Origin of the sequence: uncultured Tessaracoccus sp. (assembly GCF_947255005.1) — a bacterium.
Classification (GTDB): domain Bacteria; phylum Actinomycetota; class Actinomycetes; order Propionibacteriales; family Propionibacteriaceae; genus Arachnia.
This window is the reverse complement of record NZ_CAMYFI010000008.1, coordinates 1-57,671: the sequence shown is the minus strand read 5'-3', so window position 1 is coordinate 57,671 and position 57,671 is coordinate 1. Positions and strand designations below refer to the sequence as shown.

Below are 57,671 nucleotides of genomic sequence, written 5' to 3'. Positions count from 1 at the left end.
ACCGTCGTCACATTGGCCTTGTGTTCCTTGCCGCCCCGCAACACCTTGAGGCTGACGACAGTGCCTACATTGGCTGAGCCAACAGCTTCCGAGACATCGGCCGTCGTTTCGACCGGCTTCCCGTTCACTTCGACAATCAAGTCACCGGGCCGCAGCTCCTCTCCGGATGGCCCGTTGACGACCACGCTGGAGACCATGGGGCGCTCGGTGACGGGAATGCCTGCAGCTCGCAGGGCCGCGACGATGGCGTTGTCGCGGGAGGTGTCCATGGATGCGACGGCTTCCTGGGTGATTTCATCTTCGGATTTACCGGGCGGGTAGATCAGGTCCCGCGGCATCGCGTCAGATCCTTCGCTGAAGTACACCAGCATGGCCTCAGGAAGACTCACTGTGGTGTCCACTTTCGACGTCGACACCAGTGTGAGCAGCAACTGGCCAGTGGCCTCATGCGCCTCCACGCCTTCGACGCTGATGACCGGCCCTTGCTCAGTCTCACCGAGCACATTGATAGGCTGACCAGGCCGCCACGTGACGTACGGGGTGGGGGTTAGCACGAGGATCGCTGCGAACACGACGAACAACACCGACGATGAAATCGCCACGGCATTGCGGTTCACGGCCTCTCCCTTCGCGCATTCAACACGACACAGTACCAACGTTCAGCAAAGAGGATGACGCCCACTTGCGCGGTACGGTTCAATGGATGACCTAGGAGGTGGTCGCCCGTGACGCAACCAGGTGGCTTCAATTTCGAGGAAATCCGCAAGATGATGGAGCAGATGGGCATCCTCGGCGCCGACGGAGACGTCGATTTCGAGGCCATCATGCAGCGTATGCAGCAGATGCAGTCGAGCGGCGGCGCCATGATGTTCGGCATCCCTGCCGCAGATCAGAATCCTGACGCTGCGTGGCTCACCACCATCACCGCCGCCAAGCACGCGCTCCAAGAGGCCGGGCCAGATCCAGACCTTCAGCCGCGAGAGCAAGACGTCGTCGTCGACGCGGAACGCCTCGCACAGTCATGGCTGGACGAATTCACCACATTCGAATCCCCCGGACTGCCCGCTCGGCTCAGCACTCGTGCGCAGTGGCTCGACGACACCAGCGCAGGGTGGCGGTCGATCGTCGAACCGATCATCGAGGGCCTCGCAGACGCGCTGCAACGCAGCTCGTCAGAAGGAGCTGCGCAGATGGAGGGTCTCGACCTGAGCTCCATGATGGGTCCGCTGCTGCGCCAGTCGGCGTCAGCTATGTATCGCGAACGCCTGAGACGAGTGCTCGCCAAGGTGGCACGAGACACTCTCACCGGCACGGAGATCGGCTTCAACTTGGCGGCGAAGAACGACGTCGTGGTAATTCCGGCGAATGTCTCCGAGTTCACGCAGGATCTCGACGCGGACGAGTCGGACATGATGCTTCTCCTGCTGCTGCGCGAGGCGGCTAGGCAGCGACTCTTCGCCAACGTCGGCTGGCTTTCCCCTCAGCTCCAGGCACTCATGACGCACTATGCGCGCGAAATCACCATCGACCTCGACGCGATCTCCGATCGGTTCTCACCGGAGCACCTCGAGCAAATGTCGCTCGAAGATCTCACCAAGATCGGCGAAGAAGTGCAGGTGTCGTTTTTCCGCCCGGCGAGCACCGAGACCCAGCTCCAGATCCTCGAACGGCTCGGCACCCTCCTCGCGCTCGTCGAAGGGTGGGTGGATCATGTGGCGCAGCACACCCTCGACAAGTGGATGCCGCACGCTCCCGAACTGGTCGAGGTGCTCCGACGGCGACGCGCCGCTGAATCGCCCGTTCGTTCCGTGCTGCGCGAACTGATCGGACTGGAGCTCACCCCGCGCCTCGTACGCGACGCGAACAACCTCTGGGGCGCGCTCGAACATGATCGGGGCGTCGAAGGCCGCGATGCCATCTGGTCGCATCCCGACCTGATCCCCACTGCGAAGGACCTCACAGACCCGATGGCGTTCGTAGCGAAGGGAAAGGAACCCCCCGCTTCCGACGACCTCGACGACGAACTGCGCAAGCTCCTCGAATCGTGAGGCAAGCACACGTTGCATCCACCCGCGCGAGTCTAGTTGACGTTTCTGCTGAAATAGGGCCAAACTTAGTTGTTGTGAGTCCTGTGGGGCTCGCCCGCAGGGGAAGGCGGGTAGAGCTCGCAGGGCTCACCTTATGTGAAGCACCGTGTCCGTCCATGATTGGGCACCGCGGTCGTTGCCGGCGCCGTCGGTGACATCCAACAACCTAGGAGGAAACATGGCTGAAGAGACTTGGGAAGGCGAGTTCTACTGCGTGAAGTGCAAGGCTAAGCGCAACGCCAAGGGCAACGTCGTTGTGAACGACAAGGGCACCAAGATGGCCAAGGGCAAGTGCCCCGAATGCAGCACCAACCTGAACCGCATTCTCGGTCGCGCCTGATCGCAACCAAAACGCTGTGGGTCGACACCTCCGGGTGTCGACCCACGTTGCTTTTCCGGATGGTTTCCCACAGGGTGTCGCACTTACCGCTAAGTTGACCCCCTGACGTGTGACACTGCATGCATGATCCTGCTCGTTTCAGACCACACCAACGACCCGTTGTTTACATCGACGACGATACGCTGCCACCGCGTCTCCCCCGCTGCGGCGCTAGCTGACCTTGGGTTCGCCATCGGCGCTGAACTGGTCGTGCTCGAATTCGCTCCGGGGACCTACCCACTGCTGGAGGCACACGCCTTTCAGCTAGGCCCGACGCTCTACGTCTGGGCTTCCGCTACCACCGGAACGGTAGGACCGCTGCTATTACCCAGGGCTACTCCGTGCTCTTCATGCATCGCGCTGCCCAACCATGATGAAACGCCCGCCGCTGCACACCTTCGGGCATGGGCCATGGCTGGCGCCGTAGTCGAGATTCACGCGCTGCAGCACCGTCGTGGCGGCGCGTTGGCTGGGCGTGCGCTGACGTGGGACGAACGCAGTGGAAGCATTGCGACGACGCCCACCCGCCATCGCCCAAGCTGCCGCACGCCTGGTTGCGCTGCATCGATCGCGTTCGGCGGAGGCCGCGCAGCACTCACACGTGCTGGGTGATGACTTCGAGCACCGCGGTGCCATATTTCGCGAGCTTCGAGCGCCCGATGCCAGGCAACGCAAGGAGCGACTGTTCGTCGGTAGGTTTGGCTTCCGCGATGGCCATGAGCGTGGCGTCGGTGAACACAACGAACGCCGGCGTGCTGAGTTCATCAGCGGTGCGCTTGCGCCAGGCCTTGAGCTCAGCGAACAGCCGCTCGTCAACGGGGAGTTCGCACTCCTCATGGTGCCGCAGCTTCCGCTCCGCCGCAGTAGCGAGCAGGCGTCCACACACAACGCACGTGCGCGAGCGGATAGATGTACTCTCTCGCGCCTTGCCGGGCACCGTTGCGCCTTCAGCATGCTGGCGCGTGCGGATGCCGTCGAGAAAGCGCGAGGGCGGCTGTTTTCCCCCGGCGCCGATGTAGTTCCAACTCACCCGCAAATGCTGCCGGGCGCGAGTGCACGCGACGTACAGCAGCCGACGCTCTTCGCTCAGCTCGGGCTCTTCGGTAGCGAGTGGGAATGGCACGAGCCCTTCTCGGACCCCAATGATCGCCACATCGTCCCATTCGAGCCCCTTCGCCGCATGCATGGTGGATAGGGTGACTGCCTGCGCGATGGGGCTCTGTTCCCAGGAGACTCGCTCTCGCAGCCACGCGCCGGCCTCGCCGGCCGTCCAGGCATCGTGTTGTTTCTGCTCCTCGTCGAACAGTTGCTTGAGCGCGGTGAGCGACTCCCAGCGTTCACGTTGTCGCCCCTGCCCCGCCGGGGCTTCTGCTACCCAACCCACCTGCGCTAGCCCGGCCTCCAGCAGCGCGGAGGCGTCACCGTCGGGATCCAACTCGGCTTGCCGCAACAGTATTCCGACGATCTGCCGCACCTCGCCACGTTCGTAGAAACGCTCGGTGCCACGAACGGTGTACGGGATGCCGCGCTGATCGAGTGCCGCCTCGAGCACAGGCGACTGGGCGTTGATCCGGTATAGCACCGCGATTTCATTCCAGGGCGTGCCGCGGTCGTGTCTGTCGAGAATCCAGTTCGCGGTGCCTTCAGCCTCGTTCGTGACGGTTCCTGCGGCCTGCACCACCGGCTCGTCGCCGGAGACGCGCGTGGCCCGCAACCGTTCACCGCGTGGAGGTTTCAGCACATGTGTCGCGACGCGGAGGATCTCGGGCGTGGAGCGGTAGTTGCGCACCAGATTCACCGTGACGGCACCGTCGTAGTCGTCGGCGAATTCCCGGAGGAACCGAGGATTAGCCCCGGCGAAGGCGTGAATGGACTGGTTCGGGTCGCCTACGACGCACACGTCAGAGCGCCCGTCCACCCACAAACCGATCAGCCGATGCTGAATTGCGGAGATATCCTGGTACTCGTCGACGACGAAGTGGCGATACTGCGCACGGATCTGCTCAGCAATGGCCGGATGCCCGCTGAGTAACGCTGCATTGCAGAGCAGAATGTCGTGGAAGTCGACCACGTCTTGAGCTTGCTTGCCCTTCTCATACCCGTCCATCACGGCAGCGACCTGCGTAGGCGTCGCACCTGCGACGCTTCTGCCCACCGCAAGTTCGGGGTAGGCGTCGGGAGAGACATTGCTCGATTTCGCCCATGAGAGCTCGGTTTCGAGGTCACGGATCAGTGCCGTGTCGACATCGCCGAGCACATGGGTGGCTGCGCGGGCGATGATGCCGAACGCGTTCTCGGCGACCTCAGGAAACGGCGTGCCGTACGCCTGCGGCCAGAAGTAGCGACACTGGCGCAGTGCGGCTGCATGAATGGTGCGCGCCTGCGCGTGCCGAACGCCGAGCTGCGCCAGTCGCACCCGCATCTCGCCAGCCGCCCGAGTAGTGAAGGTGACGGCGAGCACGGCGCGCTGGTCGTAGCGGCCAGAGCGCACGGCATGCGCGACGCGGTGGGTGATGGCGCGCGTTTTCCCGGTGCCAGCTCCTGCGAGCACGACAACGGGCGCGTCCAGCTCCAGCGCCACCTGCCGCTGTTCTGGATCGAGCGCATCGAGTATTGCATCCGCCATATATGGCCTCCCAACCGGCCAAACTACCAAAGGCCACCGACAATGCTTCGCGTCATGAGAAATGTCAGAGGCACCCATTAGGCTGCTGCACACATCGGAAGGAGCAGGTGATGCAGGTACGTCTGGGCACGAGTTGGCGGGCGATGGTGCCCGAACTGGTCGCTGCCATTCGCGACGAACTGCGCTCGCCATTCGCTCGTGGCATGGTGGTGGTCGATTCGCCTGGTTCTGCCAGGCTGCTCAGCCAAGAGATCGCCACGATCGAGGGCATCTCGGCGGGCATCGACTTCTTCACCATCGGGCAGCTCACGTCCGTCCTCGCCGCCGACGCGGCCGTCAGTGCGCAGTGGGATGCCTGGCGCGGCAGCAGGCTCGTCACGGCCATTGCTGAGCAAGTTGATGCCGTCGCGCACCTCTATCCCCCGCTACAGGCGTTCTTGGCAATCCCGGGGCGAAAAGTGTCTGCCTGTGGACGGTTCGCCCAGCTGTTCCGCCGCTACGCTGAGCACGCGCCGTCGATGGTGGAGCACTGGCTCGCAGGTGACGACGGCTCGCTACCCGAACACTTGGCCTGGCAGCCTGCCTTGTTACGCAGCGCCTGCGAGCTGCTGCAGTTCAATCCGGTTCAGGCGTCACAGCAGCTTACGCAGGCTGCCGCCCAGCTCGAGCGGCCCACCTGGGTGTTCTGCGTCGATGAGATAGCGCCCTCCCATCACCCGTTACTCCAGGCGCTCTCCCCTCGCGTCGTGTGGAGTGTCGGGGGCGCGCCGGATTGGCTTTGTGAGGTTGCCCACGATGAGCCGGTCCGCGTTGGCAAGCCCCTGCGTGCGGTTCCCGAGGTGCAGATTCACGGCTCGCATTCCCAGCTGAGGCAGGCGGAAGTGTTGCGTGATGAGTTGCTGCGCTGCTTCGAGACGCGCCCGCATCTCGAGCCGCGGGACGTGCGTATCGTGTGCCCGAATCCTGATGCCTGGGCGCCCGTGCTCAATGCCGTGTTCCGTTCCTCGAGCCACCACCCAGGCGGCGCGTTGCGCGTCGCGGAAGTCCGCACCTCGCAGGGCGGCAACCACGCGATTGACGCCATCCTCGCCACCTTCGATCTCGTCGCCGGGCGCACCACGGTCAACGAGGTGGTGGAATTTCTCCTGCTACCGGCCATCTCCTCACGCTGGGGGTTCGCCAACCGGCGCACGGATCTGCTCGACTTGGTCGACGCAGCCGAGGTGCATTGGGGTCTGGGTGGCAATCATCGAGCAGAGTTCGGTCTGCCTCGTGATGCCGTCAATACCTGGCAAAGCGGTATCGACGCGCTCCTCACGGGTATTGCAATGGGTGGGGTGGCAGGGCCTCGTGGAGTACTCGGCGTGGAGGACACGACGTCGAACGACCTCGACCTCATCGGAGCACTCACTGAGGTGATCGGCAGGATCTGGGCGCTGCGCGAAACGACGAAGACACGTCTCACCGTGTCCGAATGGGCGCAGGCCGCCCTTCAAGCACTGGAGCAACTCGTTGGTCTCAGCTTCGAGGATGGCTGGATGGAACAGCAGGCGGCCACGGTGTTCGAGCGCATTGCCCAGGCGCACGAGTCGTCGACGGTGCACCTCGGCCACAGCGAGTTCCGCCGCCTGATCGAAGCCGAACTACCTGCTCGGTGGCATCGGCCCCCGCTGGGCAATGGCGAGCTGCACGTCGTCGCACCACACGAAGCCTGTCACATCGATGCCGGCCTGGTGGCCATGATCGGCCTCGACGACGTCACCACCGGTGCCTTGCCCGACGAGCTCCCCGACACGCTGCCAGACAGGGGCCGCGTCATGCAACGTCAACTGCTCGCGCACGCGTCCGCAGCTGAGCAGTTGCTCATCATCACGGCAACGCACTCCGAACGTACCGGAAACGCGCTCGCGAGTCCGGTGAGCATACGGTTATTACTGCGCCAGCTCGGGGTGCCGTTCCCCGGCATTGTGCAGCACGCCCCTCAGCCGTTCAACGCCAGCCAGTTCCGCACCGCGTCCTCGGCGTCCTTCGATGGCGCAGCCTTCGAGGGAGCGCGAGCCGCCCTCGAGCCCAGCGAACATCGAGCGATCGTCGAGCGCCGAAAGGCTGCGCTCCACCTTCCGATCCAGGCTCCCGTCGAGCAACTTGCTCTCACAAAACTCAAGGCGTTCCTCCTCGACCCGGCCAGAGAATTTCTCGCCCAGCAGGCGACCATCTATGCCGACGATGACATCACGCTCGACGACCGTGTGCCGCTGCAACTCGGCGGCCTCGCGAGCTGGAAAATCAGGGAAGCCTTCATCCAAGGGCGAATGCGCCACATCGAGCCACAGGAACTACTGCGCCGTGCCGAGCAGTCGCAGCTGGTGCCTCAAGGCGCCTACGGGCGCGCGATGGCGGCGAACATCGGCAGGCAAGCCGACGCCATCGTCGCGCAATCGACACGCCTGATGGCTGAAGCTCCACAGTTCGTTGATATCGATGTCGAAGTGGCTGGAACCCGTCTCACCGGCATCGCGCAGGTGCATGGCGGCCACATCGTCGTCCCGGCTGCAGGCTCAGGCACCCGAGCGCTCCTCCAACCCTGGTTGCATATTCTGGCCCTCGCTTGCCAGGGCGTGCGCGTGAGTGCGGTGGTGCTGCGCCCCGGCAGAGACCGCACGAAATACAACGAGTTGCGTCAGCTGCCCCCTGAACGCGCGGCGCAACTACTCGAGCTGTACGTGCGCGCCCATACGGTGGGGCGGTCGCGGCTGTTGCCCGTGCCCTTCGAGCCCGCGTTCTCGCTCGTGATGGAACAGCGCACGCATCGCTTCAACCGTCGTGACTGGACGCATCCCGCACCGTTCGCATTCAAGAAATGGGCGCACCCCGACGAACGCTGGACGCTGTTCTACACCGAACCCGCGAGGCAGCTCTTCGACGATCCGCCAACCAGCGACGATCCCCCCGGCCCGTCGAACAGCATCTTCGAACGTTGGGCGGCAGCCTTGTACCAGCCGCTGGCTGAGCAAGGAGGCTCATGGTGACGAACGTGTTTGCGATTGACGGCCCGCTCCCCCGCTCCACCTTGCTGCTCGAAGCGAGCGCGGGCACCGGCAAAACCTTCACCATCGCCGGCCTCGCCGTGCGCTACATCGCAGAAGCAGGCATGCGCATCGATCAGATCCTCATGATCACCTTCAGCAACAATGCCGCCGCCGAGCTTCGCGCCAGAGTATTCGACGCGGTGGATTCCTGCGCCGCTTCCTTGCGCAAGCACCTCGCGGGCGAGCAGATCACCGACGAGGCCGACTACGCGGCCATCGTGAGCTATCTTGCCGAGCTCGGAGACGTCGAGGAACGCATTGCCAGGCTCGAATCTGCCCTCGACAACTTTGACCAGGCAGCGGTGTTCACCATTCACAAGTTTTGCCAGCGGGCGTTACAGCAGATGGGCGTACTGGGCGACGCAGACCACGCCGAAGAGCTCTCCGCGGCCGAACAGCTCATGGAGGAATGTGGCGCCGACTGCTTCCTCGCCCGGTATCACGACACGGAGCAGCCACCCTTCGCACCCGATCGCGCCTTGCGGTTGGCGAAGGAGGCGTGCAAGACCTCCATCGAGCTCGCCCCTGCCGATGCAGAAGAAGCCATCTTCGGCAACGAGGTGCGCGCCATGTTCGCTGAGCGCAAGCAGGCACTCGGCATCCTCACTTTCGACGATCTCGTCGCGCGGTTGCGTGCGGTACTGCGGCACGGGGTGAATGGCTCCGCGGCCGTGCGCTGGCTGCAAAACGCCTACCGTGCGGTGCTCGTCGACGAATTTCAAGACACCGACCCCGACCAGTGGGACGTCATCCAGGCTGCCTTCCTCGACGACGATAGGCCCACAATCTTGATCGGCGACCCGAAACAGTCCATCTATGGGTTCCGCAAAGCGGATCTACGCACCTATCTTCGTACCGCAGAGATTGCTGACCGCCAGACACTGGGCACCAATTTCCGCTCTGACAAGGGCATCGTCGACGGCGTCGTGCGCCTCATGGAGGGTCTCGATCTAGGCCATGGCGTGGTCCGGGTGCATGACGTTGAGGCCAGCCATCCGAACCGTCTTGATCTCGATGTGCCTGAGCGCATTTGGGTTCGCCAGGCCCGAGGCGAGCGCGTGCAAGAGCGTGTGCTCGACGATCTCGTTGCCCAAGTCGATGCCTTGTTGGGGCAGCAGGTTGACGACCGCCTGGTTGGGCTTTCCGATATTGCCGTGCTCGTGCGTGCACGCTCAGTGGCAGCGCAGGTCACGCAGCGATTCAACGAACTCGGCTACGCCGCAGTGCTGTACGGCGCATCGAATGTGTGGGAACAGCCTGCCGCAGACGATTGGAAACGTCTGCTTCGAGGGCTTGCGCCCGACGGTGGGTCAGCGGAGCGCGTGGTTGCACTCACAGATCTGATCGGTATGCGCGTGAACGAGCTCGCGACGCCAGAAGGCACCACGCAGCTCGCCGACATGATGCTCAGTGCCAGGCAGGCCCTCGTCGATGATGGGCCGAGTGCGGCGCTCGACGTCATTCGTGAGCGCACCGCGCTCGAGGCACGGCTCGTCGGGCAGCCAGGCGGCGAACGCTACCTCACCGACCTCCTCCACATCGGAGAGCTGCTCGACGAGTCAGGTCACCGCGGCACGGTGGCACTGCTGCGCACCATCGATGAGCAATCGAAACTCGACGGTCAAGCCGAACTGCGCGTGACCACCAATGCACCCTCCATCCGGGTGATGACGCTGCACTCTGCGAAGGGGCTCGAGTTCCCTATCGTCTTGCTGCCCGACATGTCCCCGCTTCGGCACTACCCCAAGCGCCCCTTCCACGTCGAACTCGACGAAGCCTCAGTGTTGTGGATGCGCCAGGAGCCGCAGGGAACGCGCATCAGCGACTTGGCCGCCCGCCAAGCCCGGCAAGAAGAACTGCGGCTGTTGTACGTCGGGCTCACCAGGGCGAAGCACCTCGCCATCGCATGGCATACCGATGAGCGCAACAGCAGCCGAGGCCCCCTCTCGGCGGTCATGTTTCATGACCGCTCGCAACCGCAGCTGGCAGACGCGTACCCCTGGTCCACACCCTCGCCTATACCGTTGGTGCGCGTCGATACCGTCCCCGAGGCGCCCGTCGCGCCACGCAATACCCGCAAACGGGGTACCCCTGCGTTGCATCTGGCTGAGGCCCATCGCTCGATCGATCAGCAGTGGCGACGCACCTCGTACACCGGTCTCACGCAGGGCATGCACGATGCCCCCTCGGGCGCCGATGAGCCAGACACCGGCGACGAGCTCGTCGCCGATCCCGCGCTCAGCACCCCGGCTCCCATGGGCACGCTGCCGGCAGGAGCCGAGTTCGGAACCCTGGTTCACGAGGCACTCGAAGTGCTCGACTGGTCAGGTGAAGGGCGACGAGCCCGCATCGAGGCAGTGGTCGACATGCACGCCATCGCGTTTGCCGAGTCAGAGCGCGCCATCCTGGCCGACGGTCTCGAAGCCGTCGTCACCACACCGCTGTTGCCGCTCACGCCGCAGTCGCTCAGCGATATCCCCACCCAGTTACGGCTCGCCGAACTCGACTTCGACCTTCCCATGGGAGGCGACAGTGCAGCCACCGTCGGGCAGCTTGCGCAACTCATGCAGGCACACATCCCAGCGAACGACCCGCTCGTCGAGTACCCGAACCTCCTCGCAGCTTCGGAGGCTTCGCACAAGGTGCTCTCAGGAATGCTCACCGGCTCCATCGATGCGGTCCTACACAACGAAGCCGGGAAGTTCCTCGTCGTGGACTACAAAACGAACCGGCTCGCACCTTCGCCCGACGACGTGCTCACGCTGGGCCATTACACACAGGCTGCGATGGCTCACGCCATGATGGCCGCTCACTACCCGCTGCAGGCTATCTGTTATTCCGCCGCGCTCCATCGTTACCTCTCCATACGCCTGCCTGGGTATGTTCCCGAGCAGCATCTCGGCGGGGTCGGCTATCTCTTCATCCGCGGTATGGCGGGGCCCACTACCCCGGTGATCGACGGGCACACTTGCGGAGTGTTCTCCTGGTACCCATCACCCGATCTGGTGGTTGCCGTGAGCGAGCTTTTGGGAGGCCACCATGCATGAACTGCCCGCATCGGCGACGGGCCTGCTGCGTCAGTACTGCGAGGCGGGCATGATCGGGCTCGCCGACTTCCATCTCGCCCGGCGCCTGAGTCAAGGTTATGAGCCCGACGAACGCGTGCTGCTCGCGTTCGCGCTCGCGGTGCGCGAGCTTCGGTTGGGTTCCGTGTGCGTGGTGCTGGCTAATGCTCACGAACTGAAGCCCTTGTCGGAGGTTGACGACGGTGGTGGTGCTGGCGCCGACCAAGCGCTGCCATGGCCCCACCCGCAGGAGTGGGTGGAACTCGTCGCGAACTCTCGCCTCGTGGGTGACGGACGGCCCTTCATCCTCGACGACGGCAGGCTCTACCTGGCACGATTCCATGCCCAGGAGCTGGCGGTGGCTGAAGCGTTGGAGCGCAGGAAAGCCCTGCCCATCGCCGACGATGCTGTGCCGTTGCCCTCTACGAACGAGCCCGACAAGCAGCAAGACGCTGCTGTCCGCGCCGCGATGGCGCACATGACGAGCGTAGTCACCGGCGGGCCTGGCACCGGCAAGACCACCACAGTGGTGCGCATCTTGAATTCGCTCGGCGCATCTGGCCCCATCTCCATCGCGCTGGCTGCACCGACGGGTAAGGCCGCTCGGCAACTTCACGATTCGGTGCGCGGTCAGCTACTGCCGGGTACCGCCGCTCGCCCACCGTTCTCGGGAACGCTACACAGCTTGCTGGGGAAACCTATTCGCGGCCCTCGTGCCACATATCACGCCCAGAATCCGCTGCCCTACGACGTGGTGGTGGTCGACGAGGTCTCGATGGTGTCGCTCGAGCATATGGCGTCACTGCTCGATGCGCTATCCCCCCGAACGCGGCTGGTGCTCGTCGGCGATCCGCATCAGCTACGGTCGGTCGACGCCGGCGCTGTGCTGGCGGACATCGTCGCGAACCCACAGCTCACGCAGCCCGGCAGCGTCATCGAGTTGCGCACGAACAGGCGCAGCAATCCCGAAATCTCCGCGCTGGCTACTGCCATCGATCAAGGCGACGTTGGAGCCGTCAACACCATCATCGACGAATCCAGCTCCATTTCGTGGTTCGACTATGAAGGGCGCGACATCGGGGGCTTCGAGCAATTCCGCGACGACGTCACCGCCACCGCTCAGGCGGTACTCTCAGCCGCCAAGGGTGGACAGGCGCGAGCGGCACTCGACGCGCTCAACGCCCACCGAGTGCTATGCGCGCATCGGCTGGGGCCATTCGGCGTGCAGGCGTGGGGGCAGGCAGCGCGCCGCATGGTCGCCGTCGAGTTTCCGCAGTACGGCGCGACACGTCCATACGTCGGCGAGCCCTTGCTTCTCACTCGCAATGCAGGCGGGTTTCACAATGGTGACGTCGCGGTGATCATCAACGATGAGGGCCAGCTCGTCGCCGCCGTCGACGATAGCGATGAGCCGCGCCTGGTGCCGCCGTCGCTCCTGGACGGCGCTGCCGAGTTGCACGCGATGACGGTGCACAAAGCGCAGGGCGGCCAGTATGCGGTGGTGAGTGTGGTGCTCCCTCCTGAAGGGTCGCCACTGGCCACGCGCGAACTTGTCTACACAGCCATCACGAGAGCGCGCAGCGAGTTGCGCATCTACGGCTCCCGCGCGGCCCTCGAAGAGTGCATCCGCACCCCGGTGCGCCGGTCGTCGGGGCTGGCCCTACACGCGAGCCAGCCCTGACCAGCTAGCCACGAACGTTGGCGATTGCGCTCGCTACCTTCTCGATATTGCCGTCGTTGAGTGCTGCGACGCACAGACGCCCAGCGTCGGTGCCATATACGCCGTGCTCGGCGCGTAGTCGCTGCATCTGGTCGCGTGTGAGACCGCAGTAGCTGAACATGCCCCGCTGCTCCGCGATGAAGCCCATGTCGTCCACGCCTTGCGCTGCGAGGTGCTCCACGAGCTTGCTGCGCAGGGATGCGATGCGTTCGCGCATGTGCTGCAGCTCGGTCTCCCATGATGCGCGCAGATCAGCCTCGCCCAACACGGTTGCAACGACGTTGGCGCCGAAGGCCGGCGGGTTGGAGTAGCTCTTACGGATGAGCAACTTGAGCTGCGATAGCACGCGCGTCGCCTCATCGGCATTACTGGTAGCCACATGGAGTGCGCCGGTGCGCTGCCCGTAGAGGCCGAAGTTCTTGGAGTAGGACGAGGCCAGCAGGAACGGCAGCTTGGCGTGCATGAGTTTCGCGACGAGTGCGGTATCGGCATCCGGCCCGTCGCCAAATCCCTGGTACGCCATGTCGACGAACGCGACCAGCTCCCGCTCACCAATCACTTGCACCACCTGATCCCACTGCGCGTCCGTGAGGTCGTAGCCGGTGGGGTTGTGGCAGCAGGCGTGCAACACCACGACGGTGCCCGCCTCCGCTTGCTGGAGGTCATCCAGCATGCCTGCGAAGTTGATGCCGCGCGCGTCCGCGTCATAGTAGGTGTAGGTGTCGACGTCGAAGCCCACCTGCGTGAACAATGCCCGGTGGTTCTCCCAGCTGGGATTCGACAGCAGCAGCCGGCTGTCGGGCGAGAGCTGTTTCAGCAGTTCGCCACCGATGCGCAGCGCGCCGGTGCCGCTCAGACTCTGAACGGTGGTCACGTGGTCGATGTCAGCATCGTCACCGAAAATCAACGCACGAGTCCGCTCCCGGTAGGCCGGTAAACCATCGATGGGCAGGTAGCCGTGGGGTTTCTGCGCGGCGATGTACTGCTCTTGCGCCTGCTTGATCGCACCCATGAGCGGGATGGTGCCGCTCTCATCAAGGTAGACGCCCACCCCCAGATTCACCTTGTCTGACCGCTGATCGTTCTGAAATGCCTCGGTGAGGCCCAAGATGGGGTCTGCGGGGGCCTGCTCGGCGCGCTCAAACAATGACATGGGCAGCCTTCCGTGAGTTGCGTTTCACCGCCACATTAGCGCGCATCGGTTGCGCTCACGGGTGGTTGTTCACGACCTAGCGCGGAGAGTTACGCCATGAGCGACGCTCAGTCGAGGTAGTCGCGAAGCACCTGGGAGCGCGACGGATGGCGCAGTTTGCTCATGGTCTTCGACTCGATCTGGCGAATACGTTCGCGCGTGACGCCGTAGACCTTGCCGATCTCGTCGAGCGTCTTCGGCTGTCCGTCAGTGAGCCCGAAGCGCATGCTCACGACGCCAGCTTCGCGCTCAGAGAGCGTGTCGAGCACCTCGTTGAGCTGCTCTTGCAGGAGCGTGAAGTTGACGGCATCGGCTGGAACGACCGCCTCAGAATCTTCGATGAGATCGCCGAACTCGGAGTCGCCGTCCTCACCGAGCGGGGTGTGCAAGGAGATGGGTTCACGGCCATACTTCTGCACCTCGACGACCTTCTCGGGGGTCATGTCGAGCTCTTCGGCAAGCTCCTCCGGAGTGGGCTCGCGGCCAAGATCTTGGAGCATCTGGCGCTGCACACGAGCGAGCTTGTTGATTACTTCCACCATGTGCACGGGGATGCGGATCGTTCGCGCCTGGTCCGCCATCGCACGGGTGATGGCCTGCTTAATCCACCACGTCGCGTAGGTGGAGAACTTGTAACCCTTAGTGTAGTCGAATTTCTCGACAGCGCGGATGAGGCCGAGGTTGCCTTCCTGAATCAGGTCAAGGAACAGCATCCCGCGCCCGGTGTAACGTTTCGCCAGCGAAACCACGAGACGCAAGTTGGCCTCGAGAAGGTGATTCTTCGCGTTGCGCCCGTCTTCCTGGATCCAGATGTAATCCTCGACGTCATCGGCCTTCACCGGGTTGTCTTCGTCGCCGAGTGCTTCCTCAGCGAACAGGCCTGCCTCGATGCGCTTGGCGAGCTCCACCTCTTCGACGGCGTTGAGCAGCGCGACTTTACCGATCTGCTTCAGGTAGTCCTTCACGGGGTCAGCCGTTGCGCCCGCAGAGACGACCTGCTGCTCCGGCTCATCAGCATCATCGGAGTCGGAGAGCGCGAAGCCTTCCTCTTCGACGAGTTCCTTCTCGTCCTTGGCTTCTTCCTGTTCATTAAACGTGGACTCGTCGACATCGTCGAGCGAGCGACGCTTGCCGCCGACCGTCATTACGATGTGGTCGCCATCCTTGTCAGCCTTGGAGATGTGCACTTCCCCGGCCGCCACCTGCGCGACGGTCGGTTCCGTCACCTCTCCGGAAGCCTTCTTGGTGCTCTTGACACGACGCGTTGTCGTCTTCTTGGCCGCCGGCTTCGCGGTGGTCTTCGACGCAGATTTCGTAGCAGCCGCCTCAGCCTTGGGTTTCGTTGAATTCGCTGCGGTGCTTGTCTTTTTGGCCGCGGGCTTCGTGGCGGTGCTCGCCTTCTTGGCAGCTGCCGTGGTTCTCTTCGACGCGGTGCTCGACTTCTTCGCGGCGGTGCTCGACTTCGTCGCAGCCGTGGTGGCCTTCTTCGTGGCGGTGCTGCCACGTCTGGTAGTCGACGATTTCTTGGCGCGGGTTGACTGCGCGGTGGCCTTCTTGTCAGGGGCGTCGCCAGCCTCCGCAGCCGAGTTGCTCGGGTTCTTGCGGGTATCTGCCACGTTCTTCCTCCGATAATTGGGCACGCCACGCGCCGGTGTAGTCAAGGGACGCGCCGTCCATACTTGCACGGTTGACAAGCTCTTGCAAACGGGCTGCGCGACAGCGTTACACACCCATCTTTACACGCACCCAACAATCTTCGGTCCAATCGGGAACTTCTACGCCGCCGGGAGCGTTGTTACCTGTAGACGGCTGCGAAAGGAGTCACATTGAGCACCGCACGACGCCAAGCCGAAGGTATTGACGGCAAAGACACCATCGGTCAGTACCTGGATGAGATCGCTAAGACGCCGCTGCTCAGCGCGGTGGAAGAGGTTGAACTCTCCAAGCAGATCGAAGCAGGCATGTTCGCCAGCAAGATCCTCGAAGGCGAAGTCGAAAACCCGTCTGACGCCACCGACGAAGAGCTTCGCGACATCGCGGAGGATGGCGAAGCCGCGCTGCGCCGCTTCGTGAAATCCAACCTGCGCCTAGTCGTTTCCATCGCCCGCAAGTACGGGCGTGCGCAGATGCCGCTGCTTGACCTCATTCAGGAAGGCAACACCGGCCTCATCCGGGCTGTCGAGAAATTCGACTACACCAAGGGTTTCAAGTTCTCCACCTACGCGACGTGGTGGGTCCGCCAAGCCATTTCCCGTGGAGTTGCACAGCAGGCCCGGATCGTGCGCCTACCAGTGCACGTCGCCGAACAAGTCAACCAGGTTTCGGCTGTGCGCCGCACGCTTGAGCGCCAGCTCGGTCGCGAACCGGAGATCGACGAGATTGCCGACGAGCTCGGCCTCGAGGAAGCGCGCGTCGTCGATCTGGTTCGCTGGTCGCGTGAGCACGTCTCGCTCGACGCCCCCGTCGATACCGACGGCGACACCTCGCTCGGCGACTTGATCGCCCGCGACGTCGCCCCAGGCCCAGACGAGGTGGTACTCGACGTCGAAGACCGCGCCCGCATTGAGGAAATGCTCGACGGCCTCGACGAGCGTTCGCAAGACGTCGTCCGTCGGCGCTACGGTCTACTCGATGGCAGGCAGGCAAAGCTCGCCGACATTGGTTCCCACTGGGGCATCACGGCTGAGCGCGTCCGCCAGATCGAACGACTTGCACTCGCGAAAATGCGCGAGCGCGTCGGGCTGGCCGCCTAACTACAACGCAAAACACCGCCTGGAACTTCCCACAGCTCCAGGCGGTGTGCTGTACCTCAGCGAACCCGGATGAGTCCTTCTTGCCCGCATGAGGCGACGGTGACGCCATTTTGATAGAGCCGGCCACGGCAGAAGCCACGAGCGCCGGCTGCAGAGGGCGAGATCATGTCGTACAAGATCCACTCATCGGTGCGCACCGGGCGGTGAAACCACATGCTGTGGTCGATCGACGCAGCTTGCAGATTGGGCGACGTGATCTGCACCTTGTGCGGTATCAGTGTGGTGCTGAGCAGGGTGATGTCCGAAAGATACGCGAGCACTGCGTTGTTCAGCAGCGGGTCTGGGGGCATCTCTGACTTGGTGCGCACCCACGCCCGCATCGTGGCTCCCAAGTAATTTTCCTGTGGCAACGTGGCCAAGCGCACGTCCAGAGCATCCCATTCCGACAGCATCTCTGCATGCGAACCGAATTGCTCCTCAAGCACAGTTCTGAGCGCTGGGGCCTCGTTTGGGGGTAACACGTTATCCCGCGGCTGTTGAGCGCTGTGCTCGAGGCCGGCCTCAGATTCGTGGAAGGATGCGTTCAGCTGGAAAATCATCCGCCCGTCCTGCTTCGTCACGACCCGGCGGGTGCTGAAGGTTCCGCCGTCGCGAAGGCGCTCCACCTCGAACCGCAGTGGCGAATCGGGGGAGCCACCGCGCAAGAAGTAAGCGTTGAGCGAATGCACCACCCGCTCTGGGGAGACGGACTGTGCAGCGGCGACGAGGGTCTGCGCGAGCACCTGACCGCCAAAGAGTCGCTGGAAGTAGGTGTCCGGCTGGGGACCTTCCCACACGTCCTCATCGAGCTGGTGAATCTCGAACAGCGCTAATAGTCCTGCAACATCTTTTGGCACTCCCCCATCATGGCACTTCTAACACAGGAACAGTACAACCCCGCACACAACGAACCTGCGTGCGGGGTTGTGAGGGAAGTAGCTACGCGGGATACTACTGCGCGGCGGCCACTGCCTCTGCGAGCAGCTTTTCAGCGCTGCTGGGGCTTGCGGAGCTTTCCTTGGCCGGGACAATGACGTTGACCAACATATTGCCCCGCGCGACATAGCCGATGTACAACATCTGCTTCTGCCCTCCGATCTCTACAGTGTTCTCAATGATGTGCGCAGCATCAGCACCTTGCACAGACGGCGCATCATACAACTTGACGGTGGCCGTGACCTTCTGTTCACCTTCGCCCATGGTGAACTGTGGGCACTTCTCTGACATGGCACGCACATTCTCGACGAGGGGTCGGGCTTCCTCAGCAAGCTGAGCAACGGCCAGGCTGATGTGACCGCCCGAAGCCGGATCCACGGTCGTGGCCCCACCCCACGCAGCGCTATTCAGCAGTTCCGGATTAAACTGAGCACCCATCATAGCGTTGCACTCGGCAGGCTTCACCTCCATCTCGCTGAGCGCCTTCCGACCTTCTTCCACATTGAACATCTCCGGAGGGATTGTTTCCGCATTCTTATGTTTCGCCATGAAGTCTTCAATAACTGCACGGCCCCTGTCGTCCAACTCGGCTGGCTTCGCGCCGGTGCCCCCACCAGGCGTTTCCTCGTTGCCCGGAGTCTCCTCACCCCCAGGAGTGTCTTTCGATGGTTGCTCGGACGGTGTTGCCGGCTCCACCGGATTGTCGGATGTTGACTGCTCAGTAGCAGATGCCGCCGGCTCTGAGGGCACCGGCTCCCCGCCGCCATCCTTCCCACACCCAGTGAGGCTCAGTGCAAGGGCAACAAGAGTTGCTCCAACGAGCTTCAGTTTCATCTCAGGTCCTTCCAAACGAAATGTTCTACTTAGGGTAACGGCAGACCGGGATCACTTGAGACGAGCCGCGTGCATGGCCTTTCTGATTCTCTTCGCCGATACCGGCACCGACGTGCGCAGCTGCTGGGCGAACACGCTCACTCTGAACTCCTCCAGCAAGAACGCAATCTCCTCTACCTTAGGCCGCAGTGGGCCGGGCGGTTCCGCGTCGGTGAGCATTGCGTACTCTTCCTCGAGCTCCTCTACCTGCAGCGCCTCACGCGCGTCGCGACCTGGGTTCGCCTGCGCCGCCTGCACACGCGCTGCCGCTGCCTCGCAGTAGCGCGGTAGATGGCTTAGCCACGGGTCGGGCGTGAACGACAAGAAGTTGGTGAACAGCAGGTTGTCAAGCTGAGTGGTGACGTCGACACGCACGGGATGATCGTCAGGAAACGATCCCAGCGCGAGTCGGGTTCTGGCAGCTGCGGCGAGTGCCTCCGCAGCGATAGACACCACCTGCTGGGTACGCTCAGCTTGCCCTTGGCGCACCAGCTCCGCCACCCGTTCGAACGTCTCGCGGTCACGCACATTAAGGGCCGGGCCGTGCGCCTCGGCAAGCTGTTCGCTCGCTTTCAGCCAAGCGTCAGCGAGCAGATCGGGCACGCTTCGGTAGGGAGAGTCCGCCAGTGCCAGCTTCTCCGTCTTTGTGAGATGCGCCACAACCCACTTCGTGGGATTGGGGTTCACGAGGGTGAGGAGCCGACGCAGTCCATGCACGTGCGCCCGCTCGGCTTTCTGCTTCGTTTCCGCGACGGTAACCCCCACCGTTGTGCCTTCATCGGCGAGCGACGGGTACCCCACCACACCTTTCCCCAGACTCGTGGTCGTGGGGATCGGGGGGAACGCCCACGACGTCGCCCCCGACTGGGCGATATCGTCGGCCACCTTCGTGAGTTTCTTCGCCACCTGCTGGGAGAGCTTCGTCTGCAACTGTTCGAGGTCGTCGCCACGAGCAATCTCTTTACCGTCGTCGGTGACGATGAACGTCGGCTTGAGGTGGCTGGGAATAGAATCCACGCGCCACGCATCGGCATCGATAGGGACTCCCGTGAGCGTGGTGAGCGCGCGCCCGAGGGTTTGGGTAATACTCCCCTGCCCCAGTTCCTTACGCTGTTCCAGCAATTCAAGGGCGCGCCGGGCGAAGTCCGGGGCGGGTACGAAACTCGTGCGGGTCTGCTTGGGCAGGGAGCGGATCAGTTCCGTTGCGAGCTCCTGGCGCAGCCCCGGCACGAGCCAGGAAAACGGCTCTGGGGTGAGCCCAGCGAGCTGCTCCATGCGGATGGTGATGGTGGCTCCGTCGTCACGGCGTCCGGGCTGGAAGACATACCGTACCGGGAGTTTCGTCGGCCCCACGGTGAATTGCTCGGGGAAATCGGAGGGCTTGAGCTTTGCGTCGTCGGAGATGCAATCTTCCACACGCAGTGTTGGCCACTGCTCCTTCGGCGTCGAACGCAACCATTTGTCTAGCGTGGAGCCGGAGAACACGTGCTCGGGGAGACTGCGGTCGTAGAAGGCGTACAGCGCGTCATCGGAGATGAGCAGGTCGGGACGGCGCATCCGGTCGGTAAGCTGTGCTCCGCGCTGGAGGGCCTTCTTGTTGGTGCTCACCAAGGGGTTGCGTGTCTGCCAGGAGCCCTCCACCAATGCGCTGCGGATGAAAATATCGCGCGCCTCCACGGGGTGGTTTCGCGCGTAGTTCGTGGTGCGTCCGGCAATCAGCGGCACCCCGAACAGCGTGACACGCTCACTAGCCACCACCGTCGCGGTGCGCTGCGCGAAGCGAGGCTCTGAGAGCGTCTTGGTCACGAGTGGGCCTGCGATCTGTTCCACCCACTCGGCGTTCACCGCGGCGACGGTGCGCCCCCACAACCTGCTGGTTTCCACCAGCTCGAAGGCGACCACGAGCGGCGGCGTCGCCTTGGCGAGGCATGATCCCGGTTGGATCGCGAAGTGCGTGCCTCGTGCGCCCAAATACTCCTGAAGTGGGCGACGTTTGCCGCGCTCCGGCTTGGATTTCTCCGGTTCTGCGAGCCCGATGTTGGACAACAACCCCGTAAGGAGCGCCTTCAGTACCTCCGGCATCGCCCCTTCTGCGTCAGCGGGAAGCCCGAGGTCTCTCGTCACTTCCTTAAGCTGGCTCACAAGCTCTTCCCACTCGCGGAAGCGCACGAAGTGGAGGAACTCGTCGCGACAGAGCCGTCGGAACTGGTTTCCAGAGAGCGCCCGGCGCCTCATTCGCAAGTAGCCCCACACGTTGAGCAGCACCTCGAAGTCGCCACCTTCCGGCGCCTTCTTGCCCAGTTCCTCCCCACTATTCCAGAAGCGGCGGTGGAGTTCGTCTGCCTTCTGCTGATGTTCTAGGGGGCGTTCTCGGATGTCAGGGATGGTGAGGCCTGCGACGAGCACCAACACTTGCCGGAGACACCCTAGTCGGGCGCCCTCAATAATCATGCGCCCAAGACGGGGATCCACGGGCATGCGCGCCAGTTGGCGCCCGACCTTGGTCAGACGCACCGGTCCGCCTCGTTCACGCTCCTTGATCGCCCCGAGTTCTTCGAGGACGCGGATGCCGTCGTTGATTTGGCTTGTCACTGGCGCTTCGATGAATGGGAAGCGCTGGATGTCACCCAGCCCGGCTTGGGCCATGAGGAGGATGACGGTGGCGAGGTTCGTGCGCAGTATCTCCGGATCCGAGAACTCGGGTCTGGAGAGGAAATCTTCCTCGGAGTACAGGCGCACCGCCACTCCCGGCCCGATACGTCCGCACCTACCGGCACGTTGGTTGGCCGAGGCCTGGCTGATGGGCTCGATGGGAAGGCGCTGCACCTTGGTGCGCGTCGAGTAGCGCGAGATACGCGCGGTACCCGCGTCAACCACGTACCGAATGCCTGGGACGGTCACCGACGTCTCAGCCACGTTCGTCGCCAACACGATCCGCCGCAGCGAAGAGGGCTGAAACGCCCGAGACTGGTCACCTGCCGAGAGCCTGCCGAACAACGGCACCGTCTCCACACCGGGAAACCTGAGCCCATCGACGGCTTCCTGCGCATCGCGGATTTCCCGCTCGCCGCTTAAGAACACCAGCACATCACCCGTCGACGATTCGCGGATTAGGTCTCCCACAGCTGCCGCTACCTGATCGATCTCGTCCTCACCCTCGAGGGGCTCTCGGTATCGCACCTCGACGGGGTACGTTCGGCCAGATACCTCCACGACGGGGGCACCGCCGAAGTGTTCCGCGAATCGGGCGGTATCGATCGTGGCGGAGGTGACGATGACCCGCAACCCAGGGCGTTTCGGCAGGAGTTGTTTCAAGTATCCGAGGAGGAAGTCGATGTTGAGGCTGCGCTCATGGGCCTCGTCGATGATGATGGTGTCGTAACGACGAAGCTGCTTGTCATGGGTGAGTTCGTTCAGCAAGATACCATCGGTCATGAGCTTGATGCGCGTGGCTTTGCTGGCCTTATTCGTGAAACGAACCTGATAGCCAACAAAATCGCCGAGCTCCTCGTCGCACTCCTGGGCGATGCGTTGCGCTACCGTGCGCGCAGCGAGGCGTCGGGGCTGGGTGTGGGCGATGCGTTTGCGCCCGGCGAGTAGACAAATCTTTGGCAGCTGGGTGGTTTTACCCGAACCTGTCTCACCCGCGACCACAACCACCTGGTGTTCCCGGATGAGCTGTGCAATGTGCTCCGCCTCGGCGGCGATGGGAAGGTCGGGCGCGACGGTGAGCGTCGTCACGCCGCCACGTACAGCGGACACAGCGCGTGAGCCAGCAGCCCACGCATCAGCCCGCCTACCTGCACACCCGGAATGGACGAATCGGTGATGCCGAGCACGAGGAGGTCATAGTTGCTGGAGCGCGAAACGAGTTCGTTGATGGGGCTATCCGCCACGACGATGATCTCGAAATCAACATCGGGGTACTGCTCGGCGAGCGGTGCGGTGAGGGCTTCGAGGCCACCCTTGGCGAACACTATTTGTTGATCCAGGTCTTCAGGCGACAACTTAGGCCCGAAAATACCGACGGGCGGCTGGATGACGTGCACAATCTCCAGCTTGGACTTGTGCAGCAGCGCCTGCTGGAACCCTGCCTCGAGCGTGGATTTCGAGCCCGGGTTGGTGTTCACAGCGACGCCAATGGTCTTCTTATCTCCCACTTCGTCGGGGTTGGCCGCAGAGGAAATCACGACGACGGGGCACGCCGCGCTGGTGACAACGGCAACCGAGGTGGAGCCAACGAACATGCGTTCCAGCCCGGATGCGGCGCGACGCCCAAGCACGAGGAGCGAAGCGACTTCGGACAAACGCGTCAGCACGCCGCCTGGGGACCCCATAATGACTTCCGTACGAACACGCTCTTCTGGCAGGCCCACCTCGATGGCACGCTGTCTGGCTACGTTGTTAGCCGTAATACCCGCTTCGTGCAGCACCTCCGGGTCGTACACCACGCCCCAGGCGCCTGCCATGAGCGTGTCGTCGACGGCGTTGGCGAGCAGAAGTTCTGCTCCGGTGAGCAGCGCGATGCCAGCGCCGTATCGAACGGCGCGGAGAGCGTCGTCACTGCCATCGACACCGACGACGATCAGGTCATGTTCACTCATGGTGGTCTCCGATCTTGTTTCCGGATAGGGCGCGTCCTGACAGGCCTTGTTCGGTGATCATGATGCCGAGTGTGCGCCCGTCGGCAAGCCAACTGGAAGGCACGGCATCGCGAGGGGCGGGCCCTGTGGTGCCGCGCAGGAGCACGCTCCACCCGTTCGCCACTTCCTCATCGATGTAGTCGATCTGAAAGGCCACGTCGACGCCTTCAGCCAGTGTAGACAGTGACGATGTGGGGCTGGTGTGGAACACCACGTGGCCGTCTGCCAGCCGGAAATTCACCGGCATGATAGTGATTCCATCGCTGCTGTGCCACGCGATGCGCCCATATTCGATCTCTTCGAGAAGCGCTCTGCAGTCGGTCTCGGAGATCTCAGAAAAGTACGCGCCGTCTGAGTCCATAGCGTCCACCTTAACGGTTACGCGCTGGGGAAGGTTGTGCGTCCCCCCAGCTTGTCGGCAAGGTCGTCGTCGATCCAATCCGCGACCTGGCTGATGACGCCCAGTACCTGCCGCAGATGCGCCGGCACAAATGGCCTAGCCAGAACGGAAGCTTGGACGTAGACGCGGTCTTTATGCAGCGCGAATCGCCCGTAGCGCAGCTCCACGTTGAGATCGTTGAGCACCTCGCAGGCGCGAGAGCGTCCGGACACGTCGTGCACCAGTGGCGAGAACACGACGATCTCGTCTGCGTCAGGAGTCGAGCGAAGGAAGATCATGGCGGAGCCCATACGAATAGCCACGTCCCCGTCTGGATCACGCATAGGCGGGTGGCCCAGAATCTGGCGGAGCTGCTCATCGACGAGCCTGTCCAGGTCAGCACTGTTCGTCGGCACGATCGCCACTTCCTCGGGGCCGGATGGCGGGCGTGGCTGATCTGGCCAGCTCTCGGTACCGCGAAGAATCTCTTGCAGATGGTCTGGCTCGAGGAAGACGGGGTGGATGACGTCGAAGATTTCCTGCAGAGTGCTAGTAGTGAGCGCGGCGAGCGAAAGGGTGTCTTCCTGGTCACACGACGCGTGGTAGCGCTGATCGTGCTCATCTGGTTCTTGCCATCCCAGCTGAAGCAGCGTCGGTTTCTCTTCCTCTGAGGGATCGAGGTGCCCTGGAGCGGTGATTCCACGGAGGATCACAGCGGTGATGTGCGATCCGTCGGCGGAGAAACGGATGGCTGGCACGTCGTCGTCGACGATCCCTCGCGCCACGGCGATGGTGAGGTCTGACGAGTCGTCCATCACGGAGAGCACCTCGCCGAGGTTGTTCGTGAACGAGTCCCATGCGCCTGATGTGGCACCGTCGATATCAAAGTTCTCGAGTTCCATCATTCAGCTACCTTCCTGCCTCTCCAACCTAGCAGTGCGACTCACGGTGTCCTGGCGGAGCAACGATACAATTCGCAAGGCGCAACCGCCTTAGCAGACGCAGGCGGGCCACTATGAGCGAATTGAGGTGAGACGCATGGCTGAAAGCAAACCCCTTCTGGGGTTGTTCGGGCGAGGGAAGAACGATGCTGCGGCGCAGGCACAGAACGTCGTTCACGCCGAGCACATTACGAGAAACCCGGCCGACTGCATCGTTGACGCAGGGATCTATGTCGACGGGGTACGCGTTGCCACCCCCACCACCTTCGACGAAGCCTTCCGAGCGCTCCAAGACACCCCCGACAGCTTCGCCTGGATTGGTCTTCATCGCCCCGGCGCCCCCGAAATGGAGATCCTCGCCCAGGAGTTTGAGCTGAACGAGCTCGCCGTGGAGGACACCATCGTCGCCCACCAGCGTCCCAAACTGGAGCGCTACGAGGACACGCTGTTTCTGGTGCTTCGCGCCGCGCGCTACGTCGATCGAACCGAATCGGTGGAATTCGGCGAAATCCATGCCTTCGTGGGTGAGCGCTTCGTCATCACCGTGCGCCACGCTGATACCCCCGACCTCAAGCCTGTACGCCAGGAGCTCGAGGCAAACCCGGACATCCTGAGCCAAGGGCCGAGCATCGTCTTGATGCGCCTGCTCGACGTGGTCGTCGACCAGTACATGCCCGTCGTGTACGGGATCGACAACGACATCGACGAGATCGACGCTCAGGTGTTCACCGGACACAGCGGCGTCTCGAAACGTATCTACCAGCTCACTCGCGAGGTCATTGACTTCCAGCGCGCGGTGCGCCCCGTCGGGGCCGTCATCACGACGCTGCGCCACGACCGCGTGTTCTACCGAGCCGACGACTCCATGCGCCAGCAACTGCGCGATATCGAGGATCACATCGTGGCCGTCAACGAGCGTGTTGAATCCATGCGTGACGCGCTCGTAGGGGTGCTGAACCTCCATCTGGCGCTGCAAGCCCAGGTGAGCAATGAGGAGATGGCCAAGATGAGCGAGGCTGCATTGAAGCAGGGCGAAGATACCCGGCGCATCGGCGCGTGGGCTGGCGTGCTGTTCGTCCCCACCCTTGTCACGGGTATCTATGGGATGAACTTCAACAACATGCCTGAGCTGCACTGGGAGGCGGGCTACCCACTATCCTTCGCTGTCATGTTCCTTGCAGCCTTCGTCATGTGGGTCATTTTCAAGACTCAGAAGTGGCTCTAGTCGAAGGCGTCGAAGCGCCGTGCCGCACCCTTGTCTGCGGACTGCGCCAGCGCACCGTAGATGCGCAGCGCGCGTGACACCTGACGTTGCCGGTGCTTCGGGCGCCAACCCGCCGCGTCGGCCTTGCGTCGACGCTGCGCGAGCTCCTCGTCGTCGACCTCGAGCTGAATAGTGCGGTTGGGGATTGAGACGGTGATGCGGTCTCCGTCCTCGACGAGCCCGATGGCGCCACCTGCCGCCGCCTCGGGTGACACGTGCCCGATCGACAGACCCGACGAGCCGCCCGAGAAGCGCCCGTCAGTGATGAGCGCGCACTTCGGACCGAGCCCCACGCCCTTGAGGTACGACGTCGGATACAGCATCTCTTGCATCCCCGGCCCACCGCGGGGACCCTCGTATCGCACGACGACGAAGTCGCCCTCCTTCACGCGTCCGTGGAGGATGGCGTCGACCGCTTCCTGCTCACTCTCCGTGACGACGGCGGTGCCGCTGAACTCCCACTGTTCCTCGGGGACGCCCGCCGTCTTCACGATGGCACCGTCCGGAGAAAGGTTGCCCTTCAACACCGCGAGACCGCCGTCGGCGGTGTAGGCGTGCTCGACGCTGCGGATGCAGCCTTCCTTGGCGTCGGTGTCGAGTGATTCCCACCGGTTGTCGGTGGAGAAGGCCTCGGTGGTGCGCACTCCCCCGGGTGCGGCGTGGAACAGCTGGGTGGCCTCCGACGTCGCTTTTCCACCGCGAATGTCCCAGTCGTCGAGCCAGTGCTGAAGCGACTCGGCATGCACGGGCTTCACGCTGTGGTCGAGTTTGCCTGCCCTGTTGAGTTCGCCCAGCAACGCGGGGATGCCACCGGCGCGGTGCACGTCTTCCATGTGGTAGCGCTCGGAGTTTGGCGCCACCTTTGCCAGACACGGCACCTCACGGCTGATCTCGTCGATGTCGTCGAGGGTGAAGTCGACGCCTGCTTCCTGCGCCGCTGCGAGCAGGTGCAACACGGTGTTCGTCGAGCCGCCCATAGCTACGTCGAGCTTCATCGCATTGGAGAATGCCGCCTTGGTTGCCACTGACTTCGGCAGCACCGACTCGTCGTCGGCTTCGTAGTAGCGCTTCGCCAGTTCGACGATCAACTCGCCGGCCTGCTCGAAGAGGGCCTTTCGGGATGCGTGGGTGGCGAGGGTCGACCCGTTGCCGGGCAGCGCCAGACCGATGGCCTCGAGCAGGCAGTTCATGGAGTTCGCGGTGAACATGCCCGAACACGAACCGCAGGTTGGGCACGCGTTCGCTTCCAGTTGGGCCAGCTCGTCGTCGGAGACGGCCTCGTTGACAGCGGCTGACATCGGATGGATGAGGTTGAGGTTGGAGGTCACCGTCCCGTCATCCTTCGCCACTGCCTTACCGGATTCCATCGGCCCGCCTGAGACGAATACCGTCGGGACGTTGAGCCGCAGCGCGGCGAGGAACATGCCCGGGGTGATCTTGTCGCAGTTGGAAATACACACCAGGGCATCGGCGCAGTGCGCGTTCACCATGTACTCGATGGAATCGGCGATGAGCTCCCGGCTGGGAAGCGAGTACAGCATTCCGCCGTGCCCCATGGCGATGCCGTCGTCAACTGCGATGGTGTTGAACTCGCGCCCGATGCCGCCGGCCGCGCCAATCGCGTCGCTGACAAGTTGACCCATGTTGCGCAGGTGGACGTGGCCAGGCACGAACTGGGTGAACGAGTTGGCTACCGCGACGATGGGCTTACCGAAGTCTTCCGGTGCGACACCGGTCGCCCTCCAAAGCGCGCGAGCCCCTGCCATGTTGCGGCCATGCGTGCTGGTTTTCGACCTCAGTTCATGCACAGTTGCTCCTCATGTGACGACGTCCTGCTGTGTGCCAGGGTAGTCGGAAGGCATCTCCTCAAGCGGGCGGTGCCCACATTCGGACTAGTCGACGAGGGGATCGACGGTCTGATCAACGTTGCCGAAGCGACCGTCTTGTAGTGCTTCCTGGTGTTCTTTCTCTGCTTCATCGACGGCGCTGATTGCCTGCTCCGTCCCGTCGGGCCCCGGTGATCCGTATCCCGCTTCGGCGTGTTCGTCGAGGACTTTCTGATAGTGGTCATTCGCGGCTTTGTATTCCGTAGTCGCCTTATCGGCGTACTCATCCGCTCGATTACGGATATTGTCAGCTACACCCGGATCCGCATGTCGGAGGTTGAAGTCCTGGGCAGTCGCGTGATCCCTATTCGCGGCCCTTTGGTAATCGCGTGCTTTGCTGAAATGCTCCGCCCCCGTGGCGTTCGACTTGTCCCAGCTCTTCGCGTGCTGGCTGGCCTGATTCGCCCGTTTGCTTGCGTTCGCGCTCATGCTCGCGAGTTTGTTGCTCAACTCTCCGAGCTTGCTGCTGAGCTTGCTCCCCTTGCCTGCCAGTTTCGAGCACTTGCTGAGCAGCTTGGCGAATATTCGAGAGACTTTCGCGAACACGAGGGCTACCTTCGCAGCTGCCCACGACATGTAGGCAGCAACCGCCGTGCCAAGCGAGGGAACGGCCGCGAGCGCCGCCATGATCCCCTTACTCACCAGTTCGTTCATGAGTTCCTTCAACACGGCAATGACGAGCTCTTTCGTTGCTGCAACCACGACGCCGAACGCGTAGGTCAGGTTCGCGATAGCTTCGAATGCCTTGGACAGTCCCTGCTGCGTGCGAATCACGAGCTCCGTTGCCGTTCGAAACGCGTCCCGCGCCATGCCCTCCCAGCTTTGCAAGGCTGGATTGATGGCGGCAACCAACGCATTCGTTTGGTCAATGATGCCTTGCGAGACCTGCTTGTACATATCGCCCTGCGCCCGGACTTCCTCGGGGCTGCCTGACACCAGCTCGATGCTTTTCTTCACGGGCGGCACGTTGGCAATAATCCAGTTATAGATGGGATCAAGCAGGTTGCCGACAATCCACTTCACGGGATCGACGAACGCCCCCAGCAAATCGAGACCCGCACCTACCGGCGCAGTGATATCACCTACGGACAGGTGCCCATCGCCCCACTTTTCAGCAACGGAAGTGTATTCGCCGAAGAACGATTCTCCCCACGGGGCTGTAAATTCAGTCATCTCAGATCTCCTGGGCGAATTCGTTGCACGCGCGTGCAACGTCGTCTTCAAAAAGGTCGTACAGCTCTGCGGTGTCTCGCAGCATGGTGCCCATGACACGATCAGACTGGGCGATGCCGGAAATCAGTCCCTGCGCGGCAGCGTACGTCGCCTGGGCGAGCACATTTCCTACGATGCTTGACACGAGGATTCCGCACATGACCGGCGACGGTTGTGAGATGCCGCCTTTGAGTCCATCGACGCCATCCGCGACGGCGTCGATGCCGTCGGATGCGCTGCGCAACGCATCGGTGTTCACCTTGAAATCCGTCATCGTTGGTCTCCCATCGTGGTGATAGTTCTCACGTCGAAGTCGGCTACGGAGGTGCCGGCGAGCAGGGAGCGAACCTCCGCGTCGGCCTGCGCAGTGGCTTCTTCCAGTGTTCGCAACACGTCGGCGGCGAGCTCCTCCGGTGTGCGACGTGTCGCCCCTGTCCAAAACTCGATGCGTAGCACGTTGCCCCATGCTCCAACTGTCGCGCTCAGCTCATCGCTTCGCACCGTTGCCTGCACCGTGCGAAGTTGCTCGCCCGCCTGCGTGATGCGCTCAGCAGTTGCGGCGATATCTCGCCGGATAGCCTCGTCCAAATCTTCCCCGGGCCCAACTTCGGGCAGCGACGGCACTTCTCCTTGGGCGGCCTTATCGTGCAACGCGGAGAGGGGATCGTCGGCATCGAAAATCTCGTCGAGGAGCCGATCGAACTCTGGGTCTGGGGGCAGATCGTCGACGGTAAGCGTTCCCTGTTCGACGGGTTCCTCCGGCCCGTCCACGACGACGGCATCGGGTCCTCGTTGTTCTGCAATATCCGCGGGCACGGAGTCGAGCACTGCGCTGCGTACATCAGCGTCGATGACCGACGACGCGGTGGCGCGGTTGGCTCGCTCACTCGCCTCGTGAATGGCCTGCATAGTGAAGTTCGTGAGCGCGGCGATGCCTACCTGATCAGGCTCCTGAGTAAAGACGACCTTCCTTACGCTTCCTTCTGGAGCGAGTGTGATTTCCACTGGCCCTTTGCGCGCCCAGCCTTCAGCTTCCTCGAGTGCCCCCCCCTGGGTGTCGGCTCCCCGGCTCAGTGCTTGCGAGCGGCGCACGAGATCACTGATGACTGCTTCGGCGTCGGCATCGAAGTGTTCGTAAACCATGCGACCACGCTAATGCGAGCCTCTGTTCATTCGGTGCGAATTTCGGGCCCTTGCGACGAACATGAGCCCAGGCACTCACTCGCTTTCACAGTGTGCTGCAGAGACCAAGGTATGGTGGCGCGTTTGCCATATTGGGCGCGAGTTATGCTCGAGGTAGAAGAGGAAGGACCAATCATGAAGATTCAAGACAACGGCCCGAAACCCAATGCGTTCGATATTGAGACAGCGACTCGTGAGAACCGCAACTACCGCACCACCGCATGGACCGGCAAGTACCTCCAGGTGACGCTGATGTCCATCGAGCCAGGCTCCTCCATCGGCCTCGAAGTGCACCCCGAAACCGACCAGTTCCTCCGCCTCGACGCAGGCCAGGGACGCTGCGTGATGGGGCCGAGCGAAGATCAGCTCGATTTCCAGCAGGATGTGAGCGATGGCTGGGCGATCCAGGTGCCTGCGGGCGTGTGGCACGACGTGATCAACACCGGCGATGAGCCCATGCAGGTGTACGCCGTCTACGCTCCGTCACACCATGCGCAGGGGATTGTGCAGGAGACTGCGCAACAGGCTGAGCAGGACGAAGAGTCCGGTAAGGACGTGCCCCCGGAGTGGACTGTCCAGCCCGGCACCCAGGTTGCCGACGGGCACGCCTAGGTCATGTGCGATGCGTAGCCTGGTCGCGAGCAACCGCGATCAGGCTACGCGGCGTCGCGCGCGGGCAGTGCGCGACTAAGCGCAACCATGAGGACGACCAGCCCTGCGGTGATCGAGATGTGCCCCAGGCCGGCGATACCGGAGATCATCGCGTTCGATTCCTTGCCGAGTACGGTGAGGGAGCCGTGCCAGATCAACATTGAGGCAGTTATTACCACGCCAGCGTTGTAGAGCCAGAAGAACCATGAAAACAGTTTCGGGCTCCGCGAGATGCTGAACACCTTCTCCAACGCAAGCACGATGAGCGACGTCATGAAACCGAGCGCCAGCAGGTGCGTGTGGGCGACTCCGAGTTGCGTGAACTGCCCCTCCGGAAAGTCGTTCATCTTGGTGAATTCACGATAGAAGAGACCTGCGAGAAGACCAGCCGCCAGATAGCAACACGATGCGGTGAACAGTCGTTTCATGGCCGAGATGTCCTTTCCAAGACTGCGTCGTTGAAGTGGTTGAGCGGCATGCGCAGCTCACTGCCCATGCTAGGCCAACTTGCTTATGACTATGCGCTTCATGTTGGGCTTCCATCCGAAAGTCGGCGATTGTGCAATTCCTGGTAGCCTGAATCTCATGTGGCTGTGAAACCTGTCGTTATTGCCCACCCAACGTACGAGGTTTCCGCATGCCCACTACTTTCACCGCCCCTTTGCAACCCGGAGCGCATCTGCGCCTGGACGGACTCTCTAAGTCGTACCCGGACCGACGGGTGCTCACCGACATCAATCTGAGCGTCAGCCAAGGCGAACGTATAGCCCTCATCGGCGAAAACGGCGCGGGCAAATCCACATTGCTCCGCATTGTTGCTGGAGCCGAACAGCCCGATACCGGTTCCCTGGAGGTTCCCGGACGCATCGGCCTATTGTGGCAGGAACCTCCCTTCACGCTGACAGACACCGTCGACGACGTGATCGCGCAAGCACTGTCTGCACCCAGAGCCATCCTGAAGGAGTTCGACGCCGCCACTGCTGCTTTGGAGGGCGACGAGGCTTCCGCTGCGGAACGCTACGACCACGCCCTAGTGATGGCCACCCGACACGACGTGTGGAACCTAGAACACCGAGCCCAGATCGTGCTCGACGGCGTCGGCCTGTCGGGGCTGAGCGGCAGCCGTCGTGCGGGCGAGCTATCCGGCGGGCAACGTGCTCGACTGCAGCTCGCCTGGCTGCTGCTGAGCCGACCAGACACGCTCCTACTCGACGAGCCCACCAATCATCTCGACGACGCTGGCATCGATTTCCTCACCCAATCGCTGCTCGACTGGCCCGGGCCCGTGCTGTTCGCCAGCCACGATCGCGCGTTCATGGACGCCACCGCCAACGGCATCGTGGACCTCGACCCGGCACCTCAGCCTCATTCCCTGGTGAGCGAGGTTGCCGTCGACGGCCCAACCACTGGCATCGGCGTTACGCGATACACCGGTACGTTCAGCGAGTACTTCCTTGCAAGAGCATCGCAACGTGAACGCTGGCAGCAGCAGTACGAAGCCGAACAGACTGAACTCAAGACTCTAGCTCGGGCAGCCCGCGACAGTCACACCGTCGGTCACGAAGGCGCAGCTTCCCGAAGCGAGGTCAGAATGGCGAAAAAGTTCTACGCCGATCGAAACGCGACCGTGGTTGCTCGACGGGTGAATGACTTCACGCGTCGGTTCGAAGAGCTCAGGAGAGAGCAAATCCGAAGGCCACCACGTGAACTCGAGTTCCAGGGCCTCGATGTGGGCCGGCGCGGCACGCGCAGTGCCCCGCCCGTACTCGTCGCTCTCTCTGGGGCCGGGGTCACTCATCGGCTCTCCCCTACCTCGCTCACCATCGGCAGGCAGGACCGCTGGCTCGTCACAGGGCCCAACGGCGCAGGAAAGTCCACCCTGCTTGCGCTCCTCACAGAAACGCTACAACCAGATACCGGCACCATATCCAGATCCCGCTCTGCAACCGTCGGGATATTGCCCCAGGAGGTGGCGCTCAACCCTGCGCCCACAGTGGAACAGCTCTACATCGACACGCTCGGAGTCGAACTGGCCGAGGAGGTTCCGCTCACCAGCTTTGGACTCGTAGCACCCCGAGACTTGTCACGCACAGTCGGGCATCTGAGCACCGGGCAACAACGCCGCCTGGCGCTGGCCATGGTGCTGGCCAGCGCACCTGATCTATTGATTCTCGACGAACCCACCAACCACTTCTCTCTGACGTTGACCACCGTGATCGAGGAACAGCTGCCCAGCTATCCTGGCGCCGTAGTCGTGGCGAGCCACGACCGGTGGCTGCGACGATCCTGGACCGGTGAGCGGCTCGAGCTGGAGAGGGACCAGCGGCCGTTCCACGAATTAGCATTCGATGAGAGCCCCGCGCCGTCGCAGTGCACACATCCTCATCACGAGGGCGTTGTCTGCGGTGCGGGTCTGACAAATCAGACGAAGGGACACCACCAATGACCACCGTCCTCAAACCAGCCGTCACGTGGAACGGCGACACCGATCAACCCGCAAGGCTCGAAGAGAGTGTCGGCTACGAGCGCCCTCTCCAGTCGCTCGACGCCAAGAGTAACTTCGCATACTGCTTGTGGCATTACCCCGCCGACGCTGAGTTCGAGGCCCCCACCTGGCTTTCGCACTACCTTCAGTGCGCCGGCGCTGCCGAACGAATGACGGTTGAGCTCCGCGTCACCCACGATGACGGGTCCTACAACCACTGGGTGCTCGGCCGGGCGCCGCTCACTGGCGAAGAGACCGAGCGGGTCGTCTGGGGCCAGGGGCAGAGCATGATCCATCCAGAAGAAGTCTGGACCGCCGAGCAAGCAGCGCCCCTGTTCGAGCAGTACTCCCGTGAACGCACCATCCCCGACTGGGTTCATCGTCGTGAACTCGACCTTTGATCTGGCACTACCGATCACTGTGAGCAACAGCACCAGAGAGACGCAAGGGGCGTTGAGCGAGGCACATACCCCACGCAACGCCCCTGCGTCCACACGTTAGCTGCAGCCGCTGGTGGCGCCGCAACCTTCACAGGCGTAGCAGGAACCCGACGGACGCATCTTGGTGCCGCAGGTCATGCACAGCGGCGCGTCGATGGCGTGGCCCGTCATGTTCTCCAGCAGTTCCGCTGTCGTGTGGGCGTCGATGAGCGACGGCTGGCGTGCACCGTCGACGTCGAAGTTGTCGGCGTCGTCGTTGCGCAGCTGCTCGTACTCGGGCAGTGAGGACTCATCCTCTTCCGAAACGTATTCGCCGGTTTGGACATACCGGGCACGCTCAGCCGCGGTGTAGATGCCCAGCTCGGAGCGGTCGTCGAAGTCGAGGTAATCGAGCGCGAGACGACGGAAGATGTAGTCCATGATGGACTGCGCGATGCGGATGTCCTGGTCGTCGGTCATGCCTGCGGGCTCGAATTTCAAGTTGGTGAACTTCTGCACGAAACTCTCCAGTGGCACGCCGTACTGCAGACCGATGGATACCGCGATCGAGAACGCATCCATCACGCCGGAGAGCGTCGAGCCCTGCTTACCCAAGCGGAGGAACACCTCACCCAGGCGGCCATCATCGTACGACGACGACGTCATGTAGCCTTCGGCACCGCTCACGGAGAAGCTGGTGGTGCGCGACATTCGCGACTTCGGCAGGCGTTCACGCTTCGGGCGGTACACCACCTTTTCAACGATCTTCTCTTCCACCACCTTGGCGGATTCGCTCTGCTTCTTGCCGTCGGAGAGCGGCTGGCCCACCTTGCAGTTGTCACGGTACACAGCCAGCGCCTTGAGCCCCAGCTTCCAGCCCTGCATGTACACGTCGGCGATGTCTTCGACGGTGGCCGACTCGGGGAGGTTTACCGTCTTAGAGATGGCACCGGAGAGGAAGGGCTGGACCGCGGCCATCATGCGCACGTGACCCATAGGCTTGATGGAGCGTTGCCCCATCGCGGTGTCGAACACCTCGTAGTGACGCTCCTCCAAGTGCGGGGCGCCGACGACGTGACCGCGTTCGGAGATGAAGTCGACGATCTCGGTGATCTGCGTCTCGTCGTAGCCGAACTTCTGCAGCGCCCTCGGGATGGTCTGGTTCACGATCTGCATGGATCCGCCGCCGACGAGCTTCTTGAACTTCACCAGGGAGAAGTCAGGCTCGATGCCAGTGGTGTCGCAGTCCATCATGAAACCGATGGTGCCGGTGGGAGCCAGCAGCGAGGCCTGCGCGTTGCGGAAACCATCGGCCGCGCCGAGTTCAATAACCTTTGCCCATTCGCGCGACGCTGCGGCGTGAATGCCTTGATCTTCCGGCAACGGCTTGAAGCTCTCGTTGGCAGCCTGGTGCTTACGCATGACCTGCTGGTGCGCGTCGGCATTCTCGGCATACCCAGCATACGGGCCAACCACTGCGGCGAGCTCTGCGGAACGTCGGTATGACGCGGCGGTCATCAGCGACGTGATGGCAGCGGCCGTTGAGCGGCCACCCTCGGTGTCGTAGCCCTTACCTGTGGCCATGAGCAACGCGCCAAGGTTGGCGTAACCGATGCCGAGCTGGCGGAAGTTGCGCGTCGTCTCACCAATGGCCTGCGTCGGGAAATCCGCGAAGCAGATGGAGATATCCATGGCGGTGAAGATGAGCTCCACCGCCTTCACGAAGCGCTCAACGTCGAACGTGCCGTCGGCGTTCAGAAACTTCAGCAGGTTCAGCGATGCGAGGTTGCAGGAGCTGTTGTCCAGGCTCATGTACTCCGAGCAGGGGTTGGACGCTGTGATGCGGCCAGTGACTGGGTTCGTGTGCCAGGCGTTAATGGTGTCGTCGTACTGAATGCCCGGGTCAGCGCACTCCCACGCCGCCTTGGCGATCTTCTCGAACAGCTCCTTGGCATCCACTTCTTCGATGACTTCACCAGTGTGACGAGCCTTGAGACCAAACTTGCCCCCGGTTTCGACTGCCCGCATGAACTCATCGTTGACGCGCACCGAGTTATTGGCGTTTTGGTACTGCACCGACGTGATGTCCCTGCCACCGAGGTCCATGTCGAAGCCCGCATCACGTAGCGCGCGGATCTTGTCTTCCTCGCGGGCCTTCGTCTCGACGAACTCCTCGATGTCGGGGTGGTCGACGTCGAGCACCACCATCTTCGCCGCCCGACGGGTAGCGCCGCCTGACTTGATGGTGCCGGCGGATGCGTCTGCACCGCGCATGAAGGACACCGGGCCGGACGCGGTGCCGCCGGAGCTCAGCAGCTCCTTCGAGGAGCGGATGCGGGAAAGGTTGAGGCCAGCGCCGGAGCCTCCCTTGAAGATGAATCCCTCTTCCTTGTACCAGTTGAGGATGGACTCCATGGAGTCGTCGACGGAGAGGATGAAGCAGGCGCTAACCTGCTGCGGCGATGAGGTGCCGACGTTGAACCATACAGGAGAGTTGAACGCGAAGACCTGGTTCAGCAGCATCCAGGTGAGCTCTTCTTTGAAGATCTTGGCATCGTCTTCAGTAGCGAAGTAGCCGAATTCGCGACCGGCTTCGACGTACTTGCCGACGACGCGGTCGATCAGCGTCTTGAGGCTAGCTTCCCGCTGCGCGGTGCCTACGGCTCCGCGGAAGTACTTGGTAGTGACGATGGTGGAGGCGTTGATGCTCCACGCTTTGGGGAATTCGACGCCATGCTGTTCGAAGACAGTCTCGCCCGTCTTCCAGTTGGTCTGCACGACGTCGCGCAGCTCCCACTCTTGCTCGTCGTAGGGATGCACGCCCTCCGTCGTGAAAACTCGCTCAATCGTGAGGCCGCTGGGCGCCTTCTTCGTCGCGCGTGCTTTGCCTGCTGTACGCCCGCTGGCGCCTTTGGTGGCGTTCGCCGTCATCTCTTATTCTCCCAATTAGCCGATGAGTGGTTCTTGCATCGTGCTCCGGCTTCTTCTTCCGGAGCTACCTGGTGCCGAGTCCTTCAGCTGATCAGACCCGACATGGTTCATGTCGTCGATCTCGCGCACAAAATCGTCGACGGATTCGAAATTCTTGTATACGGACGCGAACCGCAGGTAGGCCACGGAGTCGAGCCGCGCCAACGGGCCAAGGATGGCCACCCCTACCTGGTCTGCGGGAATCTCAGCGACTCCGGCAGAGCGAAGATTCTCTTCCACTTCTTGCCCGAGTGCCGCGAGTTGATCGGGGGTGACGGGCCGACCTTGGCAAGCCTTGGACACCCCTTTGATGACTTTCTCACGGCTAAATGGCTCGACCACCCCGGAACGCTTCACCACTGTCAGGACCACCTGCTCCAGCGTGGTGAACTTCCTGTCACATGCGACGCAGACGCGACGTCGACGAATTGCGGAACCGTCCTCCGTGGCACGTGAATCTGACACTCGGGTGTCAGCATTACGGCAGAACGGGCAGTGCACTTCGAGGACCTTTCCAGTGTGATCGAGCGACCGAGCCAATTACACCCGACAACCCCAAAAAACACAAGCCCTTGAGGAATGACGTTGGTGTAACTACTAGATATAGGGCGTACGGTACGCAGCCACTAATAGAAGGTCAACACCGACGCGCGGGGTGTTTCACGGCTCGACGTGCGCCCAAGCGGCCGCATCCGAAGCATCCGGCGCGGCGTGCACGTCTGCAACCGCAGAGACATAACCCGCGACCCCCACAACACTGCCCGCGATGGCAATGAGCCCAATGGCGAGCGACTTGATGCGTAGACCCAGCTTCGGTGCCAGCATGCCAGCCGGGCGAACCACCGAGCGCTCAACGACGCACGATGCCACAGGTTGACGAACGAACCCGTGGCCGACACGTCGGGGATGCAGCGCAGGAGTGTGGAGAGCTGGACGCCCAGCCAGCGCGTACGAGCGACGGGAGAAGGCGCTCTTCGTTGCGGTGGTCATAGCGACTCCTTACATGGTGTCAAACGTTTGTTCGATTAGATGGTAGCGCATCCATGCGGGGTATGCAACATCTGTTCGATAGATTGCATTACCTCGACACTGGGAACTTCACCAAAGACCTCTGACAAAACTGCCAAACGGCCGACACGCACCCGCAAAGCTGCCATCATTTTCGAACATGTGTAGGGTATGTAGCATGACGACCCCGAAGAAACCACGTGGCAGCGGACGCCCCTCGCGAGCCGACATCGAAGCGGAGTTCGGCGCTGGGGGGCCAGTTGAACCCGGCCTCACCCCACGTGCGTCGAAGCTCCTGGGTATCATCCGGGAGTCCATCAACCGCCATGGGTATCCCCCGAGCGTGCGAGAGATGGCGGAGCAAGCTGGGCTTTCCTCGCCGTCGAGTGTCACCTACCAGCTGAAGGCTCTCGAGAAGGCAGGCTACCTCCGCCGCGATCCGAACCGCACCCGGGCCATGATGGTGATGGATCCCCTCACTGGCGAGCCCGAGACCGCTGCCGCCGCGGCGGAGCCCATCGACACCCCCGGCGCCGTATCTGCACCACTCGTTGGGCGCATCGCTGCCGGCGGACCAATCCTGGCGGAACAGCACATCGAAGACATCTTCGCCCTACCCGAACAGCTCGTCGGGCACGGTGAGTTCTTCATGCTCGAGGTGAAGGGCGACTCCATGATCGACGCCGCCATCTGCGAGGGCGACTGGGTGGTGGTTCGTCGCCAGCCCACGGCAGTCAACGGCGACATCGTCGCGGCACTGCTCGACGACGAAGCCACCGTGAAAACCTTCAAACGCGACGGCAACCAGGTGTGGCTACTCCCGCACAACGAACGATACTCGCCCATTGACGGCAACCACGCCACCGTCATGGGCAAAATCGTCGCGGTCATGCGCCGCGTGTAGCTCCAGGCTTCTTTACACGTTCGCAGGGGCGGGGAGCTCAGCAACGAGGTTGTTGGTCGATTGCTTCGCGTCGCCGAAGTACATCAGCGAGTTCTCCCTAAAGAACAGGGGGTTCTGCACTCCGGCATAGCCCGCGCTCATGGAGCGTTTGAACACCACGACGTGCTTGGCTTCCCACACCTTCAGAACGGGCATGCCCGAGATGGGCGAACCTGGCTCATTGGCGGCGGGGTTGACCGTGTCGTTGGCACCGATCACGAGCACGACGTCTGCGGTGCCGAGGTCGTCGTTGATCTCGTCCATCTCGAACACGATGTCGTAGGGCACCTTGGCTTCCGCGAGCAGCACGTTCATGTGCCCAGGCAGCCTGCCCGCAACCGGGTGAATAGCGAATGCCACCTCCGTGCCGTTGGCCTGCAAGCGGCGCGTGAGCTCTGCCACGGGGTACTGTGCTTGTGCGACCGCCATGCCGTAGCCGGGCGCGATCACCACCTTCTTCGCGTCCTGCAACAACCTGACGACGTCTTCCGTCGTCGCGGTAGCGTACTCTCCCATCTCGCCTTGTTCAGCCGGGGCTGTATCGCCGAATCCGCCCAGAATCACCGATGTGAACGAGCGGTTCATCGCCTTGCACATGATGTACGAGAGGATCGCGCCGGATGCGCCCACCAATGCGCCGGTGATGATGAGGATCGACATGTCGAGCATGAAGCCCGACGCGGCGGCAGCCCAGCCAGAATACGAGTTCAGCATCGAAATCACGACAGGCATATCGGCACCGCCGATAGCCGCCACCAGATGGAAGCCCAGGAACAGCGCGAGCACCGTCATGATGACGAGCGGGATGGACGACTGCGTGTTGCAGTACCAGAATCCCAGTGCGACCATCACGATCACATTGATGAGGTTCAGCCAGTGCCTGCCCGGTAGCATGAGCGGCTTGGACGCGAGCTTGCCGTTGAGTTTGCCCCATGCCACGAGTGAGCCTGTCAGCGTCACGGCACCAATGAGCACGCCGAGGTAGACCTCGATCAGGTGCAGCAGGTCTGCGCTCTCGCCGAGAATGTGCACGTTGTATCCGACGAGCACCGCTGCGGCCCCGACGAAGGAGTGGAGCAACGCGATGAGCTCAGGCATGCCCGTCATCTCGACCTTGCGGGCACGCCAAATGCCAATCAAACCGCCGATCGCAATGGCGGCGTAGAGCGCCACCGCCGACAGCCACTGAATGTTCTCGCCCACGATGTCGGTGTAGGCGATCGCAAAGTTCGTCGCGATGACCGCGAGCACCATACCCATGACGCCGAACGCGTTGCCGCGCTTGGCCGTTTCGTGTTTCGACAGCCCCGCCAGCGCGAGGATGAACATGATGCCGGAGAAGATGAATGTGGCATTGATGAAGTTCGTGAGGTACATCGTCAGCCCTTCCTAAACATGTTCAGCATTCGGTGGGTGACGGTGAAACCGCCGAACACGTTGATCGATGCGATGAGCACTGCGATGAAGGCGAGCATCTTCACCGCAACGTTGCCGTGTGCGAGCTGCATCATCGCGCCCACGAGGATGATGCCGGACACCGCGTTGGTGACGCTCATCAGCGGTGTGTGCAGCGCATGCGTAACGTTCCAGACGACGTAGTAGCCGACGATGCACGCCAACGCGAACACTCCGAACAAAGTCACGAACGAGCTGGGCGCGATGGTGAGCAAGGCGATCATCGCCGCAGACCCGAGCCCTACCATCGCGACGGGCACCCACCACGGTTTGGGTGGTTTCGACGAAGTTGCTGGCGTCTCGGGTTGCGCGGCGGGTGGTTGCGCCGTGGGTTGAGGTGCCGCCGACACTTGAATGGGCGGTGGTGGGAAGGTGACTTCCCCGTCCCGCGCGACGGTCATGGTGCGCACGACTTCATCGTCGAAGTCGATCACGATCTGGCCATCCTTGCCGGGCGTCATGAGCTGCAGCGCATTGACGAGGTTCGTCGCGTAGAGCTGCGAAGCTTGTCCTGGCAGCCGGGATGCCATGTCGGTGTACCCGATGATGGTGACACCGCCGTCGGTGACGTAGCTCTCACCCTTGCGCGTGAGTTCACAGTTGCCGCCACCGAGCGCTGCTAGGTCGACGATGACTGAGCCTGGCTTCATCGACGCCACCATGTCGGCAGTGATGAGTCTCGGCGAAGGCTTGCCCGGAATGGCTGCCGTCGTGATGATGATGTCCACCTCGGCGGCTTGCCGCGCGTAGAGTTCTGCAGCACGCGCGGCGTAGTCAGCGCTCGCTTCCTTGGCATACCCATCGGAACTCACACCTTGGTCGGCGGCGACGTGCAGGAACTCAGCTCCCATGGACTCGACCTGCTCAGCCGTCTCTGGGCGAACATCGGTGGCGCGAACGATGGCGCCCAGCGAGTTGGCGGCGCCGATGGCAGCGAGCCCCGCGACGCCCGTGCCCGCGACGAGCACCTTCGCAGGCGGCACCTTGCCCGCCGCCGTCACCTGCCCGGTGAAGAATCTTCCGAACGCATGCGCCGCTTCGATCACGGCGCGGTAGCCGGAGATGTTAGCAAGCGAACTGAGCGCATCCAGGGCCTGGGCCCGCGAGGTACGCGGCACCATGTCCATGCTCAGCGCTGTCACACCAGCTGCCGCGAGCTGCTCCGTGAGCGCGATGTCTTGGCGGGGACCGAGGAAGGTGATCAGCACCGCGCCTGGGCGCATCTGACCAATCTGTTCCGGCGTGGGAGCATTCACCGCGATGACGATGTCGCAAGGCCAGGCGTCGTCGACGATCGACGCGCCGGCGTCGAGATACGCGTGATCCTCGAATGACGCCAGCTGTCCGGCACCTGACTCGACGAGCACGTTGTAGCCAAGCTTTCGCAAGCCTTCCACGGATTTCGGTGTTGCCGCTACGCGCGCGTCACCCAGTTCCTTCGGTACACCAATATCCATGGTTCTAACCGTACCGACGGGCTCCCCCGCGCTGACACCGGGGCGGGGTTGGCACACCTTCAACCACTCATGCTGCACCCCGCAGACGTCGCAATGCATCGGATGCCACTTCGACGTCGTTGGTCGTCCAAAACTCTGGCATCGAGCGTAAGAGGAATGAGCCATAACGGGCGGTGGCGAGCCGCGAGTCGAGCACGGCGACCACACCGCGATCCGTCGAGCGACGAATCAAACGCCCGGCACCCTGGGCCAAGAGAAGCGCCGCATGTGTGGCGGCCACCGACATGAACCCGTTACCACCGGCGTCGCTCACCGCCTTCTGCCGAGCTTGCATGAGAGGATCGTCGGGGCGGGGAAAGGGGATTTTCTCGATGATGACCAGTTGGCACGTCTCCCCCGGCACGTCAACTCCTTGCCACAACGAGAGGGTGCCGAACAGGCTCGTTTCGGGATCTTCAATGAATCGGCGGGTGAGTTCCGACAGTTGCGCATCGCCTTGGCACAACACGGTGAACGACGGCAGCGCCTTGCGCACGTAGTCAGCAGCGTACTCCGCCGAGCGTCGGGAGGCGAAGAGCCCAAGGGTTCGCCCGCCTGCTGCCCAGACAAGTTCCGCAATCTGTTCCTTCATGGCCTCCGACATACCCTCTCGATCGGGTTTCGGCAGCGAGTTCGCCACGTACAAGATGCCCTGCGTGCCGTAGTTGAACGGCGAACCTACGTCGATGCCTTTCCACTCCAGATCGGAAGGAATCAAGCCGATCGAACGCGCAACCGAGTCGAAGTTGCCGCCTGGCGAGAGCGTCGCCGACGTCAGCACCGTCGTCGTTTCTCCGAACACGTGTTCCCGCAACAAGCCAGCCACGTTGAGGGGCGCGACGAACACCGCTCGCCCCACCACTTCGGATTCAGCCACCCACACCACGTCGGCGTCGGCGAGTGCGGCGATGCGGCCGGCGACGTCGTAGATCTCACGCACTGCGCCCAGCACCTGAGATTTCTCGGCGTCATCCTTCGCCGTGCCCATGGCCGAGACTACCTTGCGCGCCACATCGCGAACCAGCGCCGCGGCGCGCGTGATCTCCAGGTTGGCATCTAGCACGCGCCCCACGTCAGCACTGGCGAGGGCCTCGCGAAAGTCGTCGGCAACTTCAAGAAAATCGGCGCCCAGATCGTCATTGACGTGATCGAGCGCGCGCTTAGCAGCCCGTTCGATGATGCCCGGAGTGAGCTCGTCGGTCGCGGCGTTGGTGATTCGGCTCACCAGCTCGTGCGCCTCGTCGATGATGACTGCGTCGTGCTCGGGCAGCGCAGTACCACCGTGCATCGCGTTGATGGCCAGGAGCGCGTGATTCGTGACCACCAGGTCGGCTTCACGGGCTTGCTCGCGCGACAGCTCAACCCGGCACTCGTCGATGAACGGGCACGAAGCGCCTAAGCATTCGCGGGTGGGGATAGAGACCTGCTGCCACGCGAGCGGGGTGTGCGCGGGGGCATCGTCGCGGTCAGCCAGCCCGCCCGATTCCACCTGCTCCTCCACCCACTCGCGCAGCCGTAGCACCTCGGAACCCGTGTCGCTCACCTGTACCGTCTCCGAGCCCAGTAGCGCCGACTGGTCTGGTTGCACGCCGTCGCGCGCCCGGTAGAGGCAGGCGTAATTGGTGCGTCCTTTCAGGATGGCGGTACGCGGGCGTTCGCCTGTGGTGCGCTCCATGGCGGTAAGCGCCGTCGGGATGTCCTTCGTCGCCAGCTGTGCTTGGAGGGCGAGGGTGGCCGTCGCTACGACAATGCGCTCACCCGTCTCGGTCACGCGATGCAGTGCGGGAATCAGGTAGCCGAGCGACTTCCCCGTACCCGTGCCCGCCTGCACGAGCAGGTGTTCCTGAGTTTCGAGCGCGGCTCCCACCGCCTCCACCATCTCTTGTTGCCCGGCGCGCGTCTGCCCGCCGAAGCTCGCAACAGCGGCTTCCAGCACATCGAGGGAGCTAACCATGGCGCATCAGCTCGTCGGCGAGATCGGGCTTCGCGAGGCCAATGATGTGCGTGCCCTGCTCGATGTGCTCGATGCTGTGGATGAGGGCCTCCTTGTGGACTCGGTCGACGAGATCGCCGCGCGAGTACGGCACTACCACGTCGACGGGCACTTCCGGCTTCGGCAGACGCTCGGCGATCACCTCTCGAAGCTCATCGATGCCGCTGCCGGTGCGTGCCGACGTGACGACGGCCTCCGGATAGTTTGCACGCAACATCATCAGGGTGGTTGCATCCGCGCGGTCAGCTTTGTTGAACACGAGTTGTTCGGGCACCGAACTCGCACCGATCTCGCTCAGCACCGTGCGCACCGCATCAATCTGCCCCTGCGGCGCGGGATCTGACGCATCAACGACGTGCAGCAGCAGGTCTGCGTCGACAGATTCCTCCAGCGTAGAGCGGAAAGCCTCCACCAGATCATGCGGCAGGTGGCGCACGAACCCGACGGTGTCCGTCAGCGTGAACACACGTCCGTCATCGGTCTGAGAACGCCGCGTGGTGGGGTCGAGCGTGGCGAACAGGGCATTCTCGACGAGCACGCCGGCGCCAGTGATGCGGTTGAGCAGTGACGACTTCCCGGCATTCGTGTACCCGACGATGGCGACGCTGGGCACGGCGTTACGTTTACGCTCGGCCCGCTTCGATTCGCGCTGCTGCTCCATCTCGTTCAGCTTGCGACGCAGCTGGGCGATGCGCGCGCCGATACGCCGACGATCCGTCTCAATGCGGGTTTCACCTGGCCCGCGACCGCCGATACCTGCGCCGCCTGCCGCGCGCCCGCCTGCCTGGCGCGACAAGTTGCCGCCCCAACCGCGCAGACGCTGCTTCATGTAGCCCAGCTGTGCCATCTCCACCTGAGCTTTGCCCTCCGCCGACTTCGCGTGCTGCGCGAAGATGTCGAGAATCAACCCCGTGCGGTCCACTACTTTGACCCCAATGCGGTCTTCCAGATTGCGCAGCTGCGCAGCCTCGAGTTCGCCGTCGCAGATCACCGTGTCTGCACCAGTGGCCTCCACCACCTCGCGAATCTCAGTCACCTTGCCGCTGCCGACGTAGGTGGCTGGGTCAGGTGTAGAGCGACGCTGGACGAGCGCGTCGAGTACCTGCGAGCCAGCGGTTTCGCTCAGCAGCTTCAGCTCAGCCATGGCGTTGTCTGCATCGGCTTGCGTGCCCGACGTCCACACGCTCACCAGCACCACCCGCTCGAGCCGCAGCTGGCGATACTCGACCTCGGAGATGTCGCCTAGCTCGGTGGACATACCAGCCACGCGTCGAAGCGCATGGCGATCCGCAAGGTCTTCTTGGGCGCCGTCGAAGGAGAAATCGTCATTGGTCGTCATGATTGGCATATTCTCTCAGCCACCACTGACAGCTCCAAGCGGGCACAGAAAAACCTGTGGAAAACCCCCGTCAGTGTTCGTGGAAATCACCACTCGCAACCATCACCGCGGGGCCGGTGAGCACGGCCTCGTCGGCGTTGAACTCGACGAGCAGCTGCCCGCCGGGCACGGTCACGCGCACTGGCCCGTCGACACCGAAGCGCGAACAGTATGCGCCCGCTGCCGCGACGACACCCGTGCCGCAGCTCTTGGTTTCGCCGACGCCGCGCTCATGCACACGCATGACGAGCTCGCCTGGGCCATCGACACGCACAAACTCGACGTTGACCCCATCGGGAAACAGGCTCACGGGCTCCACCACGGGCGGTTGGTGCAGTTCAAGGGAGGCGAGGTCCTCGTCTCGGATGAACGCCACGGCGTGGGGATTGCCAACGTTGACAGGTGTAGCGTCGAAATTCACGCCACCGACGGTGACCCGCGCGGTGTCATCGCCTACCACCGCACGCCCGACATGTACCGCGACGCCGCCAGGCACGAACTGCACGTGCTTCACGCCGGCGCGGGTGGCCACGTCGAATTCTCGCTCGTTGACCATCTGCTCGCTACGCAGGAACTCGGCAAACACGCGAAGCCCGTTGCCGCACATCTCCGCGACGGTGCCGTCAGCATTCCAATAGTCCATGAACCACAAATCCGGGTCGCCATCCCAACCGTCGACGAGCCCCGCCCGCACCCCACGGATCACACCGTCGCCGCCGATCCCTCCCCGTCGATCCGCCAGAGCGCGAACGAGCTCGGGTGTCATCTCGCGCATGCCGCCCGGGTCTTTGAGTAGCACGAAGTCGTTGTACGTGCCGTGTCCTTTGCGGAAGTGAATACCCATTCTTGGCTCCTTCATGCCTGCAGCGCTTGAGCGATGTCCGCCGTAATCGTCGAAACGTTGCTGTCGTCGCCTGCCACCAACCAGCGTATGCGAGGATCCCTGCGGTACCAGCCCAGCTGCTTGCGGAAGAACTTCCTCGTGGCTCGCTTCACCGCATCCTTCGCCTCGTCCTCGGTGAGTTCTCCGTCGAGCATCTGTACCACCTGTCGGTAACCGATAGCGCGCAGCGAGGTGCGTCCCTCTCGAAGGCCCATGTCCAGTAAGTTACGCACCTCGTCAACAAGCCCTGCCTGCCACATGCTGTCGACGCGAGCATCGATGCGGGCGTCGAGCACGTCACGCGGCAGGTCGAGCCCATACTGCCGAACCCCTTCCAGCTCGTACGTCCATTGCGGCAGCGTCGGCCTATGTCCGCCCGTGATCTCGTGAATCTCGAGGGCACGCACGATACGTCGCCCATTACCCGGCTCAATGTTCTCCGCCGACGACGGCGCCACCTCGCGCAACCGCTCGTGCAGGGCAGGAGCCCCGACGCGGGCAAGCTCCGTTTCCCACTTCGCCCGTATCTGCTCGTCGGAGCCCGGAAAGTGGAATGCGTCGGTGATGGCGCGGGTGTACAGCGGTGACCCACCCACGACAATCGGCACGCCGCCTCGGCGCCGAATGTCGGTGATCGCTGCTCGAGCCTGCTCCTGGAACTCGGCCACCGACGCCTGCTCCTGGACCTCCATGATGTCGATCAGGTGGTGTGTGATTCCCTGACGCTCCTCGAGCGTTGGCTTGGCGGTGCCGATATTCATCCCTCGGTAAACGAGCATGGAATCCGCGTTCACGATCTCCGCAAGAATCCCGTCTGCCCGCAATTGCACCGCGACGTCAACGGCGAGCGCGGATTTGCCGCTGGCCGTCGGGCCAAGCAAAACGATCACGGGTTGAGTCATAAGTTAAGTGTGTCACCATGTACGTGCCAGGTTGGTATGGATTCGCTTCCAGCACTGATCTGGATACCATTTCCACGAATTGTGAAAGGAAGCGACATGGGAATGTTCGACGACATTAAGAACAAGGTTGCTGGCCAGGATCCGGACAAACTTCGCGAGGGCGTCGAAAAGGCTGGCGACTTCGTCGACGAGAAGACCGACGGCAAGTACGCCGACAAGGTCGATAAGGCGCAGGACTTCGCCAACGACCAGCTCGACAAGCTCACCGGCAAGAACAACAACCAGTGAGCCGATGCGGGCCAAGGCCCGCATCCCAACCACGGATCCCGAGGGCTGGGGCCTCTTAACTGCACGCGACGCGTGCGGGCAGGTTAGGCTCCGGCCTTCGGCCGTAGTGTCGGCATGCCCAAGCCCACCCCGACGACGCGCGCGGGGCCTTCTTCACGCAGCTGCCATGCGTCGCCACCTCGAGTGCGGCGAAGATTGCGGATGGGCTCGTCGGAGTTCAGATGGTGCGGTGCGGCATACGTGATATGCGCGGTCGCGATGTCGCCGGGACGCGGCCTCTCGGCCGGGTCGTCACCTACCGCGACGTGTACCAGGCGGTTGTCTCTCGCACGCCCGCTCATGCGTTGCGTCTCGCCGTCTTTGCGCCCCTCGCCCACGGCGAACATGACCTCGACGTCGGTGCCCTCCAGCTTGCGGTTTTCCTCCCACGCGATCTGGTCAACGAGCTGCACGAGGCGCTCGTAGCGTTCCTGCACGACGGGCTTGGGTACCTGGTTTTCCATCTCGCCCGCCGGCGTGCCCGGACGGATCGAGTACTGAAAGGTGAACGCCGCTGAGAACCGAGACTGTTCCACCACGCGCAGCGTGTCCTCAAAATCCTCGTCAGTCTCCCCCGGGAAACCCACGATGATGTCGGTGGTGATCGCCGCATGTGGGATCGCATCGCGCACGTTGGCGAGGATGTCGAGGAATCGCTTCGAGCGATACGAGCGTCGCATAGATTTCAATATGGCGTCGGAACCAGATTGCAAAGGCATGTGCAGATTCGGCATCACGTTGGGCGTTTCGGCCATGGCCGCGATCACGTCGTCGGTGAAATCCTTAGGGTGCGGCGACGTGAACCGCACGCGCTCCAACCCGTCGATCTCCCCGCATGCGCGCAGCAATTTGGCAAAGGCCTGCCGGTCGCCGAACTCAACGCCGTAGGCGTTCACATTTTGGCCGAGCAAGGTGATCTCCTGGACACCCTCGTCGACGAGCATGCGGATCTCCGCGAGGATGTCGCCGGGTCGGCGGTCAGTCTCCTTACCGCGCAGCTGCGGAACGATGCAGAAGGTGCAGGTGTTGTTGCAACCCACCGAGATAGAAACCCACCCTGAGTACGGCGATTCTCGCCGGCTGGGCAGATTCGACGGGAACGTCTCCAGGGCTTCCTTGATCTCTACCTGCGCCTGCCGTTCCACCAGGGCGCGCTCCAATAGCGTCGGCAGCGAACCGACATTGTGCGTGCCGAACACGACGTCCACCCACGGGGCACGCTGCACGATGGTGTCGCGGTCTTTTTGCGCCATGCATCCACCCACCGCGATCTGCATGCCGGGGTGCTGCTCCTTGACCCGCGCCATGTGCCCGAGGTTGCCGTAGAGCCGATTGTCGGCGTTCTCGCGCACCGCACAGGTGTTAAACACGACCACGTCCGCGCCGGCCGACGGGCCCCCGCCCTCGGCACGCACCATTCCAGCTTCCTCGAGGAGGCCGCTGATGCGTTCGGAGTCGTGCACGTTCATCTGGCACCCGTAGGTGATTACGTGGTAGCTGCGCTCAGTCATAACCGCACCAGGGTACCCGGCTGAGCGCGGCCACACCCAACCGTGACGAAGTGCCGCCTGAGCCAGCTACTCTGGAACGCACGCCACCAGGGAAGGACGAACACCTTGACCCCACCACAGCTTCGCCAATTCCCCTCATTCGCAAGCTCGACGAACGTCACCGCCCAGCGCAACCCCTTGGGGGCAGACCTCGTCATCGCTGAGGCGCCAGAGCGTCGTCGGTTTCACTTCCCCGGCGCCTGCCGCCTTCCCGACGGCACCTTGCTCGTCGTCGCTCGACAAGGCAAAGAGCACGTCGACCCATCAGGCATCATTCAGCTTGTGCGCTCCACCGACGACGGCACCACGTGGAGCGAGCCCGTTACCGTCTGGGATTCCGATCACGATGACCGCGATCCGATGGTGAGCGTCGGCCCTAGCGGGAATGTGCACCTCATCTTCTTCACGCGCACAGAGCCACAGCTAGGAGACGTCGAAGCCATGGGTGTGCGAGTCATGTCGAGCGATGACGGCGGGTACTACTGGAGCATGCCGACGCGTCTGGAGAACTCGCGCTCGGGATGGATGGCCTCGCACGGACAAGTGATGGAGACCGCGAATGGCACGCTCGTCGCTCCCGTGTACGGCCCCATGTGGTCCGGCATCTCCCGGTCGCTCGACGGCGGGGAGACTTTCCCCGCAGCCGAGCAATACGTGTTCGACACGTTGGGTGTGGCCACAACCGAGGTCACGCTCACGCTCATCGACGGTGTGCTCATCGCGTGGCTGCGCCCGATGATCACTGGGGTGCCGTCTCTACTATTCCGGTCACTCGACGATGGCGCCACGTGGGACGGCCCTGAACCCACCAGCATCATCCAGTCGTCGGCCGCTACCCAGCCTCTACCCGACGGGCGCCTGCTGGTGGCCTGGGGCGATGTCTCGCGGCGCTATGGTGAGCGCCGCGTCACCTGCGTGGGCATCGTGGCCGACCCGTTCGCACCATGGACCGACGTGGCACCCATTCCCGTATGGGACGCGATCAACAACGACCAAGGCAACCCCGCGCTCACACTCCTGGACGACGGCACCCCCCTCGTGGTCGTCAACGACTACGCCTCGCGCCAACTCGTCGGGATCCGCGTGCCGATCGCAACCATCGAAGCTGCCGCGCGCGACGAGGCACAACTGGAAGGAGCTATCGACCTGCTCGCGATGGTGCGCGATGGCCGAGCGACGCTCGAGACGAATGCCCCCGAACCAACTGAAGGACCTCCCGTGCCCGAACGTCTCCTCGACGGCAAGCTCGGGCTCGCCACCGCACTGCTGGGCGCCGAAGGGCAGCCGGAGCTCCAAGCAACGCTGCGGTTCGCTTCCCCAATCGCGGTGCGCGAGGTGGGCGTCGCCCTGCGTCCCGGCGAATGGCAGAACGCCGAGGTCGAGGTAGAGCGTGCAGACGGCCGTTGGCACCCATTGGGCACGCTCGAACATGGCTGGCGACTGGGCGACGTCGACTGGCTGGCCCACGACGGTGGCGAAGTGCAAGCGGTGCGAGTCACGTCGCGCCTCAACCCCGCTCAGCGCCCACGGTGGAGCGGCGAGGAGTCGCCGCTGCTGGCCATCAGCCAGATTGCCGTACGTTAACAAGCATCCTTTCCTCGACGATGTGCACCGACCGATAGGCTTCGGCACATGAGCATCTCGCCGACAGGAACGCAGTACCGCATCACTAAGGGAGAATTCGCCGCCGTCATCGGTGAAGTCGGAGCCACCCTTCAAAGCCTCACCTGGCAAGGCACGGAAGTGCTTCAGTCACTCCCCGAAGATGAACCATTCAAACCTTGGTTCGGGACGTCGTTGGCGCCCTGGCCCAATCGCATCCGTGATGGACGCTACACCTTCGACGGCGAGGCCTTCCAACTGCCGATCAACGAGCCAGCGCGCGCCTGCGCTCTGCACGGGCTGGCCCACGCGCTCGAATGGCGCCTGGTCGAACGCACCGACGAGCGCCTCACCCTGAGCGCCGTCATCTACCCACAGGTTGGTTGGCCGGGCATCTGCCAGGTGGAGAGCCACTTCGAGGTGGTCGACGCCGGCCTCCAAGTGACTTGGCGGGCGAGGAACGTCGGTTTCGTAGCATTCCCATTCGGCTACGGCTCACACATCTATTTCCGCTTCGACGATCTGGCCGAGGTGGCGCTCACCTCACCATTCGAGCAGGAGCTCTACGTCGACGAGCGCCTGCTGCCCACGGAACTCGGCGAGCTCTCCTCCGAGCACGACTTCCGCACTGCTCGCCCATTGGGCGATGCAACGTTCGACACCGCCTTCACCTCGGCACCCATCGGGTGGGAAGTGACCGTGGAAGGCTGCGGGCGCACCGTGACGCTGTGGGGCGACGAGCATCACCCGTGGATTCAGGTATTCACCCACCCCGACCTGCCCGCCATCGCCATCGAGCCCATGACGTGCGGCCCCGACGCCTTCAACGAGGGCATCACCCACGACGACGCACTCCGCCTCGAGCCGGGCGAAGAAGCCACCGGAACGTGGGGCATTCGAGTGCAGGGATAGCCCCTGCGTCAGCGCGCCGTCGCGGTCGCTCGGGATTCACGCACGACAGTGACGTGGATGAGGCCCGGATAGGTGAGCGCGTCCTCGATCTCTTGGGCGATGTCATGCGCAAGCACCTGCGCCGCCGCGTCGTCGACTTCTTCAGGGTGAACGAGCACTCGCACCTCGTGGCCAGACTGCATCGCGAACGCCTTGGCGACACCTGACTTCGCGGTGGCGATGCGTTCGAGCGCGTGCATGCGTTCGAGGTAGGCTTCGAGCGACTCGCGTCGGGCGCCAGGTCGCGAGCCGGAGATGGCGTCGGCAGCTTGTGTGAGCAGTGCCTCAACTGTGCACGCCTCCACTTCCCCGTGGTGCGCTTCGACGGCGTGCACCACCTCGTCGCTCTCCCCGTGTGCTTTTAGCAACTCAGCGCCGATGAGGGCGTGTGAGCCTTCCCGCTCATGTGTGAGGGCCTTGCCGATGTCGTGCAGGAATGCGGCTCGCTTGCAGCGCCCGATGTCAAGCCCCAACTCCGCAGCCATCGTGCCGGCAAGGTGGGCGCACTCCACCATGTGATCGAGCACGTTTTGTCCGTAACTCGTGCGGAATGCGAGCGTGCCGAGATACGGCAGCAACTCGGGGGCAAGGTCGACGATGCCCACGTCGGCTAGCGCTCGCTCTGCAACGTCGCGCATGCGCTGGTCCATACTGCGCTTCGCTTTTGTCACTTCGTGCTCTACACGCACCGGGTGGATGGTGCCGTCCTCGATCAGCGACGCAAGTGCCAGGCGTGCGGTTTCGCGCCGGACGGGGTCGAAGCAGCTAATGGTGACCGACCGCCCCTCGTCGATGAGTAGGTTCGCACCAGTGGCTTGCTCGAACGCACGAATGTTGCGGCCTTCCTTGCCAATGATGCGCCCTTTCATCTCTTCGGAAGGGAGCCTGATCGATGTGACCACCGTCTCTGCGGTCTGTTCAGCGGCAACGCGCTGAATGGCACCGACGACGACCATGCGCGCCTTCTGCTCGGACTCTCGCCTAGCTTGTTGCTCGATCACGTGCGCCTCGCGCAGCGCGGAGAGCTTCGAGCGCTGCAGCACTTCGTCGATCACCTCTTGCTTGGCTTCGCGCCGCGTGAGGCCTGCGATACGCTCCCGCTCTGCTCGAAGCTGAGCGCGCTCGTCGTCGAGTACTTGACGCGCCGCCGAGCATTCATCGATCCACTGCTTTCGCTCAGCTTCGAGCTGGAGACGTGCTTCGGTGAGTTCCTCCCCTCGGCGATCAGGTTCGGGTTCGGACGAGAGCTGGAGCGATCGAATCTGCCGAAGTAGGACGAGGACCACGGCGAGGAGCGCCACGATTGCGACGATCCACGGCAGCCATTCCATGCGCGGGCCTCCTCATCATTCGTCGTCGTGCAAATCTACCAGCGTCTCGTTCGTCACCTGCATCACGGTGCCCGGCGCGAATCCACGACGAGCTAGAGCTCCAGCCAGTCGCCGCTTAGCCACGCGGGGCTCGAGCCCCGACACGCTACGCAACTTACGCTGCGCAACCGCGCGAGCGGCATCGAGTTCTGCGTCGTCGTCGATCTCGTCCAGAGCGGCCTGAGCCTGCTCCTCGGGCACGCCCTTGTTCCGGAGCTCTTGACGGATGCGGCGCTTACCGTGGTGGGAGAACGATGAGCGGCTTGCCACCAGCATCGACGCGAACTGCGCATCGTCGAGCAAGCCCACCTCGGTGAAGCGTCCGCACAGCTCGTCGATGATTTCGCTTGGCACGTTGCGCTTTGCCAGCGCGGTGCGCAGTTCGACCTCGGAGCGAGGCCGAACGCTCAGCAGATCGAGTGCGATCTTGCGGGCGAATTCGATGTCAGAAATCGACTTCACCTGTTTCCGGGTCGACGCCCTCCGGCACTTCCTCGGAACCGTCGACGCCGAGATGAAGGCGAATGCGACGCTCCAGCTCCTCGGCCACGTCGGGGTGTTGCTTCAGGAAGTTGCGGGCATTCTCCTTGCCCTGGCCAAGCTGATCGGATTCGTAGGTGAACCAAGCACCTGCCTTGCGCACAATGCCGGCATCCACGCCCATATCCAGCAGGGAGCCCTCACGGGAGATGCCTTGGCCGTACATGATGTCGAACTCGGCCTGTTTAAACGGCGGAGCCACCTTGTTCTTGACTACCTTGACGCGGGTGCGGTTGCCCACCATCTCAGTGCCGTCCTTCAACGTCTCGATGCGACGCACATCGAGACGCACCGACGAGTAGAACTTCAGCGCCCGACCACCCGTGGTGGTTTCGGGGTTGCCGAACATGACGCCAATCTTCTCGCGCAACTGGTTGATGAAAATGGCCGTGGTGTGGGCATTCTTCAGCGCACCCGTCATCTTGCGCAGCGCCTGGCTCATGAGCCGCGCCTGGAGACCGACGTGCGAATCACCCATTTCGCCCTCGATCTCCGCGCGCGGAGTGAGTGCCGCCACCGAGTCGACGACGATGAGCGCCAACGCACCGGATCGCACGAGCGTGTCTGCAATCTCGAGCGCCTGCTCGCCGTTGTCTGGCTGCGACACCAGCAGCTCGTCGGTGTTCACCCCCAGCTTCTGCGCATAGTCGGGGTCCAGCGCATGTTCGGCGTCGATGAAGGCGCAGATGCCGCCCTCCCTCTGGGCATTCGCGATGGCGTGCAGAGCCACCGTGGTTTTGCCGCTCGACTCTGGACCATAGATCTCGACGATGCGCCCGCGCGGGAGCCCCCCGATACCGAGTGCGACGTCGAGTGCGACGGACCCCGTGGGGATCACGTCGATGGGAAGGCGCGTCTCTGCGCCAAGGCGCATGACGGAGCCTTTACCGTGGGCTTTCTCGATCTGGGCGAGTGCGTTTTGGAGCGCCTTCTCGCGATCTGCGACTGCTGCCATGGATGTTCCTCTTCTCAAATCAAAGACGGTGAAGCGTTACGTCCAGTACTTTGTCAGCGAGCACTGACAAATTTGCAACGACGCGTTGACCTGTGGATAACTATCTGCAACTAGCGTACCGAACATCTGTACGATTGCCTGCGTGACACGCCCATTCTCGCGCTTCACCGTAGCTGTTGGGGAAGTTCGAGCTGTTCCCACACGGCGAGCCAGATGCGTTTGCTGTCGAAGCCATCGGTGATGGCCTGCACGACCGTGCGGGAGCCGAGCTGCGCCAGCACGGTGTTCTCCGCCCACACTGGAGCGTAGTCGCGCCCCAGCACCTCATTCAGCCTTGCCCATAACTCAACCTCACGCACCCGGCCAAGTATATTTCACTGCATGCATGGTGGCTCGTCGAAGAAACGCTCCGACCGCCTCGTCGCACTGCTCGACATGGTGCACGACCGCGGTGCGATGTCGCTCGTCGAGCTCGCCGAACACCTCGGGGCCTCCCCCGCCACGATCCGCCGCGATGTCGTGGAGCTCGCTTCCCAAGGACTCGTGGAGCGCACCCATGGGAGCGTACGTGCGGCGGCATCAGCCGATGGGGAGCTGCCTTTCCACCTCCGCGATACGCGGCAGGTGACGGTGAAACGCGCCATCGGACGCCGTGCGGCCCTCGAAATCCCATTTGGGCGGCACGCTGTCGCATTTACCGGCGGCAGCACCACGGCGACCGTACTTCGGGAGCTGAGTGAACGCAGGGATCTCACCGTCATCACCAATTCAATCAGCATCGGGCTTCAAGCCGCCGAGCTCAACATGGAGAAAGTGCTCATCGCCGGTGGTGTGCTGCGTCCCAACTCGCTCGAGTTGGGCGGCCCGCTCACTGAGTCCACGATGAATCTCATGCACATCGACACCGCCATCGTCGGGGCCGACGGCTGCACCGTCGAGCATGGCCTCACCACGCACGACGATGTCGAAGCCCGCACGAATCGTGCGATGGTGCAGCGCGCAGCCCGGGTGGTGGCAACACTCGATTCGAGCAAAATCGGACACGTCACGAAAGCAACGATTCTGGGGATGCGCAATGTGGATGTGCTCATCACCGACGACGGAGCGTCGCAGAAGGTGCTGCGTCGGATCCGGGAACTAGGCGTGAAAGTAATCGTCGTCGATACCCACTGAGGTATGTGCTGGCGCGGGCATTATGCCGCGATAGCGATGCCCTCCTCAGCCATCTCGGCTGCGTGGGCTTTCAATGTCACCAGGCTCAGGAGCTCACTCAGCGGGACGTCCATGGCCTTGCAGATGGAGGACAGCACCTCGCTGGAGGCTTCCTTATGACCCCGCTCGATCTCTGAAAGATACCCCAGTGACACCACCGATGAGGTGGCTACCTGCCGGAGCGTCATTCCTGCATCACCGCGAAGCTCACGCAACGTCTGACCGATGATCTCTCGCAAGACAATGCCCTTCATAGTGACCTACCAAACTCGCAGGGCCGTCGCCTGCGTCTGGGGCTATAACGGTTGCATCGAGCGGATTATTCCCTCCCGCTAACTTCGAGTACTAGCGCCAGTGCTGCGTCGACGGTGGCCAGGCGAATAGCGGCTCGATCGCCTTCGAACAGGTAGCGCTGCGCACACGGTTCCTCACCCGGCCCAGCCAGGCCGATCCACACTGTGCCCACGGGCTCGCCATCTTGCGTCGTTGGCCCGGCAACTCCCGTCGTGGCGATCCCCCAGTGGGCCCCACAACTCCGACGAGCTCCTTCGGCCATCTGCGCTGCCGTGCGCTCGTTAACGACACCGTGCCGCGCAATCCAGGTGGAATCCACCTGGGCGAGCGTCGCTTTGAGGTCACTCACGTAGGTGATGAGCCCACCCCGGTACACCGTCGATGCACCGGGTACTGCGGTAAGCGTGGCTCCCAGCATTCCGCCCGTGAGTGACTCGCAGGTTGCGAGCGTCCAACCGCGCTTCCTCAGGCGCGCGATCAGCGTTTCGGCCGGGTCTGCCATCACTCCTCCGGGACTGCCCGGCGCGGGGCCACGGGAGCCTCCTGCTCGAAGTGTTGGTGCTCACGGAATTGCTCCTCGGGGACGTCTTCATCCTCGGCGGGTTGCTCCTCACGCGTGGCCGTCCAGGCCGCGCGAAGATAGTCAAAGCCGGTAATCACGGTGAGGATGAGCGCCGCCCACATGAGCAGCCAGCCCACCACCTGCAACCAACCAGGCAAGTGGTGCAGGTTGAGCAAAAACAACAACAGCGCGGCGGTCTGCGTGACAGTCTTTGTCTTGCCGCCCTTGCTCGCTGCCATGATGATGCCGCGCTTCTTCAACCGACTGCGCAACAGCGTGATACCCCACTCACGGACAAGGATGATGATGGTGAAAAACCAGGGTAGTTCCGGTTGCCCGTCGGCGTGCGTCAGAATACTCAGCGAGATGAAGGCCGCGCCGGTGAGCGCCTTGTCCGCAATCGGGTCCCACAGTTTCCCGAAGTCGGTGATGAGGTTGTACTTCCGCGCGATCGTCCCGTCGAGGAAGTCGGTGATCATCGCGACGGCAAACACGGCCGTCGCGGCGATGCGCATGGCACTGCTCGCGGGGTTGAGGAACAGCAAGACCACCATCACCGGCACGAGGATGATGCGGATGACGGTGAGCACGTTGGGGACGTTCCAGTTGCTCACGGGTGTCTCCGCCCTCACTGCCTTCTTCCCTGTCATGATGCCTCCGCGATGAGATCGATGCCTTCTGCGTCGACAGCTATCGCGTCGACGAAGGTGCCCATAGGGTACTCCACGTCGAGGATGACGACGCCATCGGTTTCGGGGCCTTGGTGTTCGGCGCGCCCGACCGCCTTCCCGTCCTCGTTCGATTCCACCAGAACGCGCAGGGGCTCCCCGATGCGCTTCGCTGCTCGATGTTCGGAGACCTCGAGAGCCACGTCGGCGAGCATTGCGCGTCGCTGCTCGATGGTTTGTTCGTCGAGATGCTCGTCGAGAGTCGCCCCCTCGGTGCCTTCCTCGTCGGAGTACCCGAAGACGCCCATGACGTCGAGTTCCGCGTCGATGATGAATTGTTTGAGCAACTCCACGTCGGCGTCGGTTTCCCCGGGGAATCCGGCGATGCAGTTGGAGCGGATGCCCGCGCGGGGCGCATAGTGACGAATCTGCTCGATGAGCGCCAGGAAGCTGTCTGGGTCGCCGAAGCGTCGCATCCTGCGCAGCAACCCCGGCGCCGCGTGTTGAAAGCTCAAGTCGAAGTAGGGCACCACCTTGTCGGTGTGCAGCAGGGCATGCAGCATCGACGGGCGAATCTCGGCCGGCTGTAGATAGCTGACGCGTATCCACTCGAGCCCGTCCACCATCGCAAGCTCAGCCACGAGACTTTCGAGGCGTTCGTCTGCACCGAGGTCTTTGCCATAGCTGGAGGTGTTTTCACTCACCAAAAACACTTCTTTGACGCCTTGCTCGACGAGCCACCGAGCCTCGACGACGATCTCCTCGCTGGGGCGCGACAAGTACGAGCCGCG

Annotated in this window: 49 protein-coding genes (1 of these 49 running past the window's edge); 16 read left to right on the top strand and 33 right to left on the bottom strand. The window is 63.0% G+C overall.

The window, feature by feature from the left end; all coding sequences use genetic code 11:
* A protein-coding gene (locus Q0X61_RS03265; RefSeq protein ID WP_297740310.1) for a PDZ domain-containing protein crosses the window boundary here: on the bottom strand, nt 1–617 show its 5' portion. Its footprint begins 427 nt before the window's first position; 617 of the gene's 1,044 nt are visible here — the first part of the coding sequence; it begins with the start codon at nt 615–617; its stop codon lies beyond the left edge, outside the window.
* Between the two features lie 108 nt (nt 618–725).
* On the opposite strand from Q0X61_RS03265, the gene Q0X61_RS03260 reads away from it, so the two are divergent.
* The 3 genes from Q0X61_RS03260 to Q0X61_RS03250 all read left to right on the top strand — a co-directional run bounded on the left by Q0X61_RS03260 (nt 726) and on the right by Q0X61_RS03250 (nt 3,078).
* Nucleotides 726–2,048, top strand: coding sequence for a zinc-dependent metalloprotease (locus Q0X61_RS03260; protein WP_297740308.1), 1,323 nt, complete (start codon nt 726–728; stop codon nt 2,046–2,048).
* A 217-nt stretch (nt 2,049–2,265) separates the two neighbouring features.
* The gene (locus tag Q0X61_RS03255; RefSeq protein WP_297740307.1) at nt 2,266–2,427 is read left to right on the top strand and encodes a DUF5679 domain-containing protein; all 162 of its coding nucleotides are present in this window, start codon (nt 2,266–2,268) and stop codon (nt 2,425–2,427) included.
* A 123-nt stretch (nt 2,428–2,550) separates the two neighbouring features.
* Nucleotides 2,551–3,078 (top strand): hypothetical protein, encoded by a 528-nt coding sequence (locus tag Q0X61_RS03250; protein WP_297740305.1) that lies wholly within the window; start codon nt 2,551–2,553, stop codon nt 3,076–3,078.
* On the opposite strand, the gene Q0X61_RS03245 is transcribed toward Q0X61_RS03250, so the two are convergent.
* On the bottom strand, nt 3,062–5,092 hold the full coding sequence (locus Q0X61_RS03245; RefSeq protein WP_297740303.1) for an ATP-dependent DNA helicase UvrD2: 2,031 nt from the start codon (nt 5,090–5,092) through the stop codon (nt 3,062–3,064). The two genes, Q0X61_RS03250 and Q0X61_RS03245, sit on opposite strands and share 17 nt — an antisense overlap.
* A 110-nt stretch (nt 5,093–5,202) precedes the next feature.
* On the opposite strand from Q0X61_RS03245, the gene Q0X61_RS03240 reads away from it, so the two are divergent.
* Genes Q0X61_RS03240 through recD form a run of 3 tightly spaced genes read left to right on the top strand, consistent with a single transcriptional unit; the run spans nt 5,203 to nt 12,927 of the window.
* Nucleotides 5,203–8,121, top strand: a complete 2,919-nt coding sequence (locus Q0X61_RS03240) for an exodeoxyribonuclease V subunit gamma (RefSeq protein ID WP_297740301.1) — start codon at nt 5,203–5,205, stop codon at nt 8,119–8,121.
* Nucleotides 8,115–11,228 carry a UvrD-helicase domain-containing protein gene (locus tag Q0X61_RS03235; RefSeq protein ID WP_297740299.1) on the top strand — a complete coding sequence of 1,038 codons (3,114 nt, stop codon included), beginning with the start codon at nt 8,115–8,117 and terminating at the stop codon, nt 11,226–11,228. Before Q0X61_RS03240 ends, Q0X61_RS03235 begins: the two co-directional genes overlap by 7 nt.
* A complete protein-coding gene (gene recD / locus Q0X61_RS03230) occupies nt 11,221–12,927 on the top strand; it encodes an exodeoxyribonuclease V subunit alpha (RefSeq protein ID WP_297740297.1) in 1,707 nt (568 codons plus the stop codon). The genes Q0X61_RS03235 and recD overlap by 8 nt, the downstream gene beginning before the upstream one ends.
* Nucleotides 12,928–12,931: 4 nt before the next feature.
* Here recD and Q0X61_RS03225 read toward each other — a convergent pair whose 3' ends face one another.
* Together Q0X61_RS03225 and Q0X61_RS03220 are read right to left on the bottom strand one after the other, a co-directional pair.
* Complete coding sequence (locus tag Q0X61_RS03225) at nt 12,932–14,119, bottom strand: amino acid aminotransferase (RefSeq protein ID WP_297740295.1); 1,188 nt, start codon at nt 14,117–14,119, stop codon at nt 12,932–12,934.
* 107 nt (nt 14,120–14,226) lie between these two features.
* Nucleotides 14,227–15,774, bottom strand: a complete 1,548-nt coding sequence (locus Q0X61_RS03220) for an RNA polymerase sigma factor (protein ID WP_297740293.1) — start codon at nt 15,772–15,774, stop codon at nt 14,227–14,229.
* Nucleotides 15,775–15,984: 210 nt separating this feature from the next.
* On the opposite strand from Q0X61_RS03220, the gene Q0X61_RS03215 reads away from it, so the two are divergent.
* Complete coding sequence (locus Q0X61_RS03215; RefSeq protein WP_297740291.1) at nt 15,985–16,911, top strand: RNA polymerase sigma factor RpoD/SigA; 927 nt, start codon at nt 15,985–15,987, stop codon at nt 16,909–16,911.
* 56 nt (nt 16,912–16,967) lie between these two features.
* On the opposite strand, the gene Q0X61_RS03210 is transcribed toward Q0X61_RS03215, so the two are convergent.
* The 6 genes from Q0X61_RS03210 to Q0X61_RS03185 form a co-directional block, all read right to left on the bottom strand.
* On the bottom strand, nt 16,968–17,807 hold the full coding sequence (locus tag Q0X61_RS03210; RefSeq protein ID WP_297740289.1) for an acyl-CoA thioesterase II: 840 nt from the start codon (nt 17,805–17,807) through the stop codon (nt 16,968–16,970).
* 94 nt (nt 17,808–17,901) lie between these two features.
* Nucleotides 17,902–18,720 carry a DUF5642 family protein gene (locus tag Q0X61_RS03205; protein WP_297740287.1) on the bottom strand — a complete coding sequence of 273 codons (819 nt, stop codon included), beginning with the start codon at nt 18,718–18,720 and terminating at the stop codon, nt 17,902–17,904.
* Between the two features lie 51 nt (nt 18,721–18,771).
* Nucleotides 18,772–22,521, bottom strand: a complete 3,750-nt coding sequence (gene hrpA / locus Q0X61_RS03200) for an ATP-dependent RNA helicase HrpA (protein ID WP_297740285.1) — start codon at nt 22,519–22,521, stop codon at nt 18,772–18,774.
* A complete protein-coding gene (locus Q0X61_RS03195) occupies nt 22,497–23,363 on the bottom strand; it encodes a universal stress protein (protein ID WP_297740283.1) in 867 nt (288 codons plus the stop codon). The genes hrpA and Q0X61_RS03195 overlap by 25 nt, the downstream gene beginning before the upstream one ends.
* A complete protein-coding gene (locus Q0X61_RS03190; protein ID WP_297740281.1) occupies nt 23,356–23,763 on the bottom strand; it encodes a pyridoxamine 5'-phosphate oxidase family protein in 408 nt (135 codons plus the stop codon). Before Q0X61_RS03190 ends, Q0X61_RS03195 begins: the two co-directional genes overlap by 8 nt.
* Before the next feature lie 17 nt (nt 23,764–23,780).
* The gene (locus Q0X61_RS03185) at nt 23,781–24,686 is read right to left on the bottom strand and encodes a T3SS (YopN, CesT) and YbjN peptide-binding chaperone 1 (RefSeq protein WP_297740279.1); all 906 of its coding nucleotides are present in this window, start codon (nt 24,684–24,686) and stop codon (nt 23,781–23,783) included.
* A 133-nt stretch (nt 24,687–24,819) separates the two neighbouring features.
* Between Q0X61_RS03185 and Q0X61_RS03180 the strand changes: the two genes are divergently transcribed.
* The gene (locus Q0X61_RS03180; protein WP_297740277.1) at nt 24,820–25,947 is read left to right on the top strand and encodes a magnesium and cobalt transport protein CorA; all 1,128 of its coding nucleotides are present in this window, start codon (nt 24,820–24,822) and stop codon (nt 25,945–25,947) included.
* Here Q0X61_RS03180 and ilvD read toward each other — a convergent pair.
* From ilvD to Q0X61_RS03160, 4 genes are all read right to left on the bottom strand, one after another.
* Nucleotides 25,944–27,794 (bottom strand): dihydroxy-acid dehydratase, encoded by a 1,851-nt coding sequence (ilvD, locus tag Q0X61_RS03175; RefSeq protein WP_297740275.1) that lies wholly within the window; start codon nt 27,792–27,794, stop codon nt 25,944–25,946. The two genes, Q0X61_RS03180 and ilvD, sit on opposite strands and share 4 nt — an antisense overlap.
* Before the next feature lie 84 nt (nt 27,795–27,878).
* Entirely contained in the window at nt 27,879–29,045 is a 1,167-nt protein-coding gene (locus Q0X61_RS03170; RefSeq protein WP_297740273.1) for a WXG100 family type VII secretion target, read from the bottom strand.
* 1 nt (nt 29,046) lies between these two features.
* Entirely contained in the window at nt 29,047–29,358 is a 312-nt protein-coding gene (locus Q0X61_RS03165; RefSeq protein ID WP_297740271.1) for a hypothetical protein, read from the bottom strand.
* Nucleotides 29,355–30,227 carry a hypothetical protein gene (locus Q0X61_RS03160; protein WP_297740269.1) on the bottom strand — a complete coding sequence of 291 codons (873 nt, stop codon included), beginning with the start codon at nt 30,225–30,227 and terminating at the stop codon, nt 29,355–29,357. The genes Q0X61_RS03165 and Q0X61_RS03160 overlap by 4 nt, the downstream gene beginning before the upstream one ends.
* A gap of 174 nt (nt 30,228–30,401) precedes the next feature.
* Here Q0X61_RS03160 and Q0X61_RS03155 point away from each other — a divergent pair, with 174 nt between their 5' ends.
* On the top strand, nt 30,402–30,878 hold the full coding sequence (locus Q0X61_RS03155) for a cupin domain-containing protein (RefSeq protein ID WP_297740267.1): 477 nt from the start codon (nt 30,402–30,404) through the stop codon (nt 30,876–30,878).
* Nucleotides 30,879–30,922: 44 nt separating this feature from the next.
* Here Q0X61_RS03155 and Q0X61_RS03150 read toward each other — a convergent pair whose 3' ends face one another.
* Nucleotides 30,923–31,345, bottom strand: a complete 423-nt coding sequence (locus tag Q0X61_RS03150) for a DUF2871 domain-containing protein (RefSeq protein ID WP_297740265.1) — start codon at nt 31,343–31,345, stop codon at nt 30,923–30,925.
* Nucleotides 31,346–31,554: 209 nt separating this feature from the next.
* Between Q0X61_RS03150 and Q0X61_RS03145 the strand changes: the two genes are divergently transcribed.
* Together Q0X61_RS03145 and Q0X61_RS03140 are read left to right on the top strand one after the other, a co-directional pair.
* A complete protein-coding gene (locus Q0X61_RS03145) occupies nt 31,555–33,363 on the top strand; it encodes an ABC-F family ATP-binding cassette domain-containing protein (RefSeq protein ID WP_297740263.1) in 1,809 nt (602 codons plus the stop codon).
* Nucleotides 33,360–33,803, top strand: coding sequence for a hypothetical protein (locus Q0X61_RS03140; RefSeq protein WP_297740261.1), 444 nt, complete (start codon nt 33,360–33,362; stop codon nt 33,801–33,803). The genes Q0X61_RS03145 and Q0X61_RS03140 overlap by 4 nt, the downstream gene beginning before the upstream one ends.
* A gap of 96 nt (nt 33,804–33,899) precedes the next feature.
* Here the strand turns inward: Q0X61_RS03140 and Q0X61_RS03135 are convergent, their stop codons facing one another.
* The 3 genes from Q0X61_RS03135 to Q0X61_RS03125 all read right to left on the bottom strand — a co-directional run bounded on the left by Q0X61_RS03135 (nt 33,900) and on the right by Q0X61_RS03125 (nt 37,781).
* Nucleotides 33,900–36,752: a vitamin B12-dependent ribonucleotide reductase gene (locus tag Q0X61_RS03135; protein ID WP_297740259.1), complete on the bottom strand. Its 2,853-nt coding sequence runs from the start codon at nt 36,750–36,752 to the stop codon at nt 33,900–33,902.
* Nucleotides 36,753–36,767: 15 nt separating this feature from the next.
* On the bottom strand, nt 36,768–37,292 hold the full coding sequence (gene nrdR / locus Q0X61_RS03130; protein WP_297740257.1) for a transcriptional regulator NrdR: 525 nt from the start codon (nt 37,290–37,292) through the stop codon (nt 36,768–36,770).
* A gap of 159 nt (nt 37,293–37,451) precedes the next feature.
* Nucleotides 37,452–37,781 carry a hypothetical protein gene (locus Q0X61_RS03125; RefSeq protein WP_297740255.1) on the bottom strand — a complete coding sequence of 110 codons (330 nt, stop codon included), beginning with the start codon at nt 37,779–37,781 and terminating at the stop codon, nt 37,452–37,454.
* Nucleotides 37,782–37,977: 196 nt separating this feature from the next.
* Here Q0X61_RS03125 and lexA point away from each other — a divergent pair, with 196 nt between their 5' ends.
* Entirely contained in the window at nt 37,978–38,703 is a 726-nt protein-coding gene (gene lexA, locus Q0X61_RS03120; RefSeq protein WP_297740253.1) for a transcriptional repressor LexA, read from the top strand.
* A 12-nt stretch (nt 38,704–38,715) separates the two neighbouring features.
* Here the strand turns inward: lexA and Q0X61_RS03115 are convergent, their stop codons facing one another.
* From Q0X61_RS03115 to miaA, 6 genes are all read right to left on the bottom strand, one after another.
* Entirely contained in the window at nt 38,716–40,119 is a 1,404-nt protein-coding gene (locus Q0X61_RS03115) for an NAD(P)(+) transhydrogenase (Re/Si-specific) subunit beta (protein ID WP_297740251.1), read from the bottom strand.
* A gap of 2 nt (nt 40,120–40,121) precedes the next feature.
* Nucleotides 40,122–41,654 carry a Re/Si-specific NAD(P)(+) transhydrogenase subunit alpha gene (locus Q0X61_RS03110; protein ID WP_297740249.1) on the bottom strand — a complete coding sequence of 511 codons (1,533 nt, stop codon included), beginning with the start codon at nt 41,652–41,654 and terminating at the stop codon, nt 40,122–40,124.
* Between the two features lie 67 nt (nt 41,655–41,721).
* Nucleotides 41,722–43,647 (bottom strand): ATP-dependent DNA helicase, encoded by a 1,926-nt coding sequence (locus tag Q0X61_RS03105; RefSeq protein WP_297740247.1) that lies wholly within the window; start codon nt 43,645–43,647, stop codon nt 41,722–41,724.
* The gene (gene hflX / locus Q0X61_RS03100; protein ID WP_297740245.1) at nt 43,640–45,025 is read right to left on the bottom strand and encodes a GTPase HflX; all 1,386 of its coding nucleotides are present in this window, start codon (nt 45,023–45,025) and stop codon (nt 43,640–43,642) included. Before hflX ends, Q0X61_RS03105 begins: the two co-directional genes overlap by 8 nt.
* Before the next feature lie 70 nt (nt 45,026–45,095).
* A complete protein-coding gene (gene dapF / locus Q0X61_RS03095; RefSeq protein WP_297740243.1) occupies nt 45,096–45,908 on the bottom strand; it encodes a diaminopimelate epimerase in 813 nt (270 codons plus the stop codon).
* An 11-nt stretch (nt 45,909–45,919) separates the two neighbouring features.
* Nucleotides 45,920–46,849: a tRNA (adenosine(37)-N6)-dimethylallyltransferase MiaA gene (gene miaA, locus Q0X61_RS03090; RefSeq protein WP_297740241.1), complete on the bottom strand. Its 930-nt coding sequence runs from the start codon at nt 46,847–46,849 to the stop codon at nt 45,920–45,922.
* 96 nt (nt 46,850–46,945) lie between these two features.
* Here miaA and Q0X61_RS03085 point away from each other — a divergent pair, with 96 nt between their 5' ends.
* Nucleotides 46,946–47,137 carry an antitoxin gene (locus tag Q0X61_RS03085; RefSeq protein WP_297740239.1) on the top strand — a complete coding sequence of 64 codons (192 nt, stop codon included), beginning with the start codon at nt 46,946–46,948 and terminating at the stop codon, nt 47,135–47,137.
* Nucleotides 47,138–47,220: 83 nt separating this feature from the next.
* Here Q0X61_RS03085 and miaB read toward each other — a convergent pair whose 3' ends face one another.
* A complete protein-coding gene (gene miaB, locus Q0X61_RS03080; RefSeq protein ID WP_297740236.1) occupies nt 47,221–48,687 on the bottom strand; it encodes a tRNA (N6-isopentenyl adenosine(37)-C2)-methylthiotransferase MiaB in 1,467 nt (488 codons plus the stop codon).
* A gap of 105 nt (nt 48,688–48,792) precedes the next feature.
* Here miaB and Q0X61_RS03075 point away from each other — a divergent pair, with 105 nt between their 5' ends.
* The gene (locus tag Q0X61_RS03075; RefSeq protein ID WP_297740234.1) at nt 48,793–50,310 is read left to right on the top strand and encodes a sialidase family protein; all 1,518 of its coding nucleotides are present in this window, start codon (nt 48,793–48,795) and stop codon (nt 50,308–50,310) included.
* Nucleotides 50,311–50,358: 48 nt separating this feature from the next.
* Nucleotides 50,359–51,240, top strand: a complete 882-nt coding sequence (locus Q0X61_RS03070) for an aldose epimerase (RefSeq protein WP_297740232.1) — start codon at nt 50,359–50,361, stop codon at nt 51,238–51,240.
* Between the two features lie 8 nt (nt 51,241–51,248).
* On the opposite strand, the gene rny is transcribed toward Q0X61_RS03070, so the two are convergent.
* The 4 genes from rny to Q0X61_RS03050 form a co-directional block, all read right to left on the bottom strand.
* Entirely contained in the window at nt 51,249–52,610 is a 1,362-nt protein-coding gene (gene rny / locus Q0X61_RS03065; RefSeq protein ID WP_297740230.1) for a ribonuclease Y, read from the bottom strand.
* Nucleotides 52,611–52,625: 15 nt separating this feature from the next.
* Nucleotides 52,626–53,111 carry a regulatory protein RecX gene (locus tag Q0X61_RS03060; RefSeq protein ID WP_297740228.1) on the bottom strand — a complete coding sequence of 162 codons (486 nt, stop codon included), beginning with the start codon at nt 53,109–53,111 and terminating at the stop codon, nt 52,626–52,628.
* Nucleotides 53,095–54,144: a recombinase RecA gene (gene recA / locus Q0X61_RS03055; RefSeq protein ID WP_297740226.1), complete on the bottom strand. Its 1,050-nt coding sequence runs from the start codon at nt 54,142–54,144 to the stop codon at nt 53,095–53,097. The genes Q0X61_RS03060 and recA overlap by 17 nt, the downstream gene beginning before the upstream one ends.
* 164 nt (nt 54,145–54,308) lie before the next feature.
* Nucleotides 54,309–54,503, bottom strand: coding sequence for a DUF3046 domain-containing protein (locus tag Q0X61_RS03050; protein WP_297740224.1), 195 nt, complete (start codon nt 54,501–54,503; stop codon nt 54,309–54,311).
* 22 nt (nt 54,504–54,525) lie between these two features.
* On the opposite strand from Q0X61_RS03050, the gene Q0X61_RS03045 reads away from it, so the two are divergent.
* Nucleotides 54,526–55,317 (top strand): DeoR/GlpR family DNA-binding transcription regulator, encoded by a 792-nt coding sequence (locus Q0X61_RS03045; RefSeq protein WP_297740222.1) that lies wholly within the window; start codon nt 54,526–54,528, stop codon nt 55,315–55,317.
* A gap of 20 nt (nt 55,318–55,337) precedes the next feature.
* Here Q0X61_RS03045 and Q0X61_RS03040 read toward each other — a convergent pair whose 3' ends face one another.
* From Q0X61_RS03040 to Q0X61_RS03025, 4 genes are all read right to left on the bottom strand, one after another.
* Nucleotides 55,338–55,610 carry a helix-turn-helix domain-containing protein gene (locus Q0X61_RS03040; RefSeq protein ID WP_297740220.1) on the bottom strand — a complete coding sequence of 91 codons (273 nt, stop codon included), beginning with the start codon at nt 55,608–55,610 and terminating at the stop codon, nt 55,338–55,340.
* Between the two features lie 65 nt (nt 55,611–55,675).
* Nucleotides 55,676–56,152: a CinA family protein gene (locus Q0X61_RS03035; protein ID WP_297740218.1), complete on the bottom strand. Its 477-nt coding sequence runs from the start codon at nt 56,150–56,152 to the stop codon at nt 55,676–55,678.
* A complete protein-coding gene (gene pgsA, locus Q0X61_RS03030) occupies nt 56,152–56,862 on the bottom strand; it encodes a CDP-diacylglycerol--glycerol-3-phosphate 3-phosphatidyltransferase (protein ID WP_297740216.1) in 711 nt (236 codons plus the stop codon). Before pgsA ends, Q0X61_RS03035 begins: the two co-directional genes overlap by 1 nt.
* Nucleotides 56,859–57,671 (bottom strand): radical SAM protein (locus Q0X61_RS03025; protein ID WP_297740215.1); only part of this gene is annotated, 813 nt, incomplete at its 5' end. The genes Q0X61_RS03025 and pgsA, both read right to left, overlap by 4 nt.

Excerpts from the sequence above, each read along its gene's own strand:
- Q0X61_RS03255 (WP_297740307.1), top strand. The coding sequence starts at position 2,266 with ATGGCTGAAGAGACTTGGGAAGGCGAGTTCTACTGCGTGAAGTGCAAG.
- Q0X61_RS03250 (WP_297740305.1), top strand. The coding sequence starts at position 2,551 with ATGATCCTGCTCGTTTCAGACCACACCAACGACCCGTTGTTTACATCG.
- Q0X61_RS03245 (WP_297740303.1), bottom strand. The coding sequence starts at position 5,092 with ATGGCGGATGCAATACTCGATGCGCTCGATCCAGAACAGCGGCAGGTG.
- Q0X61_RS03240 (WP_297740301.1), top strand. The coding sequence starts at position 5,203 with ATGCAGGTACGTCTGGGCACGAGTTGGCGGGCGATGGTGCCCGAACTG.
- Q0X61_RS03235 (WP_297740299.1), top strand. The coding sequence starts at position 8,115 with ATGGTGACGAACGTGTTTGCGATTGACGGCCCGCTCCCCCGCTCCACC.
- recD (WP_297740297.1), top strand. The coding sequence starts at position 11,221 with ATGCATGAACTGCCCGCATCGGCGACGGGCCTGCTGCGTCAGTACTGC.
- Q0X61_RS03225 (WP_297740295.1), bottom strand. The coding sequence starts at position 14,119 with ATGTCATTGTTTGAGCGCGCCGAGCAGGCCCCCGCAGACCCCATCTTG.
- Q0X61_RS03205 (WP_297740287.1), bottom strand. The coding sequence starts at position 18,720 with ATGAAACTGAAGCTCGTTGGAGCAACTCTTGTTGCCCTTGCACTGAGC.
- Q0X61_RS03195 (WP_297740283.1), bottom strand. The coding sequence starts at position 23,363 with ATGAGTGAACATGACCTGATCGTCGTCGGTGTCGATGGCAGTGACGAC.
- Q0X61_RS03190 (WP_297740281.1), bottom strand. The coding sequence starts at position 23,763 with ATGGACTCAGACGGCGCGTACTTTTCTGAGATCTCCGAGACCGACTGC.
- Q0X61_RS03185 (WP_297740279.1), bottom strand. The coding sequence starts at position 24,686 with ATGATGGAACTCGAGAACTTTGATATCGACGGTGCCACATCAGGCGCA.
- Q0X61_RS03180 (WP_297740277.1), top strand. The coding sequence starts at position 24,820 with ATGGCTGAAAGCAAACCCCTTCTGGGGTTGTTCGGGCGAGGGAAGAAC.
- Q0X61_RS03170 (WP_297740273.1), bottom strand. The coding sequence starts at position 29,045 with ATGACTGAATTTACAGCCCCGTGGGGAGAATCGTTCTTCGGCGAATAC.
- Q0X61_RS03165 (WP_297740271.1), bottom strand. The coding sequence starts at position 29,358 with ATGACGGATTTCAAGGTGAACACCGATGCGTTGCGCAGCGCATCCGAC.
- Q0X61_RS03160 (WP_297740269.1), bottom strand. The coding sequence starts at position 30,227 with ATGGTTTACGAACACTTCGATGCCGACGCCGAAGCAGTCATCAGTGAT.
- Q0X61_RS03155 (WP_297740267.1), top strand. The coding sequence starts at position 30,402 with ATGAAGATTCAAGACAACGGCCCGAAACCCAATGCGTTCGATATTGAG.
- Q0X61_RS03150 (WP_297740265.1), bottom strand. The coding sequence starts at position 31,345 with ATGAAACGACTGTTCACCGCATCGTGTTGCTATCTGGCGGCTGGTCTT.
- Q0X61_RS03145 (WP_297740263.1), top strand. The coding sequence starts at position 31,555 with ATGCCCACTACTTTCACCGCCCCTTTGCAACCCGGAGCGCATCTGCGC.
- Q0X61_RS03140 (WP_297740261.1), top strand. The coding sequence starts at position 33,360 with ATGACCACCGTCCTCAAACCAGCCGTCACGTGGAACGGCGACACCGAT.
- Q0X61_RS03135 (WP_297740259.1), bottom strand. The coding sequence starts at position 36,752 with ATGACGGCGAACGCCACCAAAGGCGCCAGCGGGCGTACAGCAGGCAAA.
- Q0X61_RS03125 (WP_297740255.1), bottom strand. The coding sequence starts at position 37,781 with ATGACCACCGCAACGAAGAGCGCCTTCTCCCGTCGCTCGTACGCGCTG.
- lexA (WP_297740253.1), top strand. The coding sequence starts at position 37,978 with ATGACGACCCCGAAGAAACCACGTGGCAGCGGACGCCCCTCGCGAGCC.
- Q0X61_RS03115 (WP_297740251.1), bottom strand. The coding sequence starts at position 40,119 with ATGTACCTCACGAACTTCATCAATGCCACATTCATCTTCTCCGGCATC.
- Q0X61_RS03110 (WP_297740249.1), bottom strand. The coding sequence starts at position 41,654 with ATGGATATTGGTGTACCGAAGGAACTGGGTGACGCGCGCGTAGCGGCA.
- Q0X61_RS03105 (WP_297740247.1), bottom strand. The coding sequence starts at position 43,647 with ATGGTTAGCTCCCTCGATGTGCTGGAAGCCGCTGTTGCGAGCTTCGGC.
- hflX (WP_297740245.1), bottom strand. The coding sequence starts at position 45,025 with ATGACGACCAATGACGATTTCTCCTTCGACGGCGCCCAAGAAGACCTT.
- dapF (WP_297740243.1), bottom strand. The coding sequence starts at position 45,908 with ATGGGTATTCACTTCCGCAAAGGACACGGCACGTACAACGACTTCGTG.
- miaA (WP_297740241.1), bottom strand. The coding sequence starts at position 46,849 with ATGACTCAACCCGTGATCGTTTTGCTTGGCCCGACGGCCAGCGGCAAA.
- Q0X61_RS03085 (WP_297740239.1), top strand. The coding sequence starts at position 46,946 with ATGGGAATGTTCGACGACATTAAGAACAAGGTTGCTGGCCAGGATCCG.
- miaB (WP_297740236.1), bottom strand. The coding sequence starts at position 48,687 with ATGACTGAGCGCAGCTACCACGTAATCACCTACGGGTGCCAGATGAAC.
- Q0X61_RS03070 (WP_297740232.1), top strand. The coding sequence starts at position 50,359 with ATGAGCATCTCGCCGACAGGAACGCAGTACCGCATCACTAAGGGAGAA.
- rny (WP_297740230.1), bottom strand. The coding sequence starts at position 52,610 with ATGGAATGGCTGCCGTGGATCGTCGCAATCGTGGCGCTCCTCGCCGTG.
- recA (WP_297740226.1), bottom strand. The coding sequence starts at position 54,144 with ATGGCAGCAGTCGCAGATCGCGAGAAGGCGCTCCAAAACGCACTCGCC.
- Q0X61_RS03045 (WP_297740222.1), top strand. The coding sequence starts at position 54,526 with ATGCATGGTGGCTCGTCGAAGAAACGCTCCGACCGCCTCGTCGCACTG.
- Q0X61_RS03040 (WP_297740220.1), bottom strand. The coding sequence starts at position 55,610 with ATGAAGGGCATTGTCTTGCGAGAGATCATCGGTCAGACGTTGCGTGAG.
- Q0X61_RS03035 (WP_297740218.1), bottom strand. The coding sequence starts at position 56,152 with ATGGCAGACCCGGCCGAAACGCTGATCGCGCGCCTGAGGAAGCGCGGT.
- pgsA (WP_297740216.1), bottom strand. The coding sequence starts at position 56,862 with ATGACAGGGAAGAAGGCAGTGAGGGCGGAGACACCCGTGAGCAACTGG.